Origin of the sequence: Maribacter sp. 2-571 (assembly GCF_050589625.1) — a bacterium.
Lineage (GTDB): Bacteria > Bacteroidota > Bacteroidia > Flavobacteriales > Flavobacteriaceae > Pelagihabitans.
On record NZ_JBNGOP010000004.1, the window covers coordinates 57,672 to 115,342 of the forward strand.

Consider the following 57,671-nt stretch of genomic DNA (forward strand, 5'->3'; position numbering starts at 1 on the left):
TAAGGCCTTTGACCAAAAAAGATTCCCCCAAACGGGACACTTGCTTTTCCGACAGGATTTTGTTCAGACGTTTTTCGCGATTTTCCTTTTTGTGCAACCATGCCTGAAAGGAGGAGTCCGGATTTTGCTTTGCCAAATTATACAGGTTCAATCGAAGCGGATAGCCCAAAATAGTGCTATTGGGTTCCTGTAAAATGAAGTTTTCAATGGCTTCTTCGCTCACCTTTACGCTATCGGCATAAATAACGTTCTTTTTAACGAGCAGTTGATCATCACCGACCAGTTTTAAGCTGTTGCACGAGAGAAAGAGTAGGGTGCATACCCACAAACCAAGGTGACGAATACTTCTTTTTGCTCGCAACGGCTGCCCCATAGAAATCAAAAATACATTGAATTCGGTAAAGTCCCCGTGCCAAAATACCCAAATATGGTTTTGTAGTACGGGAATCTTTATTTTTTACGGGATACCCTTGTGAAAAAAAGGAAATGAAAAAGCAACTTTGGTGTTTTATGGTATAAATTGGTCTAAATTTTGGGATTCACGTATGGCTACAAAAAATGAGTTGAAATTTGTCAGGAGTCTGCAACAAAAAAAATACCGCAACCAAAACGGAATGTTCGTGGTGGAAGGGGCCAAAATGGTAAACGAGCTTCTAGCCTCCGATTATGAGGCGGTTTCGGTGTACACGGTGGACGCATCGGCTTTGAACACCACCGATCTATCGGTGTCCTTGATTACCGAAAGGGAGTTGGGGCAAATGAGCGGTCTGACCCAGCCCAATACCGCTATTGGGGTCTTTCGTATACCTGCTTCCGGCAAGCCCAACGATACCGATTGGATACTGGCGTTGGACGATGTACGCGATCCGGGAAATTTGGGAACCATTATTCGGCTTTGCGACTGGTTCGGAATACGCCATTTGGTGTGTTCCGAACATACGGTCGATTGCTACAACCCCAAAGTTTTACAGGCTACCATGGGATCTATTACCAGGGTTACCGTAGGGTATTGTGATTTAGCCTCCTATTTGGGCGATGCGCATCGACCGGTATATGGAACTTTTATGGAAGGGGAATCGGTTTATGGGCTATCCCTCGAAAAGCCGGGCATTTTGGTCATGGGAAACGAGGGAAAGGGGATATCGGCAGAAATTGAAAACATCGTTTCAAAAAAAGTGAGCATCCCCCGTTATGGGGACAATGGTGCGGAGAGCCTCAATGTTGCCATGGCTACCGCCGTTTTCTTACATGAAATAAGGAAGGTATAAAAAACGTAATACTATTTCAAAGGTAAAAACGGTATTATTCAAAAGTAAAGTTGATGAACAGCCCCCTGGTACGCATTGCATCGATGTTGCCCGTCCAAGGACTATTTGGGTCAGCATCGGGAATCAGTTCGTCCGACATGGTGAACACGCCCCTTATGGAAGGCGTAAATTTGAAATACTCCAAGTAAAAGTCGATACCGAAGCCCAGTTCGTAGTTGTAGTTCCATTTGGTCATTCGAAAGGTACCACTGCTATTATCGTCCAAATTGGTTTCATTGCTTCCCAAATTGAGGGATGCCGATGGTCCACCTATTAAAAAAGGTTTCCAATTCCCAAAACGTTTGGTACTTACTTTCAGGAGTAATGGAAAATTGATGTAGGTCGATTTTACTTCCCTTAAGATGTTGGCGGGAATACTTTCTTCGGGTGAAAATTTGGTGTAGTTCAAGTTTCGGGCATTGTAATGCAACCCGGGTTCAAAACGAAGGTCAAGAAACTCGTTGAGTCGCATTTCGCCGATAAGCCCTACGTTAAAGCCCACCGATTTGTCTACCAATATTTCATCTTCCATACCGAGATCGGTTTCATAATCGAACTTGAAATCGTATTGGTTGAATCCGAGGAAATACCCGTAATTCAGGAACTTTTTGTCCTTGTTCTCTATATTCAGTACCGGATTTTCCTTGAACTGGGCAAAAGCCGTCGTTCCGGAAAAAAATACTAGAAACAACAGTAAAAAAGTAATCCTCATAGGTTTATTTTGTGGCAACATAAATGGATGCGACCCCAAAGGTCTGGGGTCTGTTCTCTACCTCTATAAACCCGATTTTACGCAAAATATTGTTGAAGGCTTCCCCATGGGGGAAAACTGCAGCCGATTCGCTCAGGTAGGTGTATGCCGAACGGTCTTTGGAAAACAAACGGCCAATGACCGGGAGAATGAATTTGGTGTACAACCGATACCCTTGTTTGTAAGGGAATTTGGTAGGAACCGAGGTTTCGAGAATCACTAGGGTCCCGTTTTTATCGAGTACGCGATAAATCTCTGCCAACCCTTTTTCCAAGGTCTCAAAATTCCGTACCCCAAAGGCCACCGTTACGGCATCGAAACTGTGATCGTCGTAGGCCAGTTTTTCGCTGTCGCCCACGACCATTTCAATGGTATCGCCCATTTTTTTATCCAATACCTTTTTCTTGCCTACTTCGAGCATTCCTGGCGAAATATCGAGTCCTACGATCTGTTCCGCACCCGTTTCCATAAGGTTGATGGCAAGGTCACCGGTTCCGGTAGCGATGTCCAGTACATTCTTAGGGGCTTTTTTCTTTAGAATATTGACCACCCTTTTACGCCATTTGATATCGATACCGAAGGAAATTACCCGATTAAGGCCATCATAATTTTTGCTGATGGTGTCGAACATTTTAGTGACCTGGGCCTTTTTTCCCAATTGGGAATCGTCGTAGGGTGTGACTTTTTTCGACATGCGAACAATTTTTTTGCAAAGATACGACTTCGCAATGGGAACGTGTACCAAGTTGTTGTTCGAGATTGGCAATGAACGATTATGTGCGGTAACGAAACTGTTCTTTGGTGGTGTAACCCATTTCAAGCAAGCCAAAACCATCGAAATTTTGATAGGAAATTTAAAAGTTACCGTTGAAAGGTCCACTCAAGAGATTTTCTTACCGCATAAACTCGTATCGGGTGCAATAAAGCGGTCCGGAATGTGTTTTTAATACAGGTTCTTTTGATGCCGACCCAATTAATGCGTAATTTTGTACTGCACGAAAAGCAAATCTTATCTTTCCGTGGATTGCAATATGACCGAATCGGTTGATCGAGCATTTCTTTCTTATCGGCGAACAAAAAATACGCCTAAGTTTATACCATGTACTTAATCGGATGAAAATTATAATTGCTGGAGCAGGTGAAGTCGGCTTTCATTTGGCAAAACTACTCTCCTATGAATCTCAGGATATTACGTTGATCGACACGGACAAGACCGGGTTGGCCTATGCCGATAGTCATTTGGACATTCGGGTATTGCGCGGCGACGCCACCTCTATATCGGTGTTAAAGGATGCCAGGGTAGCCAGTTCCGAACTGGTTATCGGGGTCACTTCCTCCGAAACCACCAATATTACCCTTTGCATGTTGGCCAAACAGCTCGGATGCCAGCGAACCATTGCGCGTATCTCCAACACGGAATTCGTGGACAACAAAGAGTTGGTGAAATTTCACGAATTGGGGATCGATGAACTGATCTCTCCCGAGGAGCTTGCCGCTACGGAAATTCAAATGTTGTTGAACAAGTCGGCCTTTAACGATACCTATGAGTTTGAGGACGGTACCTTGATCATGGTCGGGGTTTCTTTGCCCAAGACCGCTCCGTTCGTAGGTAAAATGGTGAAAGAAGCGGCTACTATTTTTCCAGAGCTGCATTTCATGCCCATTGCGTTGCAGCGTACCGGAACACAGTTTACGGTAATCCCTAGGGGCGATACCGTTTTTAAGGAAGGAGACCAAGTGTACTTTATAACGGTAAAAGAGGGTGTGGATGAACTCTACAAACTTACCGGAAAAAAGAAACAGGATATTAAAAATGTGATGATTTTGGGGGGGAGCCAAGTCGGTTTTAAGGCCGCCCGCGACCTCTGCGCCAAAAAATTCAACGTAAAACTCATTGAACAGGATAAGGAAAAGGCCTTTGACCTTGCCGACGATCTTCCGAACGCCCTGGTCATTAATGGCGATGGTAGAAACGTTGAACTTTTGGAAGAGGAAAGTCTCGAATCCATGGATGCCTTTATCGCCGTTACCGGAAACTCGGAGACCAACATCATGTCCTGTTTGGTGGCAAAGTCGAAACACATTAAAAAAACCATCGCATTGGTCGAGAACATGGATTATTTTCAGCTCTCCCAATCCATAGGGATCGATACGTTGATCAATAAAAAGCTATTGGCGGCCAATAACATTTTTCGTCACATCAGAAGGGGCGAAGTAGTTGCTTTGATGCGTTTGAACAACCTTAACGCCGAAATATTGGAATTTGTGGTGAAATCCGATTCCAGGGTTACCGGCAATATTATACGGGAGCTCGATTTTCCGAAATCGGCCACTATCGGGGGCGTGGTACGGGAAGGTAAAGGGTACATACCGCTGGGAGGTTTTGAAATTCGGGAGGGCGATAGGGTAGTGGTCTGCTGCTTGCCCGAGGTAATACCGGTTATCGAACGATTGTTTTTATAGATGGGGCTCAATACTAGGATCATATTACACATCATGGGGCTGTTGTTGCTCTGTAATGGAGGCTTTATGCTTATTGCGGCCTTGGTTAGTGGCCTGTATCGCGACGGTGCTACCTTGGGCATAACCGTTGCCGCGATCACGACCTTGTTCGTTGGGGTGTCCGCCATGTATTTTACCAGGGGGCATAAAAAAGAGGTAAAACGAAAAGAGGGGTATCTCATCGTAACCTTTGGTTGGGTTATCATGTCCGTATCGGGAATGCTTCCCTATGTTTTTTCTGGAGCGGTACCCGGTATTACCAATGCTTTTTTTGAGACTATTTCGGGATATACCACCACGGGGGCCTCCATTTTGGACGACATTGAGGCGCTTCCTGAAGGATTATTGCTTTGGCGAAGCCTAACCCATTGGATCGGGGGCATGGGTATCATCGTTTTGGCAATTGCCATTTTGCCCTTGTTGGGTATCGGGGGCATGCAACTGTTCGCCGCAGAGGCGCCCGGTCCGAATACCGATAAACTCCACCCAAGGATTACCGATACCGCTAAGCGGTTATGGCTCATTTATTTTGGATATACCGTTGCGGAAACCCTGTTGCTGAAGCTTGCCGGGATGACGTTTTTTGATGCGGTCAACCATTCTTTGGCTACCCTATCTACCGGTGGATTTTCTACCAAAAATGCTAGTGTCGCCTATTGGAACGATCAACCGCTCATTCAGTACATCATTATCCTTTTTATGTTTTTGGCGGGGAGTAATTTTGTGTTGAGTTACTTTGCTTTTAAAGGAAAGGTGCAAAAAATAATCCAGGACGAGGAGTTTCGTTTCTATGCGATATTCATTTTCGGTTTTGCCATTTTGGCCGCTTTTGTGGTGTTTTTTAAAGCGAACGTGCCCGTTACGGAATACCACCCCATGGTTTTCGGGGAAGCGGAGAGCGCTTTTCGCCATTCGTTGTTCCAGGTAATCGCAGTGATTACTACGACGGGTTTTGTTACCGCGGATTTTACGAGCTGGACACCCTTTTTGACCGTTTTCTTTTTCGGGTTGATGTTTCTTGGCGGTTCCGCAGGATCCACCTCGGGCGGTATGAAAGTAATGCGCCATCTGTTGATCATAAAAAACGGTCTTTTGGAGTTCAAGCGAACACTTCACATGAATGCCGTTATTCCGGTTCGGTACAACAATAAAACCGTTAAAGAACATATCGTTTACAACATTATCGGCTTTTTTGTACTATACATGTTGTTATTCATTATCGGTTCTTTGGTGCTTGGCGCGCTAGGTCTCGATTTTGTTTCGGCCATAGGGGGTGCCGCCTCGTCATTGGGGAACGTAGGTCCTGCTTTTGGAAGTTTAAATCCTTTGAGCAACTTTAACGGATTACCGGATCTTGGTAAATGGTGGTGTTGTTTTTTAATGTTGGCGGGCCGTCTGGAACTGTTTACGGTACTGATTATCCTTACACCCTATTTTTGGAAACGCGTATAGCCGAAAACAAGTCAAGCTTTGGGTTATCCTTCATGGAGCGCATCAAATTCCTTCCTTTTGGCCTGAAACCAGGTTTGCATTCCTTCCGGTGACTGCATGATGTGCTTTATGTCGTTCATCGCCTTCAAATGATCGGCGTCTTCCTTTTCGAACATTTCCATACCGTGCTTTTTACTGAGTTCTGCCATTTCTTCGAACGTTTCCGCTTGAAACGCCATGTCGCAAGCCCCTCCCAATTGTTTGCACGTCATTGTTTTCATGTCACTGGTTTTGTTGGCCGAACGGTTCGATTAGAAAGGACCGTAACCCAATCACTCCTTACCGAAAATCGGGATATTGCGTTGAAAAATAAAGGTTTATGGCCGTAATAAAAACGGTTTTGTTACCCGGCCAAAGCGTTTTTGATCCTTTTGATGGCCTCACGGATTTCCTTTTCGGCCGCCGCATACGAAATACGGATACTGGCACCGTTTCCAAAGGCATCCCCGGTAACCGTGGCAACATTGGCGTGTTCCAACAGATACATGGCAAAATCCGATGCGTTGTTTATCGTTACGCCATTAATGGTCTTTCCAAAGTAAGCGGTGACGTCCGGATAAACATAAAAGGCACCCTCAGGGGAGTTGCATTTAAAACCATCGATACCGTTCAATAACCCTAAAATAAGACTTCTACGCACTTTAAACTCGTCCACCATATAGGAAATTCTACTTGGCGACTCGGTCAATGCCGTAATTACGGCCCGCTGTGCGATACAATTGGCACCGCTGGTAACCTGTCCTTGTAATTTATTACAGGCGCGAGCGATGTAACTAGGGGCACCGATATAACCGATACGCCATCCCGTCATCGCAAAGGCCTTGGCCACACCGTTAACGGTTACGGTACGCTCGTACATGTCCTCAAATTCGGCCATGGAGGCATGGGCCGTAACCCCATAATTGATGTGCTCGTAAATTTCGTCGCTCACAACAATAATTTGAGGATGCTTTTGCAGCACATCGGCCAGCGCACGGAGTTCTTCCTTACTATAGATGGAACCGCTCGGGTTGCATGGTGAGCTATACCAAAGCATTTTGGTTTTCGGGCTAATGGCCGCCTCCAGTTGCTCCGGTGTCATTTTAAAATCATTGTCAATGGACGTCGGCACCTCTACGGGAACGCCATCGGCAAGTTTTACGATATCGCTATAACTTACCCAGTAGGGACAGGGTAAAATAACTTCGTCCCCCTTGTTCAAAATTACTTGGGCGACGTTGTAAAGGGATTGCTTGGCACCGGTAGAGACCACGATCTGACTGCGCTCGTACCGAAGTCCGTTATCACGGTCAAATTTGGTAATAATGGCATCCTTTAGCTCCACATAACCGTCGACCGGCGTATAGGAATTGTAATCTTCGTTCACCGCTTGTATAGCGGCTTCTTTTATATAATCCGGAGTATTAAAGTCAGGTTCCCCAAGGCTAAGGCCTATAATGTCTTTTCCCGCAGCTCTTAGCTCACGTGCTTTTGCCGCCATTTCCAAGGTGGCCGAAGGGGTTACGTTATTGATTCTTTCGGATAATCGCTCGCTCATTGCTAGAGGTGTTTTTGTTTATGTTAAACCGGCCCAAAAGGGCGCCCGTTCTATTTTGGTCAAAATTAAAACTTTTGGGATTCTTTTGGGCATGAAGATGTAGGATTCTACAATATTGATCGCGATTGTGTAAAATCATCTTATACCAATGTACCGTCGGCGCCATAAAAAAACCGCTCCGTTTCCGGAGCGGTCCTACGTTTTTCAAAGAACTCGTTTAAAAGAGTTCTTTGAAAACCAGCGAGCCGTTAGTATTGTAAAGAAGGCTGTTTCCCCAATTCTTTTAAATGCTTGAAATGGGATATCACGGCCTTTCGGGTCGTTTTATATTCGTGGTAGGGAAGGTTGAATTCCTTTGCGGTCTGTTTTACGATCTTTGAGATCTTGGTATAATGAATATGGCTGATGTTCGGAAAAATATGGTGTTCCACCTGGTGATTCAAACCTCCGGTAAACCAATTGACAATTTTGTTTTTGGTTCCAAAATTTACCGTAGTGAAAAGCTGGTGTATGGCCCAGGTGTTTTTCATGTTTCCTTGGGCATCGGGTAATGGAGTGTCCGCATGATCGATGATATGGGCCAACTGGAAAACGACGCTGAGGATGACCCCTGCAACATAGTGCATTACAAAAAAGCCTAATAAAATTTTATACCAGGCAATATCCAAGAACACCAAAGGAATAACGATCCATATGGTTACGTAAAGCAATTTTGTGACCACAAGCGTACTCCAATTAACGGCGGGACTGGGCAACTTTCCATAGGACAGTTTGCGTTTCATATACCGGTACATCTGCTGAAAATCGGTGGTTATCGCCCAGTTAAAGGTCAATAGGCCGTAAAGGAATACAGAATAAAAATGTTGGAAGCGATGGTGTTTTTTCCATTCGGCATGTTTTGAAAAACGTAGGATGCGACCTGCCTCCATATCCTCGTCATGCTCGTGTATGTTCGTATAGGTATGGTGTAGTACATTGTGTTGTACCTGCCAATTGTAAACGTTACCTGCCAAAATGTAAATACTGCTCCCCATAAGCTTGTTTACCCATTTTTTGTTGGAGTAAGAGCCGTGATTGCCATCGTGCATCACGTTCATGCCCACACCGGCCATACCAACGCCCATAACCATGGTCAACAATAAATTGGCCCAGTTGGGAAGCCCAAGGGTAAGGATTAAAAAATAAGGGGTGAGGAAAAGGGCGAACATGACTACCGTTTTCAGGTGTAATTTCCAGTTTCCGGTCTTTTTTATGCTATTTTCTTTGAAATATTCATTGACCCTTTTGTTCAAGGTCTTGAAAAACTGCGCGGAATCTTTACGGGAAAACCGAACGGGACTTGCATTCATAAAACTATTTTTTTGTAAATATAGGGGCAATCGTAGGAAAAGGTATGAAAGCTTTCTTAAAATGCTAAAAATTAACAAGCTCGAATATACTATTTTTGCGGCAGATAGCTGCTGGTATGAACGAAGAAACACTTTTCAGATATTTTCCGGAGATGACTCCCGAACAACGGGAACAATACCGACAATTGGCCCACCTTTATCAGGATTGGAACCAGAAAATAAACGTTGTTTCCAGAAAGGATATCGATGAGCTTTATCTAAGGCATGTCCTACACTCCCTGGGCATCGCCAAGGTACAACGCTTTCTTCCGGGTAGTACCGTATTGGATGTGGGTACCGGAGGTGGTTTTCCGGGAATCCCCTTGGCGATCATGTTTCCCGAGGTGCACTTTACACTTGTCGATTCTATCGGAAAAAAAATAAAGGTCGTAAACGAAGTAGTCAATGGACTTGAATTGAAAAACGTGTTCGCCATCAATGCAAGGGTAGAAGAACTAAAAGAACAGTTCGATTTTATTGTAAGCAGGGCGGTTGCCCCCATGCCGACCTTTACCCGCTGGACCAAGGGGAAAATAAAAAAAACCGCTGTTCATTCACGCCGCAACGGTATTCTCTATTTAAAGGGTGGCGACCTATCCGAAGAGCTGAAGGACTACCGCAACTCGCAGCTCTTTAATTTGACCGATTATTTTGAAGATCCCTTTTTTGAAACCAAAAAAGTCGTGTATCTCCCCATAAAATTTAAGGGAACTGCTGATTAAACCCGGTTTGCGCGTTGGAACTTTGTCATGAAATTCTAAAATGAAAAGAAAATCGAGTGTCTTCCGAATTGGGGCTCGGGATACTGCTGGTGCTGGCCAATAAGGGTTCAGGAGGTGCCGTATTGGTTTTACCAAAAATGATGACATGGCATAACTTTCCCTAGTTTTTGGAAACACGTTCCGCACCGCGAAACACTCCCTTTTTATCACCGACATTAAAGTCGCCAATAGTGGAGAAGCTTTGGGGGTCGGCATCCTGGAGCCATTGGTCTTGATAAAATACTTTTTTATGGTCCTTAATGTAGTACGTTCCGATAATTTCGGTGGTACTGGCATCAAGATCAACGGGTTCAGCCCCATAAAAGATACGCGCGCCTATTTGCACGTAGGCTTCGTTCAAAAGCCGTACCGTTTCACCGGGCGCAATAGGTATGGGAATTACATGGGTGTCTTCTTCGTTACCGGTATAATGGTTGACAAAAACGGTGTTTCGATCCATTGCATAATACCGTTCGTGTAGGATTTTAAAAGAACCGATGTCGGCCGATATGGACTTAAAGTTTGATAGGGCGTGGTAGTAAATGCTGTCCTTGTCCCTGCTGAAACTTTCCCCTAAGGTCTCAAAACTGTTATAATCGACGGGCACCTTTTGTTGACGGTAAAAAAAGTTTTCATCGTCTTTGGCCCAAAGGTAATCTATGGCTTCGTAGGTGGCGGGGTCTGCCCCTTCGATCTTAACAGGGACAATGCTTTTAATTTCGGCACCATATTCCTTGCTAAATTGATACACATGATTGCGGTCCAATCCTATCATGGACATGTAGAACCCTTCTTTGGCGTGAAATGTTTTTAGGTCAACTTTACCCTCGGCAATCGGGTGTTGCATAAAATAGGCCCGATGCTTGTCTGTTGCCAAATACCGGGTCAATACCTTAAAACTGGAAACATCCGCGTTCATAGGGGTATTTGCCAGTTCGAACCAGTTTCCCATGGGACTGTAGTTGATATCACTTTTCTGCTTGTTGTAGTAATGGCTGTCGGACTTTTTTTCGTCCACAGGATTGCCGAGCGGCGAGCAACTATTGATAAGCCATAATAGCGGGGCAAACACTATTTTTAGAAAGGTTTTCATTGTGATTCTTGTCATGATTCAAAGGAATGGTGATTTCGAACGGTATTCTTTAACGGGAAAACATGCAGGACATTGTATAGTGGCTAATTCCCTTTAAAATGAGCCGATCCAAGCTTGTTGGTTGTCCCTTTGTTTTTTTGCAAGCGTTTTGTGAAGGGATTATTATACCATTTCAAAGCAAAATGGTATCACGTATCGAACGTACACGGTTGACAAATCAAAAGGAAGCTGCATTGTTACCTATTTTGATAAGCCAGGTTAAATTCGATCAACAGGAAAATTGGCACAAAAAAGCCTTCGATGCGTTAGCGGCACCGAAGGCTTGATCGTTAAATGGTAGTTTCCTACTTGCTCCAGGGCGGTACCACATCGTTGGAACGGGCATAGGCGATCAATTGTCCCTTATGCTCCCCGTTGTGCTCCATAATGGCCAATAACCCGGCCAACATGTTCATTTTAGCGAAACCATAATCGACCTCTTCACTGAATTTGGCCGTCTTCACTTTTGTGATATGGGCAAGGGCGAATTCATTGGATTGCTTTAAAGCGGCTAAAATGTTGTCCTTTCCGGTTATTTTGGAAAGCCCCATCATGTCTACCGTTTCCGGTGGAGGAAAACCCATTTTCGACAGGATAAAGTAGTTGCCTCCGGCGATATGCAATAGTGCCTCTCCAACGGAGTTGACGCCTTCACTGGGGCGCCAGTTGTACTGGTCCTCTGAAAAGGCTTCAGCCAATTGAACTACTTGTGCCTGATTTCCCTGCAAAACTCCTTGAATGGTGGTCTGGGTCAGATTTTCCTGTGCCGATACCAAGCCCGAAAAGGCAAGGAATAGACAAATTGCGATTTTTTTCATTTTCTTATCGTTAGGGTTGCTGATGCTTTTATGGCCTCTCCATAGAAGCATCTAAAGGTACCTAAAATCATTGAGAGATCGGTCTTTACCAAATTAGGGGCTTTACCCAGGAAGCAATGATATCCAAGGAAACGGCCTCAGGCCAGTCCGTATGCCTTATCCTAAAAACGGATAGCGATAGTCCACCGGTGTAACAAAGGTTTCTTTGATCAAACGTGGGGACACCCAACGCAGCAAATTCTGTGCAGATCCCGCTTTGTCATTGGTGCCCGAAGCCCTGCCGCCACCGAAAGGTTGTTGCCCTACTACGGCCCCAGTGGGTTTATCGTTGATATAGAAATTTCCGGCACAATTTTGCAACACTTTCGTAGCTGTTTCAATAGCATATCGGTCGGTAGACAGTACTGCTCCCGTTAAGGCATATTCAGAAGTGCTGTCCACTAATTTCAAGGTATCCTCCCATTTCCGATCATCGTAAACATATACGGTTACCACAGGGCCGAACAGCTCGGTTTCCATGGTAGTATATTTGGGGTCGGTGGTGACGATCACCGTCGGTTCTACAAAATACCCCTTGCTCTTATCATAATTTCCCCCGGCAAAAATTTCGGCATTGGAATCTTTTTTGGCCTGGTCGATATAGCGGGCCAATTTATCGAACGACCCTTCATGGATGACGGCCGTTATAAAATTGGACATGTCCTCGGGAGAACCTGGGCGGTTAAAAGAGGCGATATCTTCCTTTACCAAATTTAAAATTTCGGTAGCCGTCGATTTTGGGAGGTACACTCTGGAGGCCGCGCTACACTTTTGCCCCTGAAACTCAAAGGCCCCTCTAGTAATTGCGGTGGCAACCTGTTTTGTGTTAGCGGAGGGATGTGCGATAATAAAGTCCTTTCCTCCAGTTTCCCCTACTATTCTAGGGTAGGTGCGGTAGGTATCGATATTGTTCCCGATCTGCTTCCATAGCGCTTTGAACACATGGGTAGAACCGGTAAAATGTAAACCTGCAAAGTCGGTACTAGCCAATACGGTGTCGGTAACCATTACCGGGTCGCCATAAACGACATTGATTACGCCATCGGGAAGTCCGGCTTCCTTAAAGACATCAACAATGACCTTTGCCGAAAAAATTTGGCTGTCGCTCGGTTTCCACACAACAACGTTCCCCATCATTGCGGCGCTTGCGGGAAGGTTTCCTGCTATGGCGGTAAAATTGAAAGGAGTAATGGCATATACAAAACCTTCTAGAGGGCGGTACTCAACCCGGTTCCAGATCCCTTCGGCCGAATCGGGCTGCTCCTCATAGATCTGGGACATGTATTCCACGTTAAAACGCAGAAAATCGATAAACTCACAGGCGGCATCTATTTCCGCTTGATGAATGGTTTTCGATTGCGCGATCATGGTCGCGGCATTGATCTTGGCCCGGTAAGGTCCGGCAATCAATTCGGCGGCCTTCAAAAAAATGGCCGCACGTTGCTCCCAAGCCAGGTCGGCCCATTGCCTTTTTGCTTCCAAACAGTTGGCGATCGCCTTTTCTACATTTGCTTTTTCGGCAATGTGATAGGTGCCGACCACATGCGCGTGGTCATGGGGTGGCGACATTGTTGCGGTATTGCCCGTTGTTATTTCCTCGTTTCCGATATACAACGGTACTTCGACTTTGCCGTTAAAATAGGCTTTATATTGTTGTAGCACCGACTCTCGTTCGGGAGACCCCGGAGCGTAAGCTTTTATAGGTTCGTTGAATGCGGTCGGTACTTGGAAAAATCCTTTGCCCATGGTTCACTGATTTTGAGTTTGTAGTTGGGACAAATTTAGCTTTAGTAAACGAGATTTAAAGGGAAGTATAACACCATTTTAACATTAAAACACTCAGAGCGTAATCGTAGTTGAGATTTCCCTGAGGGTCTATTGAAAATCATGTTGGGAAATTCCATACGGAAAGTAAAGAGGTCTAACACCCAGCGGTCCACTTTCTTTATCTTTTTTTCCTAGTGGTTCGGACGAACCTTTTATGGCAAATGGGTCCAATATTCAGGTAGTGCAATAGCGTTTACTTATGGTCCCAAAAGCAATGTTAATAATCGACTATCGATAGAGGAGTATGCGAAAAGAGCGTATTGCCTAATTCAATGCGAAGGGTGCACTGAACTTAAAAGTGGGAATGTATACTCTAAACTTTTCAGTGTTGCTGAAATTGACCATGTTGTAATGCCCTTTCATTGCACCTATGGGCGAGGCCAACAAGCAACCGGAGTTGTAGGTGTGGGATTCTCCAGGTTTTATTACGGGCTTTTTGCCGATTACGCCTTCACCATCCAAAATTTCCAATTCGTTGAGGGCATCGTATACTTCCCAATGACGCGAAGTGAGCTGTACGGAATCCTTACTTTGGTTTTCAATGGTAATGGTATACCCAAAAGCGAAGTGCATCTTGTAATTTTTGAAGAAGGTTCCTTCGAAACTGGTATTCACCGAAACTTTTATGCCTTTAGTAACCTGTGTAATCATAATTCTGCTCTTCTAAAACGTCATCATGCTCCCGGTGAGGAACACGGTGGCCGATATCACTACTAAAATAACGAATATGACGTTGAGAACGACATATTTTAAAATAGTTTTAACGCGGCCTTGTTGATAAAAATTGCGCATTGCTTTGTAAAGGTAAAACCCAAAAATCAATAAGAAGATACCGTTGGTGGTCTTGTTGATAAGGCTATCCAGTAAAAAGCTTATGGTCAGCAAGATAAACAACAGGGATTGATTGTGAAAGCTAAAGATCAAATGATCGGTGTACGTATGTTTTTTTCTGACATACAATATCCAAATGAACAGCGCGAATACCGGTAAAAAGAAAAAGATGAAAAAGGGTAGTTTGGAGATCAATGCACTGGCAAAGGTTCCCGGCCGTTTTGATACTTTTAGGGCACTCCTTGTCGCGTTAAAAACACGTTCGTTCTCAAAGGTGGCAGGTATGCCGTATTTTTTGTCGACATCGGAAAAACGATATACCTTATCCTTTCGGAGAAGGGTATTGAAAAATTTTGCTTTCCCGTTCAACCGGTCCCATAGCGGCTTGTCCGCAAATGTTTGAAAGTGCTTTTTCGGATCTCTCAGTACGATCGAATCGTTTTTATGTATCAACGCTTCAACGTTCCAATTGCCCAATGGTAGGGTGTCCCCATTTTTTTCGAGCCCTTCCTTTATTTTGTTCACCTCCAGGGAGTCGATCGCAAAGCTAAAAGGGCCGGTCATGTTGAACCCGGTATCACTATCCTCTCCAAAATGGTCAAGGTCGCTCAAATTTCCCGAAAAGCCGAGCATCAAAAAGTAGCTAATAGCCAAGCTCAATAAAAAACGGAACGGGTTGGTATATGAAGCCCGCTTTCCTGAAATATAATCTTTGGTGATCGTACCCGGGCGCAGTAAAAGGGTGGAGAGCGTTTTTATCAGTTTCGAATCATAGGATAACAGACTGGAAAAAAATTCGCTAAAAAAGTCTTTTAATGCTATTTTTTTGGTGCTGTTTACTTGGGAGCAATTGGGGCAATACCGGTCGCTGAGGGCCAAGGGGTGCTCGCAATTAAGGCAGCTGTTCCCGCGGTATTTTTGTTGGAATCGTCCCTTTGGGACAATGGTTGGTCTGGTACTCATGAATACGGACCTGTTGTATTGACCGATATTTTGGTTCGGTACTTGTTAATTACTGATGTTTCTGGCGTTGGCCGAACCGACGCCGATAATACTATCGTAGAGGTCTCCAAAATTTCTATAATAGACCAGAATCAAATAGGTGTTTTCGGTAAAATGAAAATTTCCTGAAATGGCGTTGAGGTCAACGGTACCATCCTCACGTTTTAGCACATATTTGTAGTTGTAAAACCCCTGTTTCACGATCATATCACCTTCCATCATGCCGTTTTCCTCGTTGTACGAAAGTTTATTTTCATCGGTCAGGGCATAGTTGTTGTACTTCCCGAACACGTATACGTCGTCAAGGTTCAGCAAAGGGTCGTACGGCAGGCTAAAATGCACCCTGGTATACTCGGCTTCCCTGGAATTGTCCTCGCCCTGCAGTGTTCTGATCACAAAATCGCCATTGATGTCGGGGTAGTAGGTGTAGGGCTCTTGTACCCGAAATCGGTCGCTGAACAGATAATGGTTGTACAGGTCTTTAAGCTCTATTCGGGAAATCACCGAACTTGGGGCCCTAAGGTCCTTCGTGTCAAAATTCAAGAATTCGTTACCGCCAAAAAAGCTGGTTTCCTTATCATATTTATAAACGAGTTCCTTCCCTAGCGTAAATTGTGGGGGAACGTTATAGATAGCAGAGGGCCAATAATAGTTCTGTATGATGGCTACTTTGACTTCTTTTTTCGGGTTGACCAATTGAAAATTGCCCGCGTTTACGCTAAATTGTACGACCTGTTTTTCGTTTAAAAAATTGAAATCGCGAGACCGTTTAACGGTGCCCCCTACTTTTACAAGATCTTTATAAACCACAAACCTTCGTGAAAACTGCAGTTCATAGCTGTTATCATAAATCTCGAGCACATAGTTGCCGCTCACTTTTAGGCTCACATTTTCATTGGGGATGGTAAGGCGGTAGTTGGAAAACGGCTGCAGGGTGGTGTAGCTATTTCCGTAATCGATAATACGCTGGTTATCGACACCTTTTAGGTATTGTGATTTTAACAGGTCCGACGGGGTCCAATCGTAATCGCAATGCACCAATTTATAATAATAATCGCTTTCACTGGCCGAAATATCGTCAAACTCCAAGTAGATCGGTTCGCCTATTTGCACCACGGGAAACTGGTCTCCCGTAGGTCCGCTCAAAATTACCGACTTAATATGTTCCGGCGGATTGATTTCTTCCTGCACCTGTCCAAAGACGGTGGGGACAACAAGTAACAATATGAATTGTTTAAGATAAAAGCGCATTTACAAGCAATATTTTGGGCAAAGGTAAACAAAAAGCGTACCAAGCAAATTTTGATCGTTATAAAGCCCAAATTTATATGCAATAATTATGAAAACGATCGTTTAAGTAGTAAATTTGCGCAACTTTTGATAACCTTAAAGGGCTACCACATATGTCTAAAGACATTCGAATAAAGAAGGGGTTGAACATTAACCTTGTAGGTGCTGCGGAACAAACCATTTCAAAAGCGGTTTTGAGCAATGTTTACGCCATCAATCTCGAAGATTTCCACGGAATAACACCAAAAATGCTGCTGAAGGTCGGTAGCGAAGTAAAAGCCGGAGAGGCACTTTTCTATAACAAGAACAACGAAAATATGTTGTTCGTATCACCGGTAAGCGGAGAGTTGGTCGAAATCGAGCGCGGAGCGAGAAGACGCATCCTGAGACTTAAAATTCTAGCGGATAAAGAGCAACAGCATCTCACTCACGACAGCATCGATATTGCGAAGGCATCGCCCGAAGCGATAAAGGCGGTATTGTTAAAGGCCGGATGTTGGCCTTTCATCAAACAGCGCCCCTACGATATTATTGCCGACCCGGAAAGTACGCCGAAAGCGATTTTTACTTCCGGTTACGTGACTTCCCCATTGGCGGCGGAACTGGATTTCACCCTAAAGGGAAAGGAAAAAGAATTACAGGCCGCGGTAAACGCGTTGAGTAAGTTGACCCCTGGAGCGGTACATGTTTCGGTAAGCAAGTCGGGAAGTTCCCCTCTGGCCGGGTTAAACGATGTAACCGTTCACAAGGTCTCAGGCCCGCATCCTGCAGGTTTGGTGGGAACACAGATTAATAAAATAAGTCCGGTAAACAAAGGCGAAACCGTTTGGACCGTAACGCCACAGGATTTGGTGATTATCGGGGAACTGTTATTAACAGGTCGTTTCAACCCGGAACGTATTGTGGCCTTGAGCGGTTCTTCCGTAAAGGCACCAAAATACTTTAAAACGAAAATTGGTACCGAGATCGCTACATTCTTGTATGCCAGTGGTGTCAATTCAGAAAATTTCAGGGTCATTAACGGCGATGTTCTTACCGGGGCCAAAAGTAGCCAGGACGGGTATCTAGGGTTCTATAACAATACTGTGACGGCCATTCCAGAAGGGAACGATTACGAACTCTTCGGTTGGAACAAACCCATTTTCAATAAAATTTCGACTACTCGGGCATTGACCTTTTCCTGGATGCAGCCTAAAAAGAAATATGACCTTACCACGAATACCAACGGGGAACACCGTGCATTTGTGGTTACAGGGCAATACGAACAGGTTTTTCCATTGGATATTTTTCCTATGCAGCTCTTAAAGGCCTGTATGGTGAAAGATTTGGATGAAATGGAGCAGTTGGGCCTTTATGAGGTGGCTCCCGAAGATTTTGCACTGACCGAGTTTATTTGCATATCAAAGCAGCCCCATCAGAAAATTATTCGTGAGGGATTAGATCTATTATATCAAGAAATAGGATAAAATATGAGCATAAAGTCAAAAATGCACGAGTTAAAGTTGAAGTATCAGGGCAAGAAAATGGCTCCTGCTTTCAACGCGTTTCATACGTTTTTGTTTACTCCGGACGAAACCACCCATGGGGTAGGTACCCATGTAAAAGGAGCGGATGACCTCAAACGGACCATGAATACCGTTATTATGGCCTTGGTTCCCGTGTTGTTGTTCTCTTTTTTCAATACCGGATACCAACATTATTCCGCAATCAACGGGTTCCCCGAAAATTTTTCGGTTATGGAGCATTTCCTTACCTGGGATAACTTTTGGTTGGGACTGATTACCGTACTACCCTTGGTTATCGTTTCCTATGGAGTAGGGTTGATCGTGGAATTTATTTTTGCGGTGATCAAGGGCCACGAGGTAGAGGAAGGTTATTTGGTTACCGGAATGTTAGTGCCGTTGATCGTACCCGTAGATACTCCCTTATGGATGTTGTCCGTAGCGGTCGTGTTCGGTGTCGTGATCGGAAAGGAAGTATTTGGAGGAACGGGAATGAATATTTTAAACCCTGCACTGACCATTCGAGCCTTTTTGTTTTTCGCCTATCCTACTTGGATGAGTGGCGACAAAGTATGGGTACACGGTGCAAAGGACGGGGTAACCCAGGCCGGTTCTGCCGATGCCATTACAGGAGAGACTATTCTAGGGTATCTGGCCCAGAACAAGGAAGCGGCATATGCGGCAAAATTTGATATTTCGGACATGTTCTTTGGTTTTATACCAGGGTCGGTCGGTGAAACTTCTACGTTTTTAATATTGCTCGGAGGATTATTTCTCATTTTTAGCAAGATCGCCAGTTGGAGAATCATGGTAAGTGCCGTGGTAGGCGCCTTGGCTATGGGACTTATTTTTAACGGTGTCGTAGATGCCGGTTGGATTCCGGAATACAGTAAGTTTTATGGTTTGATGCAGTTTGAATTTTGGAAGCATTTGATCGTGGGAGGACTTGCTTTCGGTATCGTGTATATGGCAACGGACCCTGTCACGGGATCCCAGACCACAAGGGGCAAATGGATTTATGGCTTTTTTATCGGATTCATATCCGTAATGATACGAGTGTTCAACCCAGGGTATCCCGAGGGCGTATTCCTCGCTATTTTATTGATGAATGTATTTGCGCCTACTATTGACCACTACGTGATACAGGGCAACGTGAAAAAACGAATGCGGCGATTAAAAAAGGCAACGATCTTCCCTAAGGATTCGGAAGGCAAAGCAGCTGAACTACAACCAGAAACAGTTTAATAATGGCAATTAACACGGATAAAAACGGATATACGGTGCTATTTGCGGTGATCATGGTGGTCGTCGTAGGTTCCGTGCTCGCATTTTTGGCTTCGGGGCTAAGCGACCGAATCAAAGAGAACGAACGTTTTGAAAAGCAACAGAACATTCTTTACGCCATGGGCGTAAACGAAAACACGCCGGACAGTGGGGTGAATTTTATTCCCACCGAGGTGGTAGAGGGCAAGTTCAACGAACGCATCACGGAACAGTATGTATTGGTGAACGGTGAGGTGCAAAAAGACGACCAGGCCTTCTTGCTCGATGTTAAAAAACAATTGGCCGCTTTTAAATCCGGTAAAGAAGCGCGACTACCGATTTTTGTCGGCGAAAAGGACGGTGAAAAGGTATACGTGTTGCCCATGTACGGTAAGGGACTGTGGGACGCCATATGGGGTTTCATGTCCGTGGACAAAAATATGGTGGTCCAAGGGGTCTACTTTGATCATAAGGGAGAAACGGCCGGACTCGGAGCCAACATTAAGCTTCGGTTTTTTATGGACGACTTTCAGGGGGAAACACTTTTGAACGGAAATAGCTATGCGGGAGTAGCGGTATCAAAGACCAACAACGACCCATTGAACGACGATAAGAAGGATAATGAGGTAGATGCCATTGCCGGTGCCACAATTACCGGTAACGGGGTTTCCGCGATGATCAAAGAAACCTTAAAAGCATACAAACCGTATTTAGAAACCATCAGAAATAACTAACCAATGGCTTTACTTTCAAAAAAAGATACGAACTTAATATTGGACCCGTTGGCGGACAACAATCCGATTACCATTCAGGTATTGGGTATCTGTTCGGCTTTGGCGATTACCGCCGAACTGCAAGCTTCTTGCGTAATGGCGGTTTCCGTAATTTTCGTGATGGGTCTGGGAAACATTGTAATTTCCTTGATGCGTAATGTAATACCCTCAAAAATCAGAATCATTGCACAATTGATCGTTGTGGCCACCTTGGTCATCGTAGTGGACCAAGTGTTAAAGGCGTTCGCCTATGAGTTGAGTAAAACACTATCCGTATTCGTGGGCCTGATTATCACCAACTGTATCATCATGGGACGTTTTGAGGCCTTTGCTCTCGGGAACGGCGTATGGCGTTCTTTTCTAGATGGTATCGGTAACGCCTTGGGATATGGGGTTATCTTGATTATCATCGGATTTTTTAGGGAGTTGTTGGGTTCCGGTACCTTGTTCGGTTTTCCGGTACTGGGCGATCCTATCGCAAAAACCGGACTATACGCTTTTGGATATGAGAACAACGGATTTATGATCATACCACCGGCGGCCTTGATCGTCGTAGGTGTCCTTATTTGGGTACAACGTTCCCGTAACCCTGCCTTGATCGAAGAAGCATAAATAAAAGAACTATGTTAGAGCATTTAGAATTATTTTTTAAGTCCATTTTTATCGATAACATGGTGTTCGCCGTGTTCTTGGGAATGTGTTCTTATTTGGCGGTCTCTAAAAAAGTAGCTACCGCTGTAGGCCTTGGTGCCGCCGTAATTTTCGTATTGGCGGTCACCGTGCCCTTGAACTGGTTGTTGGATCAGTACTTGCTGCGCGATGGGGCCTTGGCCTGGTTAGGACCTGAATATGCGGATTACAATCTTGGTTTTTTATCCTTTATCCTGTTTATCGCCACTATTGCCACCATGGTACAGTTGGTGGAGATCGTAGTGGAAAAGTTTTCACCGTCCCTTTACAATTCCTTAGGTATCTTTTTGCCGCTTATCGCGGTGAACTGTGCCATTTTGGGCGGTTCGCTTTTTATGCAGGCACGTGATATCCCTACCTTGGGCTTGGCACTTAACTATGGAATAAGTTCCGGTATCGGTTGGTTTTTGGCTATTTTGGCCATCGCCGCGATACGGGAGAAAATCAGGTATTCCAATGTGCCGGCACCATTGAGAGGGTTGGGAATTACGTTCATCATCACCGGTTTAATGGGAATCGGGTTCCAGAGTTTTGGAGGGATGCTTACCGGTGACAACGAGCCGCCCGAGGATGGTACGCCAGCTACGACAGCCGACAAAACCGAGGAAAAACCCCTGATCAAAAAAGAAATCGAGGAAGATGAAAAAGTAGTTTCCTATAACGAAGTAATACACAAATAACGATGATTCTAGCTACAAGTACTGGTGGTACCATTCTAATAACCGTCGTTGCCTTTTTGGTGCTGGTTCTATTATTGGTATCCTTATTATTGTTCACAAAGGAAAAATTATCCCCATCCGGTCCGGTTACATTGACCATCAACGGGGAAAAGAAAATAGAGGTGGCCTCCGGAGGTACCTTGTTGTCCACTTTGGGAAATCAGAAAGTATTCTTGCCATCGGCCTGCGGTGGTGGCGGTACCTGTATCCAATGTGAGTGTCACGTGCTTGCCGGTGGAGGAGAGGCGTTGCCTACCGAAACACCGCACTTTTCACGAAAAGAATTACAGCACGGTGCACGCTTGGCATGTCAGGTAAAGGTAAAACAGGATATGGAGATCACCATACCCGAGGAGGTTTTCGGTATAAAGAAATGGGACGCAAAAGTCGTAAGGAACTATAACGTAGCCTCTTTTATCAAGGAATTTGTAGTTGAAATTCCTGAGGATATGGGTTATAAAGCGGGCGGATACATCCAGATCGAAATACCGCCATGCGAAATAAAATATGCCGATATCGACATTACTGCGCATCCGGAAGAACACGATACCCCTGATAAATTTCAGGCGGAATGGGACAAGTTCAATCTTTGGCCGTTGACAATGAAAAATCCGGAAACGGTAGAGCGGGCGTATTCTATGGCCTCTTTCCCTGCGGAGGGACGTGAGATCATGCTCAATGTACGTATTGCCACCCCGCCTTGGGATCGATCTAAAAACGGTTGGATGGACGTAAATCCAGGTGTTGCCTCGTCCTATATCTTCTCCTTAAAGGAAGGGGATGATGTGGTCATTTCAGGACCTTACGGTGAATTCTTTATCAACGAATCCGATTCCGAAATGCTTTACGTAGGTGGGGGAGCGGGAATGGCACCTATGCGATCTCATCTGTACCACCTTTTTAAAACATTGAAGACCGATAGAAAAGTGACCTATTGGTATGGAGGTCGTTCAAAGCGGGAGCTATTTTATATCGACCATTTTAAACAGTTGGAGAACAGTTTCCCGAACTTCAAATTTTATTTGGCGCTTTCCGAACCGTTGGAAGAGGACAATTGGAAGGTGAAAAAGGACATTAATGACGAGGGGGATGGCTTTGTAGGGTTCATACACAATTGTGTTATCGATAATTACTTGAACCATCACGAGTCGCCAGAGGATATTGAACTATACTTCTGCGGACCACCATTGATGAACAAGGCCGTTCAAAAAATGGGAGAAGATTTCGGTATTCCCGACGAACATATCCGATTTGACGATTTTGGAGGGTAATACCATCCCTTTACACATGGGAAGTACCTATATGGGTGCTCCAAATGGAATGAATTAAAACATTAAAGCCGATAGTCCACTATCGGTTTTTTTGATGAATCTTGTGAACATGAAGGCGCTGACCGATCAGGAATTACATAATTTGGCCATGAACATCGTGGGTCACCGCCTAGAAGAGGACGGTTTCGAGTTTATGGCGGTAAACAGCGAACTGAAAAAGAATCCGCAGTTTGTTTGTTTGCGCGATAAAAAATTGCACTTTGTAGTGGTGAAGAGTATCGCGTACCCTGGAGATCCAAAGGATATTGAGCTATACCGTGGCGATCTTTTAAAAATGAAGGAGCATGCCCTAAAATTTGAAGCGGATACCTATTTCGCTCCTGTTGGGCTGGTAAATGCTACGGATTACGAACTTCCCGTATATTTGAACGAAGAATATATTGTCGACTATGATGGACTCATACCAATTTAATGCCGCTTGCTCCTCTTTAAATAGGCCCTATCGGAAAAGAGCGGGTTTCGGTCGCTTTCTTATGTACTTCTTTGTTTGGTGTCTTCTTTGGAGCGTTACGGGATGTGCACCTGCGGAAAAGCCTATAGTTCAAAATGAAGCTACCGGAGGAGCTTTGGGGACCTCTTATAGCATCATTTACCAGTCCGATAGAACCTTGGATTTTCAGACCGCTATCGATTCTGTTTTCGAAGTAGTCAACCGATCGTTGTCCACCTACATCCCCGATTCCGATATTTCAAAGATAAACGCCGGGGATACCACCGTGGTGGTCGATACCATGTTCAAGGAGGTTTTTCGCCTTTCCAAAGAAATCCACCAAAACACCGATGGCTATTTTGACCCCACGGTAGGGGTTTTGGTCAACGCCTGGGGATTTGGCCCTGGTAAAGCCGTTGTTATGGATAGCGTTCGGGTGGATAGCCTGTTGCAGTACGTAGGCTTTGATAAGGTAGGCCTCACGGAAATGGGTACGGTAGAAAAGGCGCATCCCAATGTGTATTTTGATTTCAATGCGATCGCTAAGGGGTACGCTATAGATCGTTTGGCCCTTTTAATGGACCAAAGGGGCATTGCCGACTATTTGTTGGAGGTAGGCGGTGAACTGGTCGCAAAAGGAACGAACAAGGTGAAGAAGAAACCGTGGACGGTCGGTGTGGACGACCCGCAGGTGGAAGAGGGCAGAAAATTAAAACTGTTGTTGCGCCTTACCGATAGGGCCCTGGCATCTTCAGGAAACTATCGAAAATTTCGGGTCGATACGCTTACCGGAAAAAAGTATGTGCATACCGTAGACCCGAAAACGGGTTTTACCAAAAGTGCGAACACTCTTGCCGCTACCGTTTTGGCCGCTGATTGTGCTACAGCGGACGCCTATGCGACGGCTTTTATGGCCATGGACCTTGACGATGCATTGTCGCTCATTTCCCGACAGAACGACTTAGAGGCTTATATCGTTTATTTGGAAAGGGGCGTTACCAAGGAATATATGACCGACGGATTTCGGGAGTTGGTGGTAACGGACTAGTTTTGATCGGCCTTACTTTCGAACAACGGGAATGATCTCGCCCTTGGCCAATCGGTAACGTTCTACATCGGCAGCTGAAAGTTGATCGGTATAATCGATTTCCGATACGGTAAACCCTACCGAACGTAAGGTGTCAAAATAATCCCTTCCGTAAACACGAACATGATCGTATTGCCCAAAAATCATGGCCCGTTCCTTTTTATCGGTAATGCTATCGTCCTCAAAGGTTTTCTCCCTTGTCAAATCCTGTGGGATTTGAAAAACGCCCCATCCACCGGGCCGTAATACCCGGAACAGTTCCTGCATGGCCTTCCTATCGTCAGGTATATGTTCCAAAACGTGATTGCAAAGGATAAGGTCGAAGCTATTGTCCTCAAAGGGGAGGTCGCAAATATCGGCCTTTACGTCGGCCAATGGCGATAGCAAATCTGTGGTGGTGTACTCCAGATTGGGCAATTTTCGAAAACGTTTGTAGAACGCCTGTTCCGGAGCAAAATGCAACACTTTGAGTTTATCGGTAAAAAACGGTGTTTCTTGTTTTAAATAAAGCCAAAGCAGGCGATGGCGTTCCAGGGAGAGCGTGGAGGGCGAAAGAACGTTCGCTCGCGGACGTTCGTAACCATAGGGTAAAAATTTACGGAACCTCTTCCCATCGATCGGGTCGGTGTAGGTATTGCCCCGATAGTAGAGCGCAAAGATCGGGCGCACCCAATAGCTAAGGCGAATGAGTAAGGGCCTTGGAATACGGTTTAAAATAAAGCTGAATAGTTTTGACACGCTTCGTGGGATTGTTCCGCTCGGGTCCGTCGATCAGGAGCTTCTAAATTCGTCCTCTTCGTCGCTTTGAATGCCCAAAGCATCGTATATATATTGAAAAGTGGACAGCAGTTCGGGTTTTCCGTTCACGATAGCCACATCATGCTCAAAATGGGCACTTGGCTTTCCGTCGGCCGTCAAAATGGTCCAACCGTCCTTCAGTTGTTTGATGCGGCGGGTTCCCATATTGATCATAGGCTCTATGGCAACGACCATTCCTTCGGCAAATTTTTTCCCCCTACCGCGTTTGCCGTAATTTGGCATTTCCGGACCTTCGTGCAATTTGGTTCCAAGGCCATGTCCCACCAATTCCCGAACTACACCGTAGCCGTTGCTTTCGCAGTGGTCTTGAATGGCATAGGCAACATCGCCAACGCGATTTCCTACCCTGAATTGCCGGATGCCCAGGTAGAGCGACTCTTTGGCGACCCGCAATAGTTTTTTGGTTTCTTCGGCAACTTCGCCTACTTCGAACGTATAGGCGTGATCACCATAATAGCCGTTTTTTAAGGATCCGCAATCGACGGAAATAATGTCCCCGTCCTTAAGGGGCTCTTTGTTGGGAATGCCGTGTACCACTTGGGCATTGGGGCTCATGTTCAGGGTATTGGGAAAGTCGTACATTCCCAAAAATCCAGGTTCGGCTCCCTGCTCGCGAATAAATTCTTCCGCGAGCTTGTCCAAATACAGTGCGGTCACCCCAGGTTTGATTTCGGCTGCAAGCATGCCCAAAGTCTTGGAGACCACCAAGGCACTTTCACGCATTAGGGCGATTTGTTCCGGCGTTTTAATTTTTATCATAGGACACAAAGGTAAAGATTTCGACCAAGGGTCATACCAACGATTTTTGTGTCATTTCCTCCGGTTGTGCGATGCCCAACAACGCCAAAATGGTCGGTGCAATGTCGCCCAACACCCCATCGGCTATCTTGGTCAGTTCCCGATCTACCAGTATCAGTGGTACGGGATTGGTGGTATGGGCCGTATTGGGGCTTCCATCGGGATTGACCATGGTATCGCAATTGCCGTGATCGGCGATAACAATGGTGCTGTAACCATTTTCAAGCCCCGCGGTAATAACGGCCTTCGCGCAATCGTCCACTACTTCGCAGGCCTTTACGGCAGCTTTCATATCACCGGTATGGCCTACCATATCGGGATTGGCAAAGTTCAAGCATACAAAATCGGTAGCCCCTTTTTGCAGTTCGGGAATAATGGCGTCCCGAATGTCATAGGCACTCATTTCCGGCTGTAGGTCATAGGTAGCTACCTTTGGGGAGGGGCATAAAAGGCGTTGTTCCCCTTCAAACGGCGTTTCCCGTCCTCCGTTAAAGAAAAAGGTAACATGCGGGTACTTTTCCGTTTCCGCAATACGGATCTGTTTTTTTCCGGCCTTGGCCAAAACTTCACCAAGGGTGGCGGTAATATTATCTTTGTTGTAAACCACATGTACCCCTTTGAACGATTCGTCGTAATTGGTCAGTGTAACGTAATGTAAGAGTAGGGGTTTGGTTCCCTGCTCGGGAAACTCCGCCTGGTTGAGCATCTGTGTAAGTTCTCGGCCCCGATCGGTCCTAAAATTAAAAAAGATGACCACATCCCCTTCATTTATGGTGGCTAGGGCGTTCCCCTCGTTATCGGCCGCAACAATGGGTTTTATGAACTCATCGGTAATCTTGTCGTTATAGCTTTGTGCTATGGTTTCCGAAATGTTGGTCGATTTAGCGCCTACGCCGTTTACCAACAGGTCATAGGCCAGCTTCACCCGTTCCCAGCGCTGATCACGGTCCATAGCGTAATACCTTCCGATAACCGAGGCAAGCTTGGCATTTTTGCCTTCACAAAAAGCCGCTACCGTATCCAAAAAACCTTTTCCGCTTTTTGGATCTACGTCCCTACCATCGGTAAAGGCATGTATGAACATTTCAGGTACACCAAAATCGTCTCCCGCCTGTATCAACCCTTTCAGATGTTCAATATGACTGTGAACGCCCCCATCGCTGACGAGACCCAAAAAATGTACCGGTTTGCGGTTTTCTTTAGCATAGGCAAATGCGGTTTGAAGTACCGCTTCGTCCTTTAAGGTGTTTTCTTTTACGGCCAAATTTATCTTGGCAAGGTCCTGATACACGATCCTACCGGCACCAAGGTTCATATGCCCCACTTCACTATTTCCCATCTGGCCCTCGGGCAACCCTACGTTCATTCCATCGGTGAGCAGATTGGCATTGGGGTATTCTTTATAAAGACTGTCTATAAAAGGAGTGTGGGCCTGTGCAATGGCCGAAACGGAAGGGTCCGGAGATTTTCCCCAACCGTCCAAAATCATCAGTACAACTTTTTTGTTCATGCTATCAAATTTAAACAGCTTCAAATGTAGCCCTCTTTCCGAAGTTATTCAACTAATTGTCCATCGCTTTTTACCTGCGTGAGCCACAGAAATGCATAGCACTTCTTTGGACTATTTGGATTGAAGCAAAAATCAGTAATTAAACAGCTTTAAAAGCCAGAAAAGACTTTTTAAACTTCATGGTAGGGTTATTAGAGCAAAAAAGACGAAACCAGTACCGTAAAGGGGAACTTTTGAACCGATTTAAAACAACCATTCAAGAAGCTTTCATATAATACCATTTTAACTTTGAAATGGTATAAAGGGAAACGAAGTATGCGGACCATTATGTTAATATTGAGTCAATTAACAGTTTTGGTGAAACAAAAAAGAAATAAAGCAGTCTTTATATATAGTAAGGAAACAAATTCATCAATCAGCCTATCTTATGATAGGTCTAAATCAATTATTATGAGAAAAACAGCAGTATGCTTGGGCATGGCCCTAATGACAATGTTGACTGGTTCACTTATGGCAAATGCCAATGAATCTTCGTCCGAAACGCAACCATTGGCGGTTTGTTCCGTTAAGATCAATTCTTTTTGTAAGGCGATAGTGCAAGGAGATACCGCAACGGTTAAACGGTTGATCGCACTTGGGGAAGATGTAAACCAAAAATCTTTAGGGATGACACCTGCCATTTTTGCCGCCCGTTTCAATAAGGTTGAAATACTTCAATTACTGATTGAAAATGGGGCCGATCTCGGCCAAAAGTGTGACAAGGGATGGACGATTAAAAAACATGCGGAACTTTCCAAGGCGACGGATGTTTTGGCGGTATTGGAATCAAAAATGTAATACCATTTTAAATGGTATAAGAACACTTTAGTGTTTATTTACCCGAAAGCCCCCTAAGATAATGTTCTTAGGGGGCTTTTCAATATCGGTTCGTCTACCGTCGAAATGGCTTGTAACGTTCAGGCGAATACTACCGATTCCTAATTAAAATGAACCATTGGTATAACGCCCGTTTTACACGTGTCGACAGTAAACTTTTATGGCGCGCGGCGTATTACCAGTGTTCTCGCAAAAGCAATTACGTAAAAGCGACACCATAAACCATTTAAAAGTTAAAATGGTATTAGTTCACCGATAGCTATTAAAATTCAAAGCCGTTCATGGCCCGATCCATTAAGGCGTAAACTGCCATAAACAGCATAAATGCCGCGAAAATGGAATAAACCTTTAGCAGAACAACGGCCAGTAGCGGTCTGCAATCCTGAAAAGCCTGTGCATACAGGTTGCGAAAGTGTATTAGTGTTCCCATTATAGTTTGATTTAAAAGATTAAACAACGCTATAAGGGTTAAATCTGAGGCAATATAAGTCTTTGGGACGGGTTAAAAGTAACTAAAAAAAGAGAGAAAAATAGGTGATTATCAATTAATTAACATGCTGTTCGTCGAAAATACGGCGCAGTTGGTCGGAAGTTTTATGATTGTTTTCATATCCGCTATCAGACGAATAGCATGGAACAGTATTACGCTTTTTTATATTTTGCGATCGCTTCCCGTATTTTTTGGATGCGATTTTCGGGATCGGGGTGGGTACTCTGAAATTCCGGTACGCGGTTCGGGCCGGCAGCGGCCTTTAAAATTTTCATAACGGTTATCATTTCTTCCGGATCGTAACCTGCCTGAATCATGAACAGCACTCCCAGTTCGTCACTTTCGAGTTCGTCGCCACGCCCGTTTTTTAATAAGGTGTTTTGCCCGATTCCGTTTACGAGCCCTCCCATGTCGCCTCCTACCGAAGCGCCCATGCTTACCGTACGCCAAAAATCGCTTTCTGCAATACGTTCGGCCGAATGCCTTCCGATAACGTGCCCAATTTCATGTCCCATGACTCCTGCCAATTGGGCTTCGTTAAGTTGCGAAAACAGGGCGTAGGTAATAAAACACTGTCCTCCGGGAAGTGCAAATGCGTTAATGGCCTTATCATCGGCCAATAAATGAAAATCGAATTGATAAGGAGTGTCACGCGCCAAACTACTGTTTACCAGTTTCTTTCCCACACCGTCAACGAACGCCTGCAATCTTTCATCGGGATAAAGCCCACCATGTTGCTGCGCCATTTGCGGGGCGCTTTGAAGGCCTATCGCAATTTCTTGTTCCGGACTCATATTAATGGTCTGTACGCGACCGGTATACGGGTTCTCCTCTTTGCTATTGCATTTTTTGACAAAGGCAAAGGCCACTATGGCCAAGCCTATAAAAATCCGGATTTTCCAACTACTTCTTCTCATATTGACCGATTGTGATAGGGTTCAAGATACAAAAGACTTACAGAAGTTCTTTATTGATATCCAAGATATTGTCTTGGATATAGTTTGTTAGAAAACCATTGGTAAAATGTTCGCTCCCGATAAAATCTTCCTGTTCCAATAAGGTCAAAATATTCTTTTTCCTGAACTGTGTAAGCATGGGGACGGACAAGGGTGCAAAACTGTAGTGCCAGGGCTCGAACTTGAATCCCTTTCTTTTTGCGTCATCGGTATACACCAGATAAAAATCGAAGGTATTCGCATGTTCGTCCATCCATTTTTTGAAATCCTCATAAGGTCCGCCTGAACCAAATTTACTGGGCACCAAAACATCGCCCGTTACGGTTTTGTTTCCGTCTACCAAGTCGATATCCGTTCCCCAATGATGACGGCTCGTGCCCGGTATGGTGGAATATTCGATGATTTTATCGATTGCGGCCATCGGGGTCAGGTTATCGTCATCGGTGTACCGAATGAACTTTCGTTCCCAAATGCTGGCCTGTCTTTCAAAATTTCGGTAACTGGATACTACCTTTAAATCGATCCCATCTTCATAAGCGGCCTTTTTCATTTCTACAAAGGCATCATGGGCGGTCGCCCTGAGGTTGATTCCTTTTCCGAAAAGAGCGATGTCGGTTTTACCCATTAGTTCCAAGACGGAATAGGAAACTTCTTGTGACATTGCAATCTGGGGTACGGTAGCTAAGGCAAGGCCTGCGGCACTACTTTTTTTAATGAATGACCTTCTTTGCATAATCGATGGTTTTTTTTGGATAGTTTATAATTTAAATAGCAATGGTAAAGGATGAAAATGATGTCGTTTTTAGCCGAGCAATTACGTGATGATTCCCAAAGTTACTATTTTTCTTGTTGTTGTTTTGCTTAAGTTCAACTATCGTACCAAAGACAGCATATATGGGAATTGACCATACGTTTCCTTATTGGTTCAATGAAAGAAACCCTTGATGTTTGATGCCAATATCGCTCAAGGTTAGAATGTAAAAGTAAATACCGTCCGGCAATCTTTTTTGGGATCGCACTATAGCGGTTCCATTGGAGTTACCGTCAAAGGTATTCTCATAATTTTGTGCGGTATATACCAGCCTTCCCCATCGGTTGAAAATCTGAAGTTCATTGTTGGGCGAAAGGGATATGGCATCAAAATAGAGTACATCGTTTACCCCATCCCCATCTGGAGTTACCAAATAATTTCCAAGATCGATACTATCGGTACTCAAACTGCTACCAAAGGTAATGGCGGAATAGTCGTCCGGTACAAAAGGATCCGAGCGTAGTTCCCCCTCGGCCAAAGTACCCGTAATAGTGTTACCGCCTAAATTCTCCCAAGTACCGTTTTGGGTATTCCAACCTACGATTCGGATGTCCGCTACCCTTGAAATAAAGGTACCGAGATTACTGGCATTGTCCCAGGTCAGTGCGATACGAACGGTTTCCGAACTGTCCAAGTCCCAAAATTCATAGGTGCTGACGCCGGTAAGGATATCCGTTCGTTGCGCGGTGTCGAACGAAACGGGAAAAGTAGATGGCGTGTTGGGGTCTTCCAAAAAATAGGCACATTTGGCCCTTGTGGTGGTATTTTCTGAAAACAGCTCTAGCGGTCGCAACTTGTCGGCATCGCCAATGGGAAACAAAAAACGTTGCTTTCCGTTGCTTGCGGCATATCCGTCTACCTTGGTATTGTCTTCTGCGCCCGTGTAGAAAGCATCATTGATAAAATCGTGGGAGATATCGGTCAAACTTCTAGGCGTAAAAACGTTGCCTACTATATAATTGCTATTGTTGGTCACTCCAACACCTACTTCCAAAAACAGGTCTTGGGTCACTACAATCTCCATATCTTCAAAAATAGGTCGAAATGCTCCGGAAATGATGAGGTCGTTTTCATTATAAAAACCGGCAAGACCACTATTGTCATCGGAAATACCATCGTTAATAAAGTCGTTATGGAACCCAATGGCCCCTTCCGAATGAATTTTGAAGTTTCCGAAGTTGTGTAAGGGCTCCTGCGCCCAAGCCCCCGCGAACGATAGCAACGCTAGCAAAAACAAGCCTTTGGTTTTAAGCCATTGGCACGGTATGTCCTTATCGGTACGCTTCATAAATGACTAGGATTCCACTGGTAAAATTATCGGTGCTAATGGTAAAACCATCGGTGTTAAAACTAGAAATGCTTGCCGTGGTGAGTCCCAGAAGGTCCCCATTGGTATTGGCATAGCGCAAACCAATACAATGTGTGCTGGAAGCATATCTTGTAATATCGTTTACGGAGTTGCCGTTCGCACCGTTAAAAATCACCTGTTGCGCGTTGGTCGCCCCGTCGTTTCGGGCAAACCCTTTCATGGAACCGTGAACGTTGATCGCGGTATTGTCATTATTGTCGCCGCCATTGTCGGCATTGATATCCGAACTGGTAATATTGGCGTAGGCGGTAAACGTGATCGAAGAGGGTTGAAAAGGAAGACCGGATATGATTACATTGCCCGTTGCGTTGATCAAGAAACTCCCGACATAAAATTTTGCCGAAGCATCTTCGGAAGAAGGGATTGCGGTAAAACCCGTAGCTGTGTTCAGGTACATCTTTTCTTCATCGGAATTATAGATCAACGATCCTTCCACAGGGTTTGTAATGGTCGCCATTTCTGCCGTGGTCGCCTGTACCAACCCTAATAGTAGTCCACCATCAATTTGTGCCTCTGCCGTTACAATGGCAAACAACATAAGTGTCAAAAGGCTTATTTTTTTTATCATGTTATTTTTTTAAAGATCAAGAACCGTAAACATAAATTCGGAATCGAAACGACTTCTATCGGTTCCGCCATTGTCGTTATCGCCAACGATTACCTCAAAACTGGAATTGGTTTGGTTGGTGTATGATATCCCCGGGTCGTCATTCCCGGCGCCACCTCTTCCCGGTTGTGAGAGTTGAATGATGTAATTGGCATCGGAAACGGTGCCCGAAGGTAAATTTACCCGATATCTTCCCGTTCCCAATTTGGTTACCGTAATTCCGGTGGTTACTTTGGTAAGCCCCCCAGCGGCCGATATCTTTCCAAAGGCTTTAATTGGACTTTCGTAAAAAGCGCCACCGTTTGCGCCTGCGGATATGCTGTTGTTCGTTTCTGCACCGATGACGTTCGCGGTTTGGGAAGCGTTGTCCTCGTTGGTGTAGGTAATCGTACCGGTTGCCGTGGCTTGACTTAGGTTTGTCGTTGTCTCGGTAGTGGCAGGTAAGGTCACACTATTACCACCGGTACCTGTAATACTTAAAGTATTCCCCGATAGGGATAATGTTTGAATTTCGTTGGTAGTACTGGCATCGACCTCGGTAAAAGTGTTGGCTATGATGTACGGGTCTCCGGTGATCCCGGTCCCTGATACTGAAATATCACTACCTGCGGTGACCAGGGTTTCCGAACCGTTGGCGGTAGGCAGTGTCACGCTATTCGATCCCGTTGCGGGATTGGTAAGGGTCAAGGTGTTGCCCGAAAGATTAAGGTCCGTAAGTTCGTTGGTAGTACTGGCATCGACTTCGGTAAAGGTGTTGGCGATGATGTACGGGTCTCCGGTAATCCCGGTCCCCGATACGGAAATATCACTACCTGCGGTAACCAGGGTTTCCGAACCGTTGGCGGTGGGCAGTGTCACGCTATTCGATCCCGTTGCGGGATTGGTAAGGGTTAAGGTGTTGCCCGAAAGATTAAGGTCCGTAAGTTCGTTGGTAGTGCTGGCATCGACCTCGGTAAAAGTGTTGGCGATGATGTACGGGTCTCCGGTAATCCCGGTGCCCGATACCGAAATATCGCTACCTGCGGTGACCAGGGTTTCCGAACCGTTGGCGGTGGGCAGTGTCACGCTATTCGATCCCGTTGCGGGATTGGTAAGGGTCAAAGTGTTGCCCGAAAGGCTGAGGTCCGTAAGTTCGTTGGTGCTATTGGAGTCGCCATCCTGAATATTGATAGTGGTATTGTTTCCTCCTGAAATTTCAATGCTCACGGACTCATTTGCGGTAACCACCGAACTGCTCAGATCTTGATTATCCGTTCCGACCGCTGAGGCCGCCACCCAATCCGTACCGGTAGCGGTGGAGGTCAATACTTGACCAGAAGTTCCGGCATCTCCATCCTTGTCCTCGAAACTTCCGTCGAGCCGCATGTTGCCCGCAACTTGCAGTGCTTCGTCCGGAACGGCCGTACCGATACCGACATTACCGGTAGCATCGATTCGTAACGCTTCGGTCCCCGCAGTACTAAAACCAAGTTGATCGTTGGCGGCCCGGAACATTCCCGAATTACCATCATTGTTAAAGCGATAGGAGGGCGCGTTTGCGGTACCGTCGGCATTGGCAAAGGATGTTGCCCTAACTTGACCGGTAACCTGTAATTTGTGCGTAGGCGCATCGGTACCGATACCCAAACGGTTGTTTGTACGGTCCCAAAAAAGTTGTCCGTTGTTTTCATCAGGTTCTCCCGAAGTTCCAGCGAAAAATACCGATCCCGTGGTTCCGGTATGGTTAAGGGTATTGGGGTCTGCCCAGGCCAATGTTCCCGAAGTATTGGTGGTCAGTACTTGTTCGTTCGCGCCAGGGGTAATCTCTAGGGTTACATTCCCTAAAAGGGCATTGGAATCCCCACCGACCGTTAGACTGGCGGAAGAAATATTTCCGTCCCCCACAGCGGTAACCGGATCGATTTCCAAAGAACCGTCAGCGGCTTGTGTCAATCCTGTACCGGCAACATTGGCGTTGATCTTGGTTCTGTCTATGGCATCGTCCGCTATGGAAAGGCCAACGTTAGCAAATGTTGCGTTCGTTCCTCCGGTTACCGTGATTCCGGTTCCGGTAACATTTCCGGCAGCAAGTCCATCGACATAGTTTTTGGTAGCAACGTCTTGCGGATTTACGGGGTCATTTACGCTAGTGATACTATTACCGCCCATGGTAAGGGGGCCGGTCATGGCATCGCCGATAATATTGACATATCGGGCATCCGCGGTAGAAAGGTCCGTGGTCACTTCTTGCCATCCGGTAGCATCATCATAGATAAAAGCCACCCCGTTCCTATCTGAATTTGGTGCTACTTCTCCCGATACGATGTATACATCGGCATCTGTTCCGGTCGCCGGTAAATCTGCTTCCAAACCGGTGCTGACGCTGGATAGTACTACGGCCACGTTACCGTTTGCGGCAGGGCTAACACCATTCACACTTCTTACGATATTTGAAATGGTAGTGGTACCACCTCCTTCGTCGGAATAGATTAACGTACTTTCTGCTCCTGCGGGACTGCTCAGCCCGGTAATGGTTTCATCGATTTCAACGGAGGTCCCGTCCGCTTCCGTTACCGTAGCGATGCGGTTACCATTGATAAGGTTGGTTATTTCAAAAGATGCGATTTCACTGTCGACATAGGTCTTTACCGCATTCTGGGTCGGGAACAGTGCATCGGAAGTTCCGAGCGCGGTATCGGTGGATTTGTTGGCAGTGTCCTCCTTTAGGGCTATGGCGTTGGTATTGGCGGTGATGTCAGCGGATTCCTCAAGTGCGGAAAGGTCCGCGCTAAAGGAGGTGGTCCCCTCATCTACGGTCAGGTCGGTACCATCAAAGCTTACCCCTGTGATATCGTCGTCCGCTGTTGCGGTGATTTGCCCGTCCACATAGGTTTTTACGGCGTTCTGTGTCGGGAATAACAAATCGGAAGCGCCAAGGGCCGTGTCCGTAGATTTGTTTGCAGTATCCTCTTTTAGTGCTATTGCCGTTGTATTGGCGGTAATGTCCGCGGATTCCTCGAGAGCGGAAAGGTCCGCACTAAAAGAGGTGGTCCCCTCATCCACGGTCAGGTCGGTACCGTCGAAGGTGACGCCCGTGATGTCGTCATCGGCGGTTGCGGTGATCTGTCCGTCCACATAGGTCTTGACCGCGTTCTGTGTTGGGAACAGTGCATCGGAAGTTCCGAGCGCGGTATCGGTGGATTTGTTTGCGCTGTCCTCCTTAAGGGCTATTGCCGCATCGGCGTCCGCTTCGTTGGTATCGACATCGGCCTGTACCGCAGCAATGGCGGCGTCCGCATCCGCCTCGTTGGCGTCCACATCGGCCTGAATGGCGGCCTCTGCCGCCGTGGCCCTTGTAATCTCGTTGTTGATGGCCGTGGTATTGGCGGTAATGTCCGCGGATTCCTCGAGAGCGGAAAGGTCCGCGCTAAAGGATGTGGTCCCCTCATCCACGGTCAGGTCGGTACCGTCGAAGGTGACGCCCGTGATGTCGTCATCGGCGGTTGCGGTGATCTGTCCGTCCACATAGGTCTTTACGGCGTTCTGGGTAGGGAACAGTGCATCGGAAGTTCCGAGCGCGGTATCGGTGGATTTATTGGCGCTGTCCTCCTTAAGGGCTATTGCCGCATCTGCGTCCGCCTCATTGGTATCGACGTCGGCCTGTACCGCAGCAATGGCGGCGTCCGCATCCGCCTCGTTGGCGTCCACATCGGCCTGAATGGCGGCCTCTGCCGCCGTGGCCCTTGTAATCTCGTTGTTGATGGCCGTGGTATTGGCGGTAATGTCCGCGGATTCCTCGAGAGCGGAAAGATCCGCACTGAAAGAGGTGGCCCCCTCATCTACGGTCAGGTCGGTACCGTCAAAACTTACCCCTGTAATATCGTCATCGGCGGTTGCGGTGATCTGGCCGTCCACATAGGTCTTGACCGCGTTCTGGGTCGGGAAGAGTGCATCGGAAGTTCCAAGCGCGGTATCGGAGGATTTGTTTGCGCTGTCCTCCTTAAGGGCTATTGCCGCATCTGCGTCCGCTTCGTTGGTATCGACGTCGGCCTGAATGGCGGCCTCTGCCGCCGTGGCCCTTGTAATCTCGTTGTTGATGGCCGTGGTATTGGCCGTAATATCGGCGGATTCCTCGAGAGCGGAAAGATCCGCACTGAAAGAGGTGGTCCCCTCGTCCACGGTCAGGTCGGTACCGTCGAAGGTGACGCCCGTGATGTCGTCGTCGGCACCCGAAATGGCAAGATCGGTCGCAACTTTTAGCTCATCAATAGCTTCTTGAACGGTACTGGCGGAGAGGCCCGATGCCGTATTGTCAAAAGTATTTGATGCGGCCCGAGTATCCACCAAGATTATGGTACTGCCATTGTTTGTAAAGGAATAAGTGCTGTCGCCATTATCTGCCAAGGAAGCTTTGGAAATTGCGGACATGATTCCGGCCTCGTTGGTATATTCGAAAGAGCCATTACCATTATCCACTAAGGCCGTTACGGTTTCTCCAGCAGATACATTTACGCATAGGCTGCTCCAGCTTCCGTTGTTGAACTGGAATAAACAATTGTCATCGGTATTGTATACCAGACCACCGTTCAGCGGTGTTATGGCATTCATTTGGCTAGTATTCACGCGGGTTACTACAAACACCTTGGAGGCACTTTCCAATTCCATTATGGAAGCGGCATCTATGGTGTTAATATCGTCGCCTATCTTCACTTGGCCAAAGGCCATGGTAAAGGTGAATAGTACTACAATGGTTATTACTGATTTCATGGGGGGGTGGTTATACTATGGGAAAGTTATTTAAAATGCTACGGATACCTGAAATTATGTTGTGAAGGCCCGGAAAACATGTGTCAACGAAGGTGAAAAAGTGGTCAGTTGCCCTAGAGTTTTATGGAATTTCTTAGGAAAAAGGGAAGTGTAAAGTGATTTGGAAAGCTACTCTAAAGAGTGGTTAAATATAATATTCTTACATAATTTGTAAGAATAAAATCTAAAAAATAATTACCTGAACTTTAATTATGTAACGTAGGTTTCTTGCTTGCTCCGCAGCAAATTTCTACCGTCTGGCCGAAAGATACAAGAATCCTTGAAACTCCAAATCCAAATCATACAGATAGGCGATGTAAAAATATACTCCTGAAGGGAGTCCTTTTTCGGGGTTCATTGGTACATTGCCACTTGTAGCAAAACCATCGAACTCATCAACGTAGTTGGTTTTTTCAAATACTTTGAGTCCAAACCGATCGAAAATGAGCACTTTGTTGTTCGGCGACGCTTCCAGTTCAGGGATAACCAATGCATCGTTTCGGCCATCACCATTTGGAGTGACCAGATAGTTGCCCAAGTCCAAAGGTTCCAGCAGTTGGCCGCCGGTGCCGAAGGTTATGATTTCGTAATCGTCCGGAACAAATGTTTCCGATACGGCAATACCATTGGTAAGATCGCCGATTCCCGCATTGGTTCCCAAGCTAACCCATTGTCCCAAAGCTTTGCTCCACCCGACCGGTATGACCAAGGTGGGGTCATCTGTAAGTGCGCTAATATCGCTCTGTGCGTTCCAGCTGATTTCGATAGTAGAAGGGACGCTGCCTTCCAATCGCCAAAATTCCCGAGTGCTAATGTCTCCAAGGCTTACTTCCTTATTGGTGGTATTAAAACTGGTAGTAAAAGTGGAGGGGTTATTGGGATCTTCCGAAAAATAGGCACAGGAAGCAAAGGAATTTACGGCTTCCGATCTTAGAATAAGCGGACGTAGTTGCTCAAAATCCCCTACCGGAAAGGTGGTCTCGCTTTTTTGTGTAATACTGGCATACCCATCAACTTTATTGGTGTCACCCTCTCCATTATAAAAGCTATTTTCCAAAAAATTAAGGGATACGGAAGCATTGTCCCTTGGGGTCAAAACATTCCCGGAAATAAAATTGACATTATTGCTGGCGTTTACTGTTGTGCGGAGCACAGTGGCTACAAAGGTCGCGAATTCCACATCTGCAAAGGTCGTCGGTACCGCTCCGCTTACATCGATGGTGTTGTCTCCATAAAATCCGGCCAATCCCTCATTTTCGTCAAAAATACCGTTGTTGATCAAATCCGTATGAAAACCGAGTTTCCCTTCGTTATGAATGCGCAGGTTTCCGGAATTGTGCAATGCGGTCTGGGCATTGCCAAATAGGCCAAGGAAGAATAGAAGAGCTGTGATCTTTTTCATTTTACTTGATTAATTGCCATTCGGTACCATCACTTTGCAGCCATAATACCGCGGCACCATCTATTGTGTTTACTGTGCTGTTCCCAAAATCCCTGTAGGGAATGTTCAATCGCGTAGACACCCCACCCAAATCCTTAATGACCAAAATGGTTCCCAAATTAGTCTGTGCGCTGGGCAGTATCAATTGAGCGACGGTTTCTTCCAAAATAAGCGTATGGTCGTTTTCCCCGACCGCTACTTTTAGGTCCGAAACCCTGCGAATGGATGTTTTCTTTGCTCCGGAGGTTGACGTTTTTAATGGTGCTCCCGAATTTGGTTGCCGCCAAATAGGAGCGCCACTGTCCATTATCAAAATATATCCGTCAGGAATACCCGTTGTTGCCAATTTATTTGGGGTTATGCTGTCGTCTACTAGTTCGTCCGTTCCTACTGAATTAGCCGCAAGGTTCAAGGGATTGGTGGTGGTCCCGTCACCGTCGATTGCAGCGGTAGTGTTCACGGCGACCACTTGCGGGTCGTTCCATAGTACGTCCCCCGCGGCATCCGTGGTAAGTACCTGTCCGTCGGTACCTTCTGCTATCTTGTCCGGGGTCACGTTGTCGTCCACTATCTTCAATGTGGTCACCGCACCGTCTGCGATATCGAGTTCGTTCCCTAGGGTTCCGTCACCGTCGATTGCAGCGGTGGTGTTCACGGCGACCACTTGCGGGTCGTTCCATAGTACATCCCCTGCGGCATCCGTGGTAAGTACCTGTCCGTCGGTACCTTCTACTATCTTGTCCGGGGTCACGTTGTTATCTAAAATCTTCAATGTGGTCACTGCACCGTCTGCGATATCGAGTTCGTTCCCTAGGGTTCCGTCACCGTCGATTGCGGCGGTGGTGTTCACGGCGACCACTTGCGGGTCGTTCCATAGTACATCCCCTGCGGTATCCGTGGTAAGTACCTGTCCTTCGGTACCTTCTGCTATCTTGTCAGGGGTCACGTTGTTATCCAAAATCTTCAATGTGGTCACTGCACCGTCTGCGATATCGAGTTCGTTCCCTAGGGTTCCGTCACCGTCGATTGCGGCGGTGGTGTTCACGGCGACCACTTGCGGGTCGTTCCAAAGTACGTCCCCCGCGGCATCCGTGGTAAGCACCTGTCCTTCGGTACCCCCGGCTATCTTGTCCGGGGTCACGTTGTCGTCCACTATTTTCAATGTGGTCACTGCACCATCAGCAACTTGAAACTCGCTTCCGGTTTGTCCATTTCCCACAATCGTGACTTGATCTGCCAACTCCGTAGTTCCCCCTCCTGGTGTTACCGTCACCCATTCTACCTCACCACCGGCATTGGTGGTCAAAAATTGATTGGCGGTAGCGGATGGCGTTATGGTTAGCGGGTTGTCATCGCCATTTCCCGAGATAGTAGTGCCGTCCGTATTTACGGATCCCCCGCCACCCGTAGGTAAATTGTTCCATACCACTTCCAGGGCCGCATTGGTGGTCAATACCTGATTTGCCGTAGCGGACGGTGTTATCGTAAAGGGGTCGAGGTTGGTCCCTACGCCGCTTAGGGTTATTCCATCTACTTCTTCAACACTTTGGTTACCGCTCAAAACATCTTCAAGGGGTACCTCGTTTATACTTCCGTCAGGTCGTGATAGCCGTAACGTATTTCCCGTTATGGAGAGTATCTGTAATTCGTTCAACGGGTTTCCATCGGTATCGTTGGCGATGGCGGTGGTATTTAAGGCTATGGCATCCACGAGTGCTTGGTCATTATAAAAAGCAGCGTCATCACCGCCTAAACTCAGTACGTTTCCAGGGTCCGTACTCACGGGACTGGGCAAATCTGGGGCGGTTAAAAAGGGAACATCGTTGACAAAGGTACTCAAGGGCAATGCCTGTTGGTCGAGCGCGAAAGGCCCCACCGAATTTTCCCGTAATTGTGCCAAACCAACGGAATTGTCGGCCAATTGTTCGGTCTGAATGGAACCTGCGTTGATGTTATCGCCAAAAATAACGCCTTGGCCGATTTCAGCGCCCGTAATGGATCCCGGTGCTATTTCAATATTAGTACCTTCTGCCGTAGGTGTCAACAAAATGGTCGGTTCTCCACCGTCCGAAGCTTCTGCCGTAAGTTCTAAGGTGCTGTCGCAAAGGCTTATCCATTGTGTGCCGTTGTAATAGAATACACATTGGGCATCTGTGTTGTATACCACGGCGCCCCTGTCGGGTACAATGGCCTCCATTTCGTCGGTGGTAATACGGGTGATGATCAGGGCACCGGTACTACTTTCCAGTTCCAGCACTGCGGAAGGATCGATGGTCTGCGGGTTGTCGCCGATCTTTACCTGTCCTTGAAGCGATGAACTACCTAAAAAGCCTAAAAGAATAAACATTCTCAGTGTTCTCATAAACCAAGATTTGACACCCCTTTAACTTCGAAATAACACTATTAAATCGTTTCTTTTCCAGCTGTTCTTCCTTAAAAGGCCAGTCCTCAACCAAGTCGTGGACAAGTTTTTGCATTGAACAACTAAAAAATAATTCCATTTCTATACCTGCCATTTCAAAGCTAAGGTGGTATGACGTCATTTTTGCGGTTAGCAGGGTAGGCAAAAATAGGATTATCTGCCTATTTTTATCACAATATCCTCAAAATTGCCTCCTCATCCTGTTAAAAGGACGCTATTCCTCGTTAAACGGCGGACCGAATAGCGACGGTGAAAAAAAGAAAGGCATTTTTGGCCTCAAAAAGGCACATTTCTATCGCTTTTGAACAAATTAACAAAAGTTTAGATGCAACGGTTTTTTTATCCCCCCAACTTATATTTTCTTTAACAAAAGGAACGACGGGCTTAGAGCGATTCAATATGCCGGAAATAGCCTTTCGTTCAAATGGTAAACAGTTATAAATGAAAACAACTTCGGTACAATTTACCCTAGCATTATTTTTGATTATTTTATCGGTATCGGCCTTATGGTCGCAAGAAGATAGGGTGTTGTTGCGGGGACAGGTAATTTATAGGGACGTTAATGTTCCCAATGAAAACGTAATCAACGTAACGGCCGAAACCGCGACCATTACCGATGAGGACGGACGATTTGCAATAGCCGTCAAGCGCGATGACCAACTCGCTTTTACCGCGGTCAACTATCAGCTGAGTGTCATTACGATTACTACGGAGATTTTGGAAGCGAACCGCCTGGTGGTAGAGGTAAAGGAAAAAGTTACCGAGTTGGACGAGGTAATCGTTACTCCCGAAGACCAAGAGCGTTTTATTGAGATGAAAAATGACGAGTTTGCGCAGTTTAAAAAGTATGAATATGAGATCGATCGCTCTTCTAAAGTAGAAAATATTGCCCGTTCCCAGTCCGAACGCGGTATGCAGGACGGTTTGAACTTTGTGAACATCTTTAAGGCCATTGTAAAGGCATCATCCAAAAACAAGGAGGAAAAGAGACCGGAAATAAAATTGAGCAGTGTATTACGTGAGGTATATGACGATGAGTTTTTTGTATTGGATCTAAAACTACCCCAAGATAAGATCGACGGTTTTTTGGTGTATATCGATACAAAGTCCCCTGCCCAGTCCTTGCTTAAAAAGGATAATGAGTTTCAGCTCATCGATTTCTTGGTGACCCATAGTAAAACATACTTGGAGGGGTTGAATGCAAAAAATTAAGGTTTTTGTTTTCTTGATCTTTTTAGGTCATATGCTCGGGGCACAAACTTTCGAACCCCAAGAATTGAAAGGGCGGGTGTATAGCGTAGATGGTGATGTTGCCGCTACCCATGTGCTCAACATGACTTCCAAAAAAGCCGCTATTACCGATATCGATGGTTTTTTCTCCATTACGGCCAAATGGAACGATACGGTCGTTTTTTCTGCGGTGCAATACAAAAAGAAACAGATCGTGATAACGCTCTCCATGCTGGAAAGCAGTTTTTTGGCGGTGCCCTTGGAAGAATCGGTTACCGAACTTGACGAGGTGGTGGTAATGCCCTATAATCTTACGGGGGATATGAAACGTGATGCCGATCGCTTAAGGACCGATCCGGTAGTTACCGCCAGTACCCTAGGCCTGCCGAATGCCTACGTGAAAACGCTTACCCAAAGTGAACGGGCACTGGCCACTGCCAGAGACCCAAGGAGTGTCGACTTTTTGTTCAATGCCCTTTCGGGAAGGACCAAACGTTTAAAACGGTTGGTCGGTGTAGAAAAAAAGTATGCAAGAACCCAAAGGGTGCGTGCTTTTTACCCGGACTCCGTACTGACATCCGAATTGAAGATTCCGGCCGAAAAGATTGCCGATTTCATGTACTTCTGCGAAATCGATGCTTCCTTTCAAGCAGCGGTCGATGCTAGGGACCGTTTGCTAATTTGGGAGCATATGCGAAAACGGAGTATCCTTTACAGAAAGAACAATACTTTGGAATGAGTGTCCGTGATTTGGGGAGTATCGGTTTGAAACACCGCATGCAATTTGTTTACCTTTGATCAATGGCGAAAATGAAAACCCTATTTCGAAAAATACCGATACTATTAATACTGCCCCTTTTGGCTTTTGGTACCGCACACAAATTCTACCTTAGTGTGACCAATATCGAGTATTCCAAAAAAGATAATGCCCTACAGATAACGACTCGTTTGTTTATTGACGATATGGACCGATTGCTTTTGGAGCGCTATGGCATTCATGCCAAACTGGGAACGTCGGAAGAATCGGCCGTTGTCCAAGAATACTTGGAAACCTACCTCAGGGAAAAATTCTCGGTAGCAGTAAACGGGAACGAAACCCCCTTTGTTTTTTTGGCCGAGCAATATGAAAATGACGTTATGGTCTGTTATTTGGAGGTGAACAAGGTATCCCTCGAGGAGGTAGAAACCATTGCCGTTCGCAATGCCGTATTGACCGACCTTTTTGAAGAACAGCAAAACGTTGTCCATTTTAAAATTGCGGGGACAAAAAGGAGTTTTGTGTTGATGAAAGAGAATAATAAAGGAATGTTAAACTTATAACATTCGTTAACAGATTCTTTAAAAAATTTTAATTTCCCATTTCAAAAATTTATACGACAAATGATTCGATTCAAACAGGTATTGGTATCCTTTTTTATGGTTGCAGGATTTTCGTTGGTCGCCCAGGAGGCGCCGAAGGAAAAGGAATCCGGACATACCAATCAAAGTAGCTTTAAGCAACTATATGAGGAGTTTTCAACGCCAAACACGTATCGCTCTGCCTCTGGCGCACCGGGTCACGAGTATTATCAACAACAGGCCGATTATGTAATGAACGTTGTGCTTGACGATCAGAACCACCGACTGTATGGCGAAGAAACGATTACCTATACCAACAACTCGCCCGACGATCTGGAATATCTGTGGGTACAATTGGATCAAAACGTTCGTGCCAAAGATTCCAAGGCCCGTTTGAAAAACGGTGAAGGTATTCCCGCTTTTGAAACTCCCGGTGGCTTTGCGGGCAAATATATTACCGAGCCTTTTGATGGCGGTTTCGTAATCGACCATGTAAAAGATGCGGCTGGCAACGCCCTACCGTACACCATCAATTTTACCATGATGCGTATCGACATTCCAAAACCGTTAAAAAGTAAGGAGCAGTTGTCCTTTAGCATAAAATGGAACTATAATATTCCCGATCATACCGTGGACAGGGCCCGTTCGGGCTATGAGGAGTTTACCGATGGCAATAGAGGGTATGTCATCGCCCAATTTTTTCCAAGGATGGCGGTCTATAACGATGTGGAAGGCTGGCAAAACCATCAGTTTTGGGGCAATGGGGAGTTTGCCCTTACTTTCGGGGACTATGAGGTGAACATTACGGTACCAGCCGACCATGTTTTGGATGCCACCGGTACCTTGCAGAACCGTAAGGAAGTATTTTCAAAAGAAATGTTGAGCCGTTATGAAAAGGCTAAAAAATCCTATGACAAACCTGTGATCATCGTATCCCAAGCAGAAGCGGAGGCCGCTGGAAAAGGATTTTCAAAGAAAAAGAAGACCTGGAAGTTTAAGGCAAAAAATGTACGCGACTACGCTTTTGCCAGCTCTAGAAAGTTTATTTGGGACATGCAGGCCGTAAAGGTCGGCGCCAAGGACGTAATGGCGGTATCGCTCTATCCTCCCGAGGGAAACCCCTTATGGGAAGAGTATTCCACAAAGGCCGTGGCACATACCTTATTGTCCTATTCATCACATACGTTCGATTATCCCTACCCCAAGGCCATATCGGTCCATGCTAAAAACCAAGGTATGGAGTACCCGATGATCTGTTGGAACTATGGAAGGCCCAACGAAGACGGGAGCTATTCCGATCGGGTAAAATACGGGATGATCAGTGTTATTATTCACGAGGTCGGACACAACTTTTTTCCAATGATCGTGAACTCCGATGAACGGCAATGGGGTTGGATGGACGAAGGGTTGGACACCTTTATGCAGTACTTGGCGGAACAGGAGTTTGGTGAAAAATTCCCAAAGGCGATAGCCCCTTATCCAAAATATCCCTCCAGAAGGGGCGACCCGGCCAAGATAGTGCCCTATATGGCCGGTGATCAAAGTACGATCGCCCCGATCATGTCCAATCCGGAAAATGTATTTCAATTGGGCCCCAACGCCTACGGAAAACCAGCTACGGCATTGAATATTTTAAGGGAGACCGTTATGGGCCGTGAATTGTTCGACCATGCTTTCAAAACCTACTCTAAAAGGTGGATGTTCAAACATCCTACCCCCGAAGATTTTTTCAGGACCATGGAGGACGCTTCGGCCGTAGATCTCGATTGGTATTGGAGAGGGTGGTTTTACACCACGGATTATGTGGACATAGGGGTTAAGGATATCGAAAAATATTACGTTTCGAACCGGCCGACGAAAAAGATGCGCGATTATTTGGCGTCCCGAAACATTACCGAGGCCGATATGCCTCCGATGGTATATCTTGACAATGAAAAGAGCGATGGTTTTGACGCGAGTTTAAAGGGTAAAAAACCTACGGAAAGTTCCAAATCGTTGCAGGCTTTCCTTATGGATAATTTTGACGCCGCGGAAAGGGCAAAATTAAAGGAGCCCAAGTATTTTTACAAGGTAACTTTTGACAAACCCGGAGGAATACCGATGCCGATCATCGTTTCGTATACCTATGCCGACGGAAGTTCCAAGGACATTACCTACCCCGCTGAAATATGGAGAAAGAACAATAAGGAAATCAGTGTGGTCGTAGCCTCCCAGGAAGAACTTACGGGCATTGTGATCGATCCAAAGGCCGAGACCGCCGATATTGATCTTACCAACAATACATGGCCCCGAAAAGAGGTTCCTTCGGAATTTGACAAGGTCAAGCAAAGTGTTAAGGGCAAGTAGTGCCCTAGGCAGTATCAAGATGAAGGCCCCGTTTAAATCGGGGCTTTTTTATTTCTATTGCCGAACTTGATTATATTTGTAGTATGTTTTTGATTTCTTTCTTATTCATTAGTGGCGGTGAAATTTTCTTCATCATGTTTATCGTGGTGATGGTTTTTGGAGCCGATAAAATACCGGGCATCGCCAGGGGACTGGGAAAAGGAATGCGGCAATTGAAAGATGCTACCGAAGATATTAAACAGGAAATACAGCGTAGTGCCGACAAACAGGGAATAGATACCAGTTTTGTATCGGATATCAAAAAAGACATCGACGAGGTGAAGGAAAACCTTGGTACCGGTATCGCCGAAGATTTGAAAAAAGGGGTCGACCCCATAAAAAAGGGTCTCGACGAGGTCGGGGGAACCATAAAAAGAAGCTGATCGATCTATGCTGGACAAGCTACAGCAATGGGACAGGGATACCTTTATCTACTTAAATGGGTTGGGCATTGAGCAATACGACGCGTTTTGGTCGGTCGTCACCAAATTTGGGACCTGGACACCGTTATTTTTACTCATCGTTTTTTTACTTTTCTGGAAAAGACCGATCAAGAAATCCCTTTGGGACCTTACCTTTTTTTTATTGATGATCGTTACGGTAGGGTATGCTATCGATACCGTGAAAAAAGGTGTTGGAAGGTTACGTCCCAACAATGAGGAAACGATCAACCAGATCATCCGTGTTTTACACACTCCACATGATTTTAGTTTTTTTTCTGGCCACGCCGCCTCTTCGTTTAGTATTGCCACCATGGCCATACTGCTGTTAAGGGGGCGTTACAAATGGATCTATCTGGTATTGTTATGGCCCATACTTTTTTCGTTCAGCCGTATTTATCTGGGGGTACACTATCCTCTTGATATTTTGGTAGGGATGATGGTAGGCATATGCTTTGCGTTTCTGTTCAAATACCTAAGTGTCCGTATCACCTTACCCTACTTACGGTAAGGCCGTCCCTTATGGGCAGCAGTACGGTTTCCACCCGGGTGTCCTCTTTCAATAGGCGGTTGTATTGTAGTAGTTTTTTAGTAGCTTTATCCTTGGCGTCCAAAGGGGCGACTACCTTTCCGGTCCAAAGAACGTTATCCGAGAGTATGATGGTTCCCGATCGGGTTTTGGGCAATACCGCTTCAAAGTAATCCGGGTAATCCCTTTTTTCGGCATCGATAAAAACAAGGTCGAAAACAACATCGAGTCGGGGTATTACGGACAGGGCATCGCCCAAATGTTGTACGATTTGGTTTCCGAAACTACTTTTATCAAAATACTTTCTTTGCAGCGCCGAAAGCTCCTCGTTCACATCTATGGTATGCAAAATTCCCTTGGGACGCATTCCCTCGGCAAGGCAAAGGGCGGAATAACCGGTATAGGTGCCAATTTCCAAGATGTTCAGGGGGGAGGTGATTTTGGAGATCATGCTCAATACCCTTCCCTGAAAATGACCGGTCAGCATTCGTGGGCGTAAGACCTTTAGGTGTGTTTCCCTGGTGAGTTCCCTTAAAAGTGCCGGTTCATCCTCTGAATGATCGCGGATATACGTTTCTAAATCGGCCGATAGAAAATGCAATGGAGCTGTATTTTTAGTTTTTTTGGTAATTCGGACTAGGGTTCCCCAGCATAATGGTGCGTATGCTCGCAAAGCAAGGGAACGACGGTCCGGCTTTCAGTCGGTACAAAAATAGCCATTATCTTTACAGGGACGATAAGGTTTTGCGCTTCCCGTAGCGCTTCCCAATTGCGAATTAAAATGAGTCATGCCGACTTGTTCATTTTCTATTTTCTTTTCTTGTAAGCATTTCACGTAGCTATGGCTATTCAAAACCCTATAGCGAAAGTAAGTGAAAAAGCAACTTCGGTATGCTATGGCATATTTTAGTTAAGAATTGGCGTTATAAAATATCTTGTGGAAATGCGACTGACGAACCCAGGGGACCAAACGGATGTTCTTCCCTAACGAAGTTGTATTTTTGATAAAAAACCGAGCTATGCATTTTGAAAACACCTTGCAATACGCCCAAAAACTGGACAAAAACGATGGGCTTAGCGCATATCGGAAGGCATTCCATTTCCCCAAGGTCAATGGAAAAGAGGTGATTTATTTCACTGGCAATTCATTAGGGCTGCAACCGGTACGCACCCAAAGCTTTGTGAATGAGATCATGACGGATTGGAAGGAATTGGCGGTCGAAGGGCATTTTCACGCGGACAAACCTTGGTGGGACTATCATGAACGGCTAGCGGCACCTTTGGCCAAAATAGTCGGAGCAAAACCGGAAGAGGTTACCGTCATGAACACGCTTACGGTAAACTTGCACCTTCTTATGGTCTCTTTTTACAGACCGAAAGGAAAGCGCTATAAAATTCTTTGTGAAGAAAAGGCTTTTCCGTCCGACCAGTACCTTTTTCAAAGTCAAGTCCGTTTTCATGGATACGATGCCGACGATGCCATTATTGTTGTAAAAAAAAGACCGGGAGAACATCACTGGCGTACCGAGGACGTGCTTTCAAAAATCGATGAGATCGGGGACGAACTGGCGCTGGTATTGATCGGTGGTGTCAATTACTACAACGGACAGGTATTTGACATCCAAAAAATCACACGGGCCGGAAAGTCGGTCGGTGCAATGGTGGGGTGGGACCTCGCCCATGCCGTGGGCAATATTGCCCTTCGCTTGCACGATTGGAAGGTCGATTTTGCCGCCTGGTGCAGTTACAAGTATATGAACAGTGGCCCGGGGAACGCCTCGGGTGTCTTTATAAACGAAAAATACCTGAACAGGAAGGACATACAACGTTTTGAGGGATGGTGGGGAACCAAAAAGGAAACCCGGTTTATGATGAAACCGACCTTTGAACCTATGGAAAATGCCGATGCCTGGCAGATCAGTAACGCCCCGGTACTTTCGGTCGCGCCGTATTTGGCATCGTTGGAACTTTTCGAAGAAGTGGGCATGGAACGCTTGACCGCTAAACGGGATCGTTTAGTAGGTTATTTGGAGTTTGTGCTAGGGGAAGTGGACAAAGCAGTGGATGCCCGTTTTGAAGTGATTACCCCTAAGGAAAGAGGTTGTCAGCTCTCGGTTTTTTTACATGGCCAAGGAAGGTCCCTATTCGATTATTTGATGGAGAATGGTGTTATTACCGATTGGCGTGAACCCAATGTCATCCGTTTGGCACCGGCACCTTTTTACTGTTCTTTTGAAGATATGTTCCGCTTTGGAACAATTTTAAAACAAGGAATTCTGGAACTGGGTGAAGCATGATCTCTGGCATATGCGAAGTGTTTATGGCCCAAGCAACGAGCACTTATCTTGGATGATGGTCGCTAAAATGGTATTACATCTACTTGTTGCCGACCATATCCCTTTTTTAAAACGATACCTATGAAATCCCTTTTTTTGATCCTTTCGAATCCGCGCTATTTTGGTCCCGCCTGGGCGTTCGCCAGCCTGAATATTTTGTTCGGTACCTGGGCGATCTACATCCCAACGGTAAAAGAAGGATTACAGATCGACAAGTCAGAATTGGGTCTGGCAATTTTTTTTCTATCCTTAGGGGTGTTTGCGATATTTCCGGTTGCCGCTAAGATCATCAATACCTTAGGGGTAGGAAAAGCGACGGGGTACGGAGTGGTCCTAAGTTGTTTGGCCGCTTTGCTTCCGCTACTGGCACCAAGCTTGTATACCCTAATGGCGGCATTGTTCGTTTTTGGGGCGAGCAATGGTTTTACCGACATCGCCATGAATACTCTGGTTACCGAGCTAGAGAAGGAGGACGAGGCAAAATTCATGTCGGCCGCACATGGTTTTTTCAGTTTGGGCGGGGTTTTGGCCGGTTTGGGTAGTTTTCTTATCGGTCCCCTTGGTAATCCATCATTGCACATGTTGTGCGCGGTCATTTTAACGGTAACGGTACACTTGTTGTTTGTAGGGCGTTATTTTCAAATGAAGGCGGCTCCTGTTGAAAAAGAACCGTTTAGCTTAAAACTCTTTAAACCTTTAATGTTGATTGGTCTCGTTTCCTTTATTTCCATGGGTAGCGAAGGGGCCATAGTGGATTGGAGCGGCCTGTACCTTCAGGAAATAAGTTTGGCGCCGGAAACGCTTTGGGGCGCTGGATTTTTGGGTTTTCAGGTGACCATGACCATTGGAAGGTTTCTTGGTGACGGAATCAGTGAACGTTTCGGTTCAATAAAAATAGTGGCTCTTGGCGCGTTTGTTTCCATGGTGGGCTACGCCTTGGTGTTGACCACGCAAACGTACATGGCCATCGCGGGCTTTGCCTTTGCGGGACTAGGGTTTTCCGTAATGGTGCCCGAGCTTTTTAGGATCGGGGGAAACATCAAGGGCGTGGAATCGTCGCAAGGCGTATCGTTTATCGCGGGAATGGGGTACACGGGTTTTCTATTGGCTCCCCCAATTCTGGGCTTTTTGGCGAAAAGTACCTCTTTGCTCGTTTGTTTTGGAGTGTTGCTCTGTTGCGCTTTCGTTATACTAGGGGCCACCGTCAAATTAAAGGGGGACGGCCGTTAGCAGTTGCGATAACGGTTTTCAAAAGAAACCCTTTTCTCTTCGAAAAAGAACGCGGTCTTTGTTATTTTACCGATATTCCGCTGAAATACAATTTGAAATCCCCTTCCGACATCCGGTGCATTTTAGCAATTTTCAAGCCTTTTACCTCCATATAATCTTCCCAAGTCGTGATCATCGAGGGTTCCGTTTGGTTGCTTTCCCGAAACACCCATTCGGTAATCAAAAGGTCTTCCCCGAAATAAAGATCGTAAGCGTCCCCAGGAGTGTAGCCTCCCTCGTTTCCATATACTATGGTCAGTTTTTGTAGCTGTTTTTTACTGATCGGTGCCGTGGCATCCTTTTCATGCGATGTGGTAATGTTCCCCATGTCCCATACCAATTGAAAAGGGGCCAACAACCAGTACTTGTCATTGATGAAACCGGCATTGGTCTTGTAGGCGGTACTGTCCATATCGGACCAATTGTACGTTAATGTATCGGTGTCGGAAATTGCGGTAATGGTATTGGTATTTGGTCGCCAAACCCAGGAACGCTCGAAGTGGGTGGTGTCCCGGTCTACATTAAAAGTAAAGGCAATTTCGGTCACTTCGTTCCAATTTTCATAACCGTTGGCATCGGCAATTTGTTTCAAAATAGCTTTTTGGTCTACAGTGTCCGTTTGCTGGGAAAAAGCCTTATGGGCCAGCAGACCAAAAATCGTGAAGAGTAATATATTTTTCATGGAACCGTTTTGGACAAAGGTAACAGCTTTTGATGGCTAAAGGCTTTACCACATACCGGATTTTTTGGTTTTTTATCCGGAGTAGGCGTTGTAACGGTAAAAAAGGGCAACAGTTTTTTTAATGGGGAACGACGGATTACAAAATGGCCCTTTTAAGAGTACGGACCAAGATAGCGCCACTTGTTGTCCAGGCTGATAAAGCCCCATATCTTGGCGTTTGCAGCTTAAAGGTCTTTTTTTTGCTTTTCGTTAAATTTTTGACAGATTCATAATTTCATAGGGCCAAAAAATACAATTCAAAATTTTTTCATCGTTTTTTTTACGAAAAAAATACAATCGATTGTATTTTTACGAAGGCTTTTGTATACTTGTAGTGTTCATTAACTGATTTTTAACAAAAAAGAGATGCGAAGAAAAGAGAGATACCCCAATAAAGAGGACACCTGAACGGCCGTATTTTAACTGGTACCCATCCATTTGTCGAACAACATTTACGTCCGCTCAAAGGTCACTTCGTTCGGGAGCTGGTTGTTTAAAAGTAGGGGACAAAAGCTCCGTAGGCTTTTATCGGATAAAATCCGTTGGTCACAGAAAAAATACCATTGCAAGGGCCCAGTTTATTGGGCTTGTTTGTGGACACCCTATTAGAAATTTGCTAAACAAGACTTTTATCTTTAATCGATTCCATATGACTATTAAACTACATTTTAAACGTTTAACCCTTTTAACGTTCGCGCTGCTGGGAATAGTATCCCTCTTTGCACAATCAACCATTTCCTATACCAACGAGGGCGTCAACCGCACGACGGACGGAAACCTCAACTGGGGGTTCAGTACCTCGGTGACCACCTATAAGGGTAATATCTACTATGCCTATGTCGGGAGCGACAATAAAATCTATGCCGGTAAAAAAACGTCCAACGGCGATAATGTGAAGGTCGTCATGGGCAATTTACAGGCCAATGATTTCCATACGAAACCTTCCATCACCGTTGATAAGAATGGATACCTTCATGTCATGGGGGATTCCCACAACCAGGATTGGCAATACTACATTTCCAATAATCCGGAGGATATCAATAGTTGGACCAAACAATCGCCCCCGGGACAGCGGGTCACCTACACGGAGTACTACAAAGACCGTAACGACGAACTGTACATCCTCTTCCGCATGCGGCTCGGTGATGGAGGACAACAGGATGACCATGTTGGTGCCATGATGCGCTATAACGCCGACAATAGGAGCTTCACACTTTTGGGTAACTCCAATTACGATGGGGACGGCACCCCGGTAAAGGCTGTGGTTTTCGGCCTTCAGGGCGGTGGCTTCCAATGCTATTACCAGCAGCCGAGGCAGCGTATCTTTTTCGATGCCAACAACCGTATGCACATGGTATCGTCCGTAATCGACCCTTGTATAGAGAACGTGACCAGCAGTAGCGGGTACAACTATCAGTCGCACATTCTGTATGCATATTCCGATGATGGCGGTAACAGTTTCAAAAAGGCCAACGGCACCGCTATCACACTACCGATGACCACCAATAATGCTTCCATAGTGGTGAACCGTTCGTCCAATCTGGATATTGTGCCCGAGCACCATATCGGGGCCTTCGATACCAATACCCCGGTAGTGAGCTATCTGTTGCGAGACGGGAACGGGTATTCCAAGAAGTGGAACGGTTCCTCATGGGTAAACGTGAACGTTCCGGAGAATACGTCCTCCTTTATGGCGAACGACCGCGGTGTTATCGCCTGGTACAAGCAGGATAACTCGGGCGACGCCCGTTTCCATATTTCTGACGACGGGAACAATTGGACCAGTCTTTCCGCTGCCGCCAACGGTACCGCGGAGCGTAATGTGGAGGCCTACGACCTGGAGCACTTCGATGCCACGGGCGATTTTCGGGTGCATTTCCAGTACTATCCCGGTGGCGACCCCAGATGCGGCATCCATACCTTTAAGACCGGAAACGCGGTACAGGCACTAGGAAACGACCAAGGGCCAAGTAACCCTGCACCGACCGGCGATGTTTTTTACATCAAGAACAAAGAAACCGGAAAATACCTGCGTCCCATAAACGGCAATAATGATGCCGGTATACAGGTTGCGGCCAAAAACGATTCCGATTGGTTCAAATGGCAAAAGGTACCAACTTCTAATGGATATTACTATTTAAGAAATGTGGAGAGCGGTAAATATTTTAGGCCCCAGACCTCGACCGACGCATCATTGATGTGGGTGAAAGATACCAGTTGGGACGGGGAATGGACCCAATGGAAGGAAAACCCTTCCAGCGATGGTAGTACCTTTTATTTTGTGAACCGCGCAACGGGCAAATATATTAGGCCAGTGAACGGAAACACCACATCCAATGTGGAATTAAGGCCTACCAGCTGGGACGGAAACTGGACGCGGTGGACGTTCGAAAATGTAAATTCGGGAACCATAAATGTAAAGGTCAGGGCACTCGGGGTGTCCACCCAGGAAAATTTAAAGTTGCAGATCAATAATCAGACCGTGCATACCTGGCAGCTCAATTCGTCGAGTTTCAAGGAGTATACGACCACGATTTCAAGTAATGGCACAGTAAGGCTGTTATACGACAATGACGCCAACAACCGGGATGTACGTATCGATTGGTTGGAAATCGATGGCAACCGGATGCAGGCGGAAGCCCAGAACGTGAACACCGGTTCATGGAACAATGCCGAAAGCCGATGTGGGGGCGTAAAGAGCGAATGGCTATACTGCGCCGGATATATCGAGTTTGGCAACGTATCCTCCGATTTCAATGTGAAGGTGAGGGCACTCGGAGTGGGCGGGGACGAAAGTCTCAAACTTCAGATAAACAACCAAACGGTAAAGACCTGGACAGTGAACTCTTCAAGCTTTAAGGAGTACACGACCACGGTACCCAGTGGAACGGGCAATATCAGATTGCTTTACGATAACGATGACGGCGATATACGCGATGTGCGGATCGATTGGTTGGAAATCAACGGCGTTCGAAAGCAGGCCGAAGATCAAAGTGTGAATACCGGTTCCTGGAACAAGGCGGAGAATAGATGTGGGGGCGTTAAAAGCGAATGGCTGTACTGTAGCGGATATATCGATTTTGGAAGCAATTTTGCCAACACCGGCATTGCCGCCGTTGCGCAGATACCATCGGAGGAAATAGGGTTTACCTTGTTTCCCAATCCGATCGTGGGGCAGGATATGGTGGTGAAGGGCGATGTGGATACCTTCAATGTGCAATTGATAACCTTGACCGGTCGTGTGCTGACACAACGCCGTACAACTCAAGGAGAAGCTGTTCTGGACACTTCACTTTTGCCAACCGGAATGTACGTAGTACGTATAAGCCATGAATACGGGACCGAATCGCACAAGATAATAGTAAAATAATGACTTGATTTTTTGTTTGGAGTTACCTTTGTCGAAAAGACCGTCCTCGTAGGGCGGTCTTTTTTTGTTTCCCAAATTGGTATTTTTGATGCTTTGTTACCAAGGCGTAGTTCAAATATGAAATGACGCTATTTTTTGGTTTTGAACGTTGGCACCGCTATCATTTATATGGGATGGTCCCTTTCTTTTGGTAATGGTCAAACCCTTTTTATTGGTTATGTAATTTGACAAAGACCTATCGGTCAATAGAAGAAGAACTATACAGCTCCCCAATATAGTTTAAGCATCGTTTTGCTTTCAAAAAAATGAGATGAAATTGAATACCATCCCACAAAAAAAAGAAAATTTCGTTAATAGCAGTGGTAGTTCTCCATCATGAAATGGGTATGTTCCGTTTTGTACGTTGTGCTAGAAGTCATTGTGCCTAACCCCAATCTATTCCATAACGACGTGCTTATGTTTAAAACAATGAAAACTGGTATATTTTATGGAGTCCGATTGTTGACCTTCAGGAGTGGAGAAGACGGATTTCTTCGAGTGCGTAAAAACCCTGAGGGGATTTTTGTTTATCGGATTGTTATTGAGAAGGGAATGGAAAAGTACACGTTCACATTCCTTCCTGGCAAAACCAGCTGTTACAGTTTTAGTGTGAACAGGTTTTTTACGAATTTAAAAAGCGCTACTTTTCAGGATAAAATCAGTATTTTTGAAGTCTTAATAAACTGTAGGTAATGAGTTCGAAAAAAGGAAAAATACAAGAAGCGATAGATGAAAAACTGCTGGGGGAACGCAAGGTGTTCCTTTGGGGAATGGTAGATGACGACTCGGCAAAACATGTCATCGACCGATTGCTCTATCTGGATATGCAGGGCGATAGCGAAATACAATTGTATATCAATAGCCCGGGCGGTTATGTTACCTCTGGTTTTGCCATGTACGACACCATTAAACTTTTAAAGAGCCCGGTGTCGACCATCTGTACCGGTTTGGCAGCTTCCATGGGGTCCATTCTCTTATCCGTAGGGGAAAAGGGCAGACGTTTTATACAGCCACATGCCCAAGTGATGATCCATCAACCAAGTGGGGGTGCTAGGGGGCAGGCTTCCAACATTGAAATACAGGCAAAGGAAATTATAAAGACCAAGGAGCTCAGTGCCCAAATTTTGGCCGATAATTGTGGGCAAAAATACGATCGGGTCCTGAAGGATTTTGATAGGGACTATTGGATGAATGCGGAGGAATCCATCGCGTACGGTATTGTTGATGGCGTATTGTCTTAATTAAGCCGTTATTGATAAAAAAAGTCCTTCACAAACCTAATGTGAAGGACTTTTTGGATATATATAGGCGCCGAAGCGGAAGATTTATAACGTGTGCCGTTGTTCCCCTTATATACGGTCTTACGTGTTGAATGGTTTTGGGCGTCACGTTAAAAAAATGATAATACCATTTTAACTTTGAAATCGCGCGTATAGAAATTGAATTATTTTTTAGTTGTTCGAGGCAAAAGCCTGTCCCCGGCTTGACCGGGGATCTAAGCATAGCCTTAGCTACGGTTCTATTTTTTAACGAAGAACAGCTGAAAAAGAAACGGTTTATTAGTGCTATTTCAAAGCTAAAATGGTATAAGAAACGGTTTTTTTATTCGAAACGAAACCAAGGGCACCGATACAATGGCCCCGCTTTTTTGGTATCTTTACCTTTATTCTTGGTTTCCACGACAACATGAAGCAAACACCAAAAAATGTAGCGATTATAGGCTCTGGCCTTGTTGGTTCGTTACTTTCCATTTACCTCAAACGCGAGGGACATAACGTAACGGTTTTTGATCGACGCCCAGATATTCGGAATGTGGCATTTTCGGGCCGCTCCATCAATCTGGCGATGAGCAACCGCGGTTGGTTGGCCCTTAGGGAGGTAGCTATCGAGGAAACCATTAAGGAAATCGCCATTCCATTGCACCAAAGGGCCATGCACGTCATTGGAAAACCGCAATATTTTCAACCATACGGAAAGGAAGGGGAAGCCATATGGTCAATTTCGAGGGGTGTGCTCAACCGTAAAATGATCGACCTTGCGGAAAAGGCCGGTGTTCAGTTTCGTTTCAATGAAAAGGTATGGGATATCGATCTACCGGAAGCTAAAATTTATACCGGGGAATCTGAAAAAAGTGAATGGCAGGCGTATCAATATGATATGGTGTTCGGCTGTGACGGGGCGTTTTCAAGAGTCCGCCATAAAATGCAGCGCAGAAGCCGTTTTGACTATTCCCAGGATTTTATAGATGTCGGCTATAAGGAGCTCAGTATTCCGGCAAATGCCGACGGTACCCATAAGCTGGATAAAAATGCCTTTCACATCTGGCCCAGGGGTAAATTCATGTTGATCGCTATGCCCAATTTGGACGGCAGCTTTACGTGTACTTTGTTTATGCCGTTCGAAGGTCCGGTTTCTTTCGAAAACATTATCGACCGGAAACAGGCCACCACTTTTTTTACTACGTATTTCCCGAATGTGATGTTGGTAATGGATAGTCTGCTGGAAGATTTCTTTAAAAACCCTACGAGTGCCATGGTAACCATGAAGTGCTATCCATGGACGTATTGGGACAAGGTGGCGTTGGTAGGGGATTCCGCCCATGCCGTAGTTCCTTTTTATGGACAGGGAATGAATGCCGGCTTTGAGGATATTTATATGC

General features: G+C 45.8%; 49 protein-coding genes (2 of these 49 cut by a window edge). 24 read left to right on the forward strand and 25 right to left on the reverse strand.

What is annotated here, in order from left to right; all coding sequences use genetic code 11:
* Positions 1 to 373 carry the 5' end (the start) of a BamA/TamA family outer membrane protein gene (locus ACRD7P_RS04160; protein ID WP_430906242.1) on the reverse strand. Its footprint begins 2,222 nt before the window's first position, so the window shows 373 of its 2,595 coding nt (coding positions 1-373); its start codon is at positions 371 to 373; its stop codon lies beyond the left edge, outside the window.
* Between the two features lie 172 nt (positions 374 to 545).
* On the opposite strand from ACRD7P_RS04160, the gene ACRD7P_RS04165 reads away from it, so the two are divergent.
* Positions 546 to 1,268, forward strand: coding sequence for an RNA methyltransferase (locus ACRD7P_RS04165; protein ID WP_430906243.1), 723 nt, complete (start codon positions 546 to 548; stop codon positions 1,266 to 1,268).
* Between the two features lie 34 nt (positions 1,269 to 1,302).
* On the opposite strand, the gene ACRD7P_RS04170 is transcribed toward ACRD7P_RS04165, so the two are convergent.
* Together ACRD7P_RS04170 and ubiE are read right to left on the reverse strand one after the other, a co-directional pair.
* The gene (locus tag ACRD7P_RS04170) at positions 1,303 to 2,019 is read right to left on the reverse strand and encodes a porin family protein (RefSeq protein WP_430906244.1); all 717 of its coding nucleotides are present in this window, start codon (positions 2,017 to 2,019) and stop codon (positions 1,303 to 1,305) included.
* A 4-nt stretch (positions 2,020 to 2,023) separates the two neighbouring features.
* Positions 2,024 to 2,752, reverse strand: coding sequence for a bifunctional demethylmenaquinone methyltransferase/2-methoxy-6-polyprenyl-1,4-benzoquinol methylase UbiE (ubiE, locus tag ACRD7P_RS04175; RefSeq protein WP_430906245.1), 729 nt, complete (start codon positions 2,750 to 2,752; stop codon positions 2,024 to 2,026).
* A gap of 419 nt (positions 2,753 to 3,171) precedes the next feature.
* Between ubiE and trkA the strand changes: the two genes are divergently transcribed.
* Together trkA and ACRD7P_RS04185 are read left to right on the forward strand one after the other, a co-directional pair.
* On the forward strand, positions 3,172 to 4,521 hold the full coding sequence (gene trkA, locus ACRD7P_RS04180) for a Trk system potassium transporter TrkA (RefSeq protein ID WP_430906246.1): 1,350 nt from the start codon (positions 3,172 to 3,174) through the stop codon (positions 4,519 to 4,521).
* The gene (locus ACRD7P_RS04185) at positions 4,522 to 6,012 is read left to right on the forward strand and encodes a TrkH family potassium uptake protein (protein WP_430906247.1); all 1,491 of its coding nucleotides are present in this window, start codon (positions 4,522 to 4,524) and stop codon (positions 6,010 to 6,012) included.
* 23 nt (positions 6,013 to 6,035) lie between these two features.
* On the opposite strand, the gene ACRD7P_RS04190 is transcribed toward ACRD7P_RS04185, so the two are convergent.
* The 3 genes from ACRD7P_RS04190 to ACRD7P_RS04200 all read right to left on the reverse strand — a co-directional run bounded on the left by ACRD7P_RS04190 (position 6,036) and on the right by ACRD7P_RS04200 (position 8,937).
* On the reverse strand, positions 6,036 to 6,272 hold the full coding sequence (locus tag ACRD7P_RS04190; protein WP_430906248.1) for a DUF1059 domain-containing protein: 237 nt from the start codon (positions 6,270 to 6,272) through the stop codon (positions 6,036 to 6,038).
* A gap of 122 nt (positions 6,273 to 6,394) precedes the next feature.
* Entirely contained in the window at positions 6,395 to 7,588 is a 1,194-nt protein-coding gene (locus tag ACRD7P_RS04195; protein ID WP_430906249.1) for a pyridoxal phosphate-dependent aminotransferase, read from the reverse strand.
* A 248-nt stretch (positions 7,589 to 7,836) separates the two neighbouring features.
* The gene (locus tag ACRD7P_RS04200; protein ID WP_430906250.1) at positions 7,837 to 8,937 is read right to left on the reverse strand and encodes a fatty acid desaturase family protein; all 1,101 of its coding nucleotides are present in this window, start codon (positions 8,935 to 8,937) and stop codon (positions 7,837 to 7,839) included.
* Positions 8,938 to 9,053: 116 nt separating this feature from the next.
* Between ACRD7P_RS04200 and rsmG the strand changes: the two genes are divergently transcribed.
* Positions 9,054 to 9,698: a 16S rRNA (guanine(527)-N(7))-methyltransferase RsmG gene (gene rsmG / locus ACRD7P_RS04205; RefSeq protein ID WP_430906251.1), complete on the forward strand. Its 645-nt coding sequence runs from the start codon at positions 9,054 to 9,056 to the stop codon at positions 9,696 to 9,698.
* Between the two features lie 160 nt (positions 9,699 to 9,858).
* Here the strand turns inward: rsmG and ACRD7P_RS04210 are convergent, their stop codons facing one another.
* The 6 genes from ACRD7P_RS04210 to ACRD7P_RS04235 all read right to left on the reverse strand — a co-directional run bounded on the left by ACRD7P_RS04210 (position 9,859) and on the right by ACRD7P_RS04235 (position 16,637).
* Positions 9,859 to 10,845: a DKNYY domain-containing protein gene (locus ACRD7P_RS04210; RefSeq protein WP_430906252.1), complete on the reverse strand. Its 987-nt coding sequence runs from the start codon at positions 10,843 to 10,845 to the stop codon at positions 9,859 to 9,861.
* A gap of 329 nt (positions 10,846 to 11,174) precedes the next feature.
* The gene (locus ACRD7P_RS04215) at positions 11,175 to 11,687 is read right to left on the reverse strand and encodes a DinB family protein (RefSeq protein ID WP_430906253.1); all 513 of its coding nucleotides are present in this window, start codon (positions 11,685 to 11,687) and stop codon (positions 11,175 to 11,177) included.
* Positions 11,688 to 11,843: 156 nt separating this feature from the next.
* The gene (gene pruA, locus ACRD7P_RS04220; protein ID WP_430906255.1) at positions 11,844 to 13,472 is read right to left on the reverse strand and encodes an L-glutamate gamma-semialdehyde dehydrogenase; all 1,629 of its coding nucleotides are present in this window, start codon (positions 13,470 to 13,472) and stop codon (positions 11,844 to 11,846) included.
* A 345-nt stretch (positions 13,473 to 13,817) separates the two neighbouring features.
* On the reverse strand, positions 13,818 to 14,204 hold the full coding sequence (gene apaG / locus ACRD7P_RS04225; protein WP_430906256.1) for a Co2+/Mg2+ efflux protein ApaG: 387 nt from the start codon (positions 14,202 to 14,204) through the stop codon (positions 13,818 to 13,820).
* Between the two features lie 12 nt (positions 14,205 to 14,216).
* Complete coding sequence (locus tag ACRD7P_RS04230; protein WP_430906257.1) at positions 14,217 to 15,347, reverse strand: DUF3667 domain-containing protein; 1,131 nt, start codon at positions 15,345 to 15,347, stop codon at positions 14,217 to 14,219.
* A 45-nt stretch (positions 15,348 to 15,392) separates the two neighbouring features.
* Positions 15,393 to 16,637 (reverse strand): DUF5103 domain-containing protein, encoded by a 1,245-nt coding sequence (locus ACRD7P_RS04235; RefSeq protein WP_430906258.1) that lies wholly within the window; start codon positions 16,635 to 16,637, stop codon positions 15,393 to 15,395.
* A 152-nt stretch (positions 16,638 to 16,789) separates the two neighbouring features.
* Between ACRD7P_RS04235 and ACRD7P_RS04240 the strand changes: the two genes are divergently transcribed.
* From ACRD7P_RS04240 to ACRD7P_RS04275, 8 genes are all read left to right on the forward strand, one after another.
* The gene (locus ACRD7P_RS04240) at positions 16,790 to 18,142 is read left to right on the forward strand and encodes a Na(+)-translocating NADH-quinone reductase subunit A (RefSeq protein ID WP_430906259.1); all 1,353 of its coding nucleotides are present in this window, start codon (positions 16,790 to 16,792) and stop codon (positions 18,140 to 18,142) included.
* Positions 18,143 to 18,145: 3 nt separating this feature from the next.
* The gene (locus ACRD7P_RS04245) at positions 18,146 to 19,423 is read left to right on the forward strand and encodes an NADH:ubiquinone reductase (Na(+)-transporting) subunit B (RefSeq protein ID WP_430906260.1); all 1,278 of its coding nucleotides are present in this window, start codon (positions 18,146 to 18,148) and stop codon (positions 19,421 to 19,423) included.
* A 2-nt stretch (positions 19,424 to 19,425) separates the two neighbouring features.
* The gene (locus ACRD7P_RS04250) at positions 19,426 to 20,175 is read left to right on the forward strand and encodes a Na(+)-translocating NADH-quinone reductase subunit C (RefSeq protein WP_430906261.1); all 750 of its coding nucleotides are present in this window, start codon (positions 19,426 to 19,428) and stop codon (positions 20,173 to 20,175) included.
* Between the two features lie 3 nt (positions 20,176 to 20,178).
* Positions 20,179 to 20,826, forward strand: a complete 648-nt coding sequence (locus ACRD7P_RS04255) for an NADH:ubiquinone reductase (Na(+)-transporting) subunit D (RefSeq protein ID WP_430906262.1) — start codon at positions 20,179 to 20,181, stop codon at positions 20,824 to 20,826.
* An 11-nt stretch (positions 20,827 to 20,837) separates the two neighbouring features.
* Positions 20,838 to 21,584 carry an NADH:ubiquinone reductase (Na(+)-transporting) subunit E gene (nqrE, locus tag ACRD7P_RS04260; protein ID WP_430906263.1) on the forward strand — a complete coding sequence of 249 codons (747 nt, stop codon included), beginning with the start codon at positions 20,838 to 20,840 and terminating at the stop codon, positions 21,582 to 21,584.
* A gap of 2 nt (positions 21,585 to 21,586) precedes the next feature.
* The gene (nqrF, locus tag ACRD7P_RS04265; protein WP_430906264.1) at positions 21,587 to 22,894 is read left to right on the forward strand and encodes an NADH:ubiquinone reductase (Na(+)-transporting) subunit F; all 1,308 of its coding nucleotides are present in this window, start codon (positions 21,587 to 21,589) and stop codon (positions 22,892 to 22,894) included.
* A 94-nt stretch (positions 22,895 to 22,988) separates the two neighbouring features.
* Positions 22,989 to 23,366 carry a Na(+)-translocating NADH-quinone reductase subunit F gene (locus ACRD7P_RS04270; protein ID WP_430906265.1) on the forward strand — a complete coding sequence of 126 codons (378 nt, stop codon included), beginning with the start codon at positions 22,989 to 22,991 and terminating at the stop codon, positions 23,364 to 23,366.
* Positions 23,344 to 24,432, forward strand: coding sequence for an FAD:protein FMN transferase (locus ACRD7P_RS04275; protein ID WP_430906266.1), 1,089 nt, complete (start codon positions 23,344 to 23,346; stop codon positions 24,430 to 24,432). The genes ACRD7P_RS04270 and ACRD7P_RS04275 overlap by 23 nt, the downstream gene beginning before the upstream one ends.
* 12 nt (positions 24,433 to 24,444) lie before the next feature.
* Here the strand turns inward: ACRD7P_RS04275 and ACRD7P_RS04280 are convergent, their stop codons facing one another.
* From ACRD7P_RS04280 to gpmI, 3 genes are read right to left on the reverse strand one after another with little or no spacing between them, the layout of a single operon-like run.
* Positions 24,445 to 25,209 (reverse strand): class I SAM-dependent methyltransferase, encoded by a 765-nt coding sequence (locus tag ACRD7P_RS04280; RefSeq protein WP_430906267.1) that lies wholly within the window; start codon positions 25,207 to 25,209, stop codon positions 24,445 to 24,447.
* A 33-nt stretch (positions 25,210 to 25,242) separates the two neighbouring features.
* Positions 25,243 to 26,049, reverse strand: a complete 807-nt coding sequence (gene map, locus ACRD7P_RS04285; protein WP_430906268.1) for a type I methionyl aminopeptidase — start codon at positions 26,047 to 26,049, stop codon at positions 25,243 to 25,245.
* 31 nt (positions 26,050 to 26,080) lie between these two features.
* Positions 26,081 to 27,598: a 2,3-bisphosphoglycerate-independent phosphoglycerate mutase gene (gene gpmI / locus ACRD7P_RS04290; protein ID WP_430906269.1), complete on the reverse strand. Its 1,518-nt coding sequence runs from the start codon at positions 27,596 to 27,598 to the stop codon at positions 26,081 to 26,083.
* Positions 27,599 to 28,048: 450 nt separating this feature from the next.
* On the opposite strand from gpmI, the gene ACRD7P_RS04295 reads away from it, so the two are divergent.
* Complete coding sequence (locus ACRD7P_RS04295) at positions 28,049 to 28,435, forward strand: ankyrin repeat domain-containing protein (RefSeq protein WP_430906270.1); 387 nt, start codon at positions 28,049 to 28,051, stop codon at positions 28,433 to 28,435.
* A gap of 301 nt (positions 28,436 to 28,736) precedes the next feature.
* On the opposite strand, the gene ACRD7P_RS04300 is transcribed toward ACRD7P_RS04295, so the two are convergent.
* The 8 genes from ACRD7P_RS04300 to ACRD7P_RS04335 form a co-directional block, all read right to left on the reverse strand.
* Entirely contained in the window at positions 28,737 to 28,904 is a 168-nt protein-coding gene (locus ACRD7P_RS04300) for a DUF6747 family protein (protein WP_430906271.1), read from the reverse strand.
* 212 nt (positions 28,905 to 29,116) lie between these two features.
* A complete protein-coding gene (locus tag ACRD7P_RS04305; protein ID WP_430906272.1) occupies positions 29,117 to 29,881 on the reverse strand; it encodes a M48 family metalloprotease in 765 nt (254 codons plus the stop codon).
* Between the two features lie 37 nt (positions 29,882 to 29,918).
* Positions 29,919 to 30,653: a M15 family metallopeptidase gene (locus ACRD7P_RS04310; RefSeq protein WP_430906273.1), complete on the reverse strand. Its 735-nt coding sequence runs from the start codon at positions 30,651 to 30,653 to the stop codon at positions 29,919 to 29,921.
* Between the two features lie 184 nt (positions 30,654 to 30,837).
* Entirely contained in the window at positions 30,838 to 32,019 is a 1,182-nt protein-coding gene (locus ACRD7P_RS04315; RefSeq protein ID WP_430906274.1) for a gliding motility-associated C-terminal domain-containing protein, read from the reverse strand.
* Complete coding sequence (locus ACRD7P_RS04320; RefSeq protein WP_430906276.1) at positions 32,003 to 32,668, reverse strand: hypothetical protein; 666 nt, start codon at positions 32,666 to 32,668, stop codon at positions 32,003 to 32,005. Before ACRD7P_RS04320 ends, ACRD7P_RS04315 begins: the two co-directional genes overlap by 17 nt.
* 9 nt (positions 32,669 to 32,677) lie before the next feature.
* Positions 32,678 to 37,453 carry a beta strand repeat-containing protein gene (locus ACRD7P_RS04325; RefSeq protein WP_430906277.1) on the reverse strand — a complete coding sequence of 1,592 codons (4,776 nt, stop codon included), beginning with the start codon at positions 37,451 to 37,453 and terminating at the stop codon, positions 32,678 to 32,680.
* A gap of 289 nt (positions 37,454 to 37,742) precedes the next feature.
* Complete coding sequence (locus ACRD7P_RS04330; protein ID WP_430906278.1) at positions 37,743 to 38,894, reverse strand: gliding motility-associated C-terminal domain-containing protein; 1,152 nt, start codon at positions 38,892 to 38,894, stop codon at positions 37,743 to 37,745.
* 1 nt (position 38,895) lies between these two features.
* Positions 38,896 to 41,295 carry a hypothetical protein gene (locus ACRD7P_RS04335; RefSeq protein WP_430906279.1) on the reverse strand — a complete coding sequence of 800 codons (2,400 nt, stop codon included), beginning with the start codon at positions 41,293 to 41,295 and terminating at the stop codon, positions 38,896 to 38,898.
* 501 nt (positions 41,296 to 41,796) lie between these two features.
* Between ACRD7P_RS04335 and ACRD7P_RS04340 the strand changes: the two genes are divergently transcribed.
* The 6 genes from ACRD7P_RS04340 to ACRD7P_RS04365 all read left to right on the forward strand — a co-directional run bounded on the left by ACRD7P_RS04340 (position 41,797) and on the right by ACRD7P_RS04365 (position 47,259).
* Positions 41,797 to 42,567: a carboxypeptidase-like regulatory domain-containing protein gene (locus ACRD7P_RS04340; RefSeq protein WP_430906280.1), complete on the forward strand. Its 771-nt coding sequence runs from the start codon at positions 41,797 to 41,799 to the stop codon at positions 42,565 to 42,567.
* Positions 42,554 to 43,324: a carboxypeptidase-like regulatory domain-containing protein gene (locus ACRD7P_RS04345; RefSeq protein ID WP_430906281.1), complete on the forward strand. Its 771-nt coding sequence runs from the start codon at positions 42,554 to 42,556 to the stop codon at positions 43,322 to 43,324. The genes ACRD7P_RS04340 and ACRD7P_RS04345 overlap by 14 nt, the downstream gene beginning before the upstream one ends.
* Positions 43,325 to 43,386: 62 nt before the next feature.
* Entirely contained in the window at positions 43,387 to 43,905 is a 519-nt protein-coding gene (locus tag ACRD7P_RS04350; protein WP_430906282.1) for a DUF6702 family protein, read from the forward strand.
* A gap of 60 nt (positions 43,906 to 43,965) precedes the next feature.
* Positions 43,966 to 46,269, forward strand: a complete 2,304-nt coding sequence (locus ACRD7P_RS04355) for a M1 family metallopeptidase (RefSeq protein ID WP_430906283.1) — start codon at positions 43,966 to 43,968, stop codon at positions 46,267 to 46,269.
* Positions 46,270 to 46,352: 83 nt separating this feature from the next.
* Positions 46,353 to 46,691 (forward strand): Sec-independent protein translocase subunit TatA/TatB, encoded by a 339-nt coding sequence (locus tag ACRD7P_RS04360; RefSeq protein WP_430906284.1) that lies wholly within the window; start codon positions 46,353 to 46,355, stop codon positions 46,689 to 46,691.
* Between the two features lie 7 nt (positions 46,692 to 46,698).
* Positions 46,699 to 47,259 carry a phosphatase PAP2 family protein gene (locus tag ACRD7P_RS04365; RefSeq protein WP_430906285.1) on the forward strand — a complete coding sequence of 187 codons (561 nt, stop codon included), beginning with the start codon at positions 46,699 to 46,701 and terminating at the stop codon, positions 47,257 to 47,259.
* On the opposite strand, the gene ACRD7P_RS04370 is transcribed toward ACRD7P_RS04365, so the two are convergent.
* Positions 47,237 to 47,878 carry an O-methyltransferase gene (locus ACRD7P_RS04370; protein WP_430906286.1) on the reverse strand — a complete coding sequence of 214 codons (642 nt, stop codon included), beginning with the start codon at positions 47,876 to 47,878 and terminating at the stop codon, positions 47,237 to 47,239. The two genes, ACRD7P_RS04365 and ACRD7P_RS04370, sit on opposite strands and share 23 nt — an antisense overlap.
* A gap of 418 nt (positions 47,879 to 48,296) precedes the next feature.
* Between ACRD7P_RS04370 and kynU the strand changes: the two genes are divergently transcribed.
* Both kynU and ACRD7P_RS04380 read left to right on the forward strand, forming a co-directional pair.
* A complete protein-coding gene (kynU, locus tag ACRD7P_RS04375; RefSeq protein ID WP_430906287.1) occupies positions 48,297 to 49,574 on the forward strand; it encodes a kynureninase in 1,278 nt (425 codons plus the stop codon).
* A 120-nt stretch (positions 49,575 to 49,694) separates the two neighbouring features.
* Complete coding sequence (locus tag ACRD7P_RS04380; RefSeq protein ID WP_430906288.1) at positions 49,695 to 50,843, forward strand: MFS transporter; 1,149 nt, start codon at positions 49,695 to 49,697, stop codon at positions 50,841 to 50,843.
* 61 nt (positions 50,844 to 50,904) lie between these two features.
* Here the strand turns inward: ACRD7P_RS04380 and ACRD7P_RS04385 are convergent, their stop codons facing one another.
* Positions 50,905 to 51,564: a hypothetical protein gene (locus ACRD7P_RS04385; protein ID WP_430906289.1), complete on the reverse strand. Its 660-nt coding sequence runs from the start codon at positions 51,562 to 51,564 to the stop codon at positions 50,905 to 50,907.
* A 688-nt stretch (positions 51,565 to 52,252) separates the two neighbouring features.
* Between ACRD7P_RS04385 and ACRD7P_RS04390 the strand changes: the two genes are divergently transcribed.
* From ACRD7P_RS04390 to ACRD7P_RS04400, 3 genes are all read left to right on the forward strand, one after another.
* Complete coding sequence (locus ACRD7P_RS04390) at positions 52,253 to 54,973, forward strand: BNR-4 repeat-containing protein (RefSeq protein WP_430906290.1); 2,721 nt, start codon at positions 52,253 to 52,255, stop codon at positions 54,971 to 54,973.
* Positions 54,974 to 55,704: 731 nt separating this feature from the next.
* Positions 55,705 to 56,253: a ClpP family protease gene (locus ACRD7P_RS04395; protein WP_430906291.1), complete on the forward strand. Its 549-nt coding sequence runs from the start codon at positions 55,705 to 55,707 to the stop codon at positions 56,251 to 56,253.
* Positions 56,254 to 56,698: 445 nt separating this feature from the next.
* Positions 56,699 to 57,671, forward strand: the 5' portion of a protein-coding gene (locus ACRD7P_RS04400; RefSeq protein ID WP_430906292.1) for an FAD-dependent oxidoreductase. 371 nt of this gene lie beyond the right edge of the window; 973 of the gene's 1,344 nt are visible here — the first part of the coding sequence; the start codon lies at positions 56,699 to 56,701; its stop codon lies beyond the right edge, outside the window.

Bases quoted from the DNA above. Each gene is read 5' to 3' on its own strand.
- ACRD7P_RS04165 (WP_430906243.1), top strand. From the start codon at position 546: ATGGCTACAAAAAATGAGTTGAAATTTGTCAGGAGTCTGCAACAAAAA.
- ACRD7P_RS04170 (WP_430906244.1), bottom strand. From the start codon at position 2,019: ATGAGGATTACTTTTTTACTGTTGTTTCTAGTATTTTTTTCCGGAACG.
- ubiE (WP_430906245.1), bottom strand. From the start codon at position 2,752: ATGTCGAAAAAAGTCACACCCTACGACGATTCCCAATTGGGAAAAAAG.
- trkA (WP_430906246.1), top strand. From the start codon at position 3,172: ATGAAAATTATAATTGCTGGAGCAGGTGAAGTCGGCTTTCATTTGGCA.
- ACRD7P_RS04185 (WP_430906247.1), top strand. From the start codon at position 4,522: ATGGGGCTCAATACTAGGATCATATTACACATCATGGGGCTGTTGTTG.
- ACRD7P_RS04190 (WP_430906248.1), bottom strand. From the start codon at position 6,272: ATGAAAACAATGACGTGCAAACAATTGGGAGGGGCTTGCGACATGGCG.
- ACRD7P_RS04195 (WP_430906249.1), bottom strand. From the start codon at position 7,588: ATGAGCGAGCGATTATCCGAAAGAATCAATAACGTAACCCCTTCGGCC.
- ACRD7P_RS04200 (WP_430906250.1), bottom strand. From the start codon at position 8,937: ATGAATGCAAGTCCCGTTCGGTTTTCCCGTAAAGATTCCGCGCAGTTT.
- rsmG (WP_430906251.1), top strand. From the start codon at position 9,054: ATGAACGAAGAAACACTTTTCAGATATTTTCCGGAGATGACTCCCGAA.
- ACRD7P_RS04210 (WP_430906252.1), bottom strand. From the start codon at position 10,845: ATGACAAGAATCACAATGAAAACCTTTCTAAAAATAGTGTTTGCCCCG.
- ACRD7P_RS04215 (WP_430906253.1), bottom strand. From the start codon at position 11,687: ATGAAAAAAATCGCAATTTGTCTATTCCTTGCCTTTTCGGGCTTGGTA.
- pruA (WP_430906255.1), bottom strand. From the start codon at position 13,472: ATGGGCAAAGGATTTTTCCAAGTACCGACCGCATTCAACGAACCTATA.
- apaG (WP_430906256.1), bottom strand. From the start codon at position 14,204: ATGATTACACAGGTTACTAAAGGCATAAAAGTTTCGGTGAATACCAGT.
- ACRD7P_RS04230 (WP_430906257.1), bottom strand. From the start codon at position 15,347: ATGAGTACCAGACCAACCATTGTCCCAAAGGGACGATTCCAACAAAAA.
- ACRD7P_RS04235 (WP_430906258.1), bottom strand. From the start codon at position 16,637: ATGCGCTTTTATCTTAAACAATTCATATTGTTACTTGTTGTCCCCACC.
- ACRD7P_RS04240 (WP_430906259.1), top strand. From the start codon at position 16,790: ATGTCTAAAGACATTCGAATAAAGAAGGGGTTGAACATTAACCTTGTA.
- ACRD7P_RS04245 (WP_430906260.1), top strand. From the start codon at position 18,146: ATGAGCATAAAGTCAAAAATGCACGAGTTAAAGTTGAAGTATCAGGGC.
- ACRD7P_RS04250 (WP_430906261.1), top strand. From the start codon at position 19,426: ATGGCAATTAACACGGATAAAAACGGATATACGGTGCTATTTGCGGTG.
- ACRD7P_RS04255 (WP_430906262.1), top strand. From the start codon at position 20,179: ATGGCTTTACTTTCAAAAAAAGATACGAACTTAATATTGGACCCGTTG.
- nqrE (WP_430906263.1), top strand. From the start codon at position 20,838: ATGTTAGAGCATTTAGAATTATTTTTTAAGTCCATTTTTATCGATAAC.
- nqrF (WP_430906264.1), top strand. From the start codon at position 21,587: ATGATTCTAGCTACAAGTACTGGTGGTACCATTCTAATAACCGTCGTT.
- ACRD7P_RS04270 (WP_430906265.1), top strand. From the start codon at position 22,989: ATGAATCTTGTGAACATGAAGGCGCTGACCGATCAGGAATTACATAAT.
- ACRD7P_RS04275 (WP_430906266.1), top strand. From the start codon at position 23,344: ATGATGGACTCATACCAATTTAATGCCGCTTGCTCCTCTTTAAATAGG.
- map (WP_430906268.1), bottom strand. From the start codon at position 26,049: ATGATAAAAATTAAAACGCCGGAACAAATCGCCCTAATGCGTGAAAGT.
- gpmI (WP_430906269.1), bottom strand. From the start codon at position 27,598: ATGAACAAAAAAGTTGTACTGATGATTTTGGACGGTTGGGGAAAATCT.
- ACRD7P_RS04295 (WP_430906270.1), top strand. From the start codon at position 28,049: ATGAGAAAAACAGCAGTATGCTTGGGCATGGCCCTAATGACAATGTTG.
- ACRD7P_RS04300 (WP_430906271.1), bottom strand. From the start codon at position 28,904: ATGGGAACACTAATACACTTTCGCAACCTGTATGCACAGGCTTTTCAG.
- ACRD7P_RS04305 (WP_430906272.1), bottom strand. From the start codon at position 29,881: ATGAGAAGAAGTAGTTGGAAAATCCGGATTTTTATAGGCTTGGCCATA.
- ACRD7P_RS04310 (WP_430906273.1), bottom strand. From the start codon at position 30,653: ATGCAAAGAAGGTCATTCATTAAAAAAAGTAGTGCCGCAGGCCTTGCC.
- ACRD7P_RS04315 (WP_430906274.1), bottom strand. From the start codon at position 32,019: ATGAAGCGTACCGATAAGGACATACCGTGCCAATGGCTTAAAACCAAA.
- ACRD7P_RS04320 (WP_430906276.1), bottom strand. From the start codon at position 32,668: ATGATAAAAAAAATAAGCCTTTTGACACTTATGTTGTTTGCCATTGTA.
- ACRD7P_RS04325 (WP_430906277.1), bottom strand. From the start codon at position 37,453: ATGAAATCAGTAATAACCATTGTAGTACTATTCACCTTTACCATGGCC.
- ACRD7P_RS04330 (WP_430906278.1), bottom strand. From the start codon at position 38,894: ATGAAAAAGATCACAGCTCTTCTATTCTTCCTTGGCCTATTTGGCAAT.
- ACRD7P_RS04335 (WP_430906279.1), bottom strand. From the start codon at position 41,295: ATGAGAACACTGAGAATGTTTATTCTTTTAGGCTTTTTAGGTAGTTCA.
- ACRD7P_RS04340 (WP_430906280.1), top strand. From the start codon at position 41,797: ATGAAAACAACTTCGGTACAATTTACCCTAGCATTATTTTTGATTATT.
- ACRD7P_RS04345 (WP_430906281.1), top strand. From the start codon at position 42,554: ATGCAAAAAATTAAGGTTTTTGTTTTCTTGATCTTTTTAGGTCATATG.
- ACRD7P_RS04350 (WP_430906282.1), top strand. From the start codon at position 43,387: ATGGCGAAAATGAAAACCCTATTTCGAAAAATACCGATACTATTAATA.
- ACRD7P_RS04355 (WP_430906283.1), top strand. From the start codon at position 43,966: ATGATTCGATTCAAACAGGTATTGGTATCCTTTTTTATGGTTGCAGGA.
- ACRD7P_RS04360 (WP_430906284.1), top strand. From the start codon at position 46,353: ATGTTTTTGATTTCTTTCTTATTCATTAGTGGCGGTGAAATTTTCTTC.
- ACRD7P_RS04365 (WP_430906285.1), top strand. From the start codon at position 46,699: ATGCTGGACAAGCTACAGCAATGGGACAGGGATACCTTTATCTACTTA.
- kynU (WP_430906287.1), top strand. From the start codon at position 48,297: ATGCATTTTGAAAACACCTTGCAATACGCCCAAAAACTGGACAAAAAC.
- ACRD7P_RS04380 (WP_430906288.1), top strand. From the start codon at position 49,695: ATGAAATCCCTTTTTTTGATCCTTTCGAATCCGCGCTATTTTGGTCCC.
- ACRD7P_RS04385 (WP_430906289.1), bottom strand. From the start codon at position 51,564: ATGAAAAATATATTACTCTTCACGATTTTTGGTCTGCTGGCCCATAAG.
- ACRD7P_RS04390 (WP_430906290.1), top strand. From the start codon at position 52,253: ATGACTATTAAACTACATTTTAAACGTTTAACCCTTTTAACGTTCGCG.
- ACRD7P_RS04395 (WP_430906291.1), top strand. From the start codon at position 55,705: ATGAGTTCGAAAAAAGGAAAAATACAAGAAGCGATAGATGAAAAACTG.